General features: G+C 38.9%; 45 protein-coding genes and 1 pseudogene (1 of these 46 running past the window's edge). 16 read left to right on the top strand and 30 right to left on the bottom strand.

Going from position 1 to position 57,671, the window contains the following annotated elements; all coding sequences use genetic code 11:
- Nucleotides 1-563: 563 nt before the first annotated feature.
- The 8 genes and pseudogenes from GQR55_RS06955 to GQR55_RS06990 form a co-directional block, all read right to left on the bottom strand.
- Nucleotides 564-1,597 (bottom strand): annotated as a pseudogene (locus tag GQR55_RS06955) (IS110 family transposase).
- 627 nt (nt 1,598-2,224) lie between these two features.
- Nucleotides 2,225-2,518 carry a type II toxin-antitoxin system RelE/ParE family toxin gene (locus GQR55_RS06960; RefSeq protein WP_165724952.1) on the bottom strand — a complete coding sequence of 98 codons (294 nt, stop codon included), beginning with the start codon at nt 2,516-2,518 and terminating at the stop codon, nt 2,225-2,227.
- Nucleotides 2,518-2,757: a type II toxin-antitoxin system ParD family antitoxin gene (locus tag GQR55_RS06965; RefSeq protein WP_166420011.1), complete on the bottom strand. Its 240-nt coding sequence runs from the start codon at nt 2,755-2,757 to the stop codon at nt 2,518-2,520. Before GQR55_RS06965 ends, GQR55_RS06960 begins: the two co-directional genes overlap by 1 nt.
- 523 nt (nt 2,758-3,280) lie before the next feature.
- Nucleotides 3,281-3,940: a DsbA family oxidoreductase gene (locus GQR55_RS06970; RefSeq protein WP_008134379.1), complete on the bottom strand. Its 660-nt coding sequence runs from the start codon at nt 3,938-3,940 to the stop codon at nt 3,281-3,283.
- A 121-nt stretch (nt 3,941-4,061) separates the two neighbouring features.
- The gene (locus GQR55_RS06975; RefSeq protein ID WP_166420012.1) at nt 4,062-5,282 is read right to left on the bottom strand and encodes a Xaa-Pro peptidase family protein; all 1,221 of its coding nucleotides are present in this window, start codon (nt 5,280-5,282) and stop codon (nt 4,062-4,064) included.
- A 73-nt stretch (nt 5,283-5,355) separates the two neighbouring features.
- Nucleotides 5,356-5,967: a flavin reductase gene (locus GQR55_RS06980; RefSeq protein WP_166420013.1), complete on the bottom strand. Its 612-nt coding sequence runs from the start codon at nt 5,965-5,967 to the stop codon at nt 5,356-5,358.
- A gap of 9 nt (nt 5,968-5,976) precedes the next feature.
- On the bottom strand, nt 5,977-6,705 hold the full coding sequence (locus GQR55_RS06985) for an SDR family NAD(P)-dependent oxidoreductase (protein WP_166420014.1): 729 nt from the start codon (nt 6,703-6,705) through the stop codon (nt 5,977-5,979).
- Nucleotides 6,702-7,100 carry a DUF393 domain-containing protein gene (locus GQR55_RS06990; RefSeq protein ID WP_166420015.1) on the bottom strand — a complete coding sequence of 133 codons (399 nt, stop codon included), beginning with the start codon at nt 7,098-7,100 and terminating at the stop codon, nt 6,702-6,704. The genes GQR55_RS06985 and GQR55_RS06990 overlap by 4 nt, the downstream gene beginning before the upstream one ends.
- A 120-nt stretch (nt 7,101-7,220) precedes the next feature.
- Here GQR55_RS06990 and ppc point away from each other — a divergent pair, with 120 nt between their 5' ends.
- On the top strand, nt 7,221-9,866 hold the full coding sequence (gene ppc / locus GQR55_RS06995) for a phosphoenolpyruvate carboxylase (protein WP_166420016.1): 2,646 nt from the start codon (nt 7,221-7,223) through the stop codon (nt 9,864-9,866).
- Nucleotides 9,867-10,026: 160 nt separating this feature from the next.
- Complete coding sequence (gene cdd / locus GQR55_RS07000; RefSeq protein WP_166420017.1) at nt 10,027-10,953, top strand: cytidine deaminase; 927 nt, start codon at nt 10,027-10,029, stop codon at nt 10,951-10,953.
- A 185-nt stretch (nt 10,954-11,138) separates the two neighbouring features.
- On the opposite strand, the gene udp is transcribed toward cdd, so the two are convergent.
- Nucleotides 11,139-11,894, bottom strand: coding sequence for a uridine phosphorylase (udp, locus tag GQR55_RS07005; RefSeq protein WP_166420018.1), 756 nt, complete (start codon nt 11,892-11,894; stop codon nt 11,139-11,141).
- Between the two features lie 463 nt (nt 11,895-12,357).
- On the opposite strand from udp, the gene GQR55_RS07010 reads away from it, so the two are divergent.
- From GQR55_RS07010 to GQR55_RS07035, 6 genes are all read left to right on the top strand, one after another.
- A complete protein-coding gene (locus GQR55_RS07010; RefSeq protein ID WP_166420019.1) occupies nt 12,358-13,467 on the top strand; it encodes an arginase family protein in 1,110 nt (369 codons plus the stop codon).
- A gap of 278 nt (nt 13,468-13,745) precedes the next feature.
- Nucleotides 13,746-15,047, top strand: coding sequence for a hemolysin family protein (locus tag GQR55_RS07015; protein ID WP_166420020.1), 1,302 nt, complete (start codon nt 13,746-13,748; stop codon nt 15,045-15,047).
- Between the two features lie 291 nt (nt 15,048-15,338).
- The gene (locus GQR55_RS07020) at nt 15,339-16,508 is read left to right on the top strand and encodes an efflux RND transporter periplasmic adaptor subunit (protein WP_166420021.1); all 1,170 of its coding nucleotides are present in this window, start codon (nt 15,339-15,341) and stop codon (nt 16,506-16,508) included.
- A gap of 12 nt (nt 16,509-16,520) precedes the next feature.
- The gene (locus GQR55_RS07025) at nt 16,521-19,655 is read left to right on the top strand and encodes an efflux RND transporter permease subunit (RefSeq protein WP_166420022.1); all 3,135 of its coding nucleotides are present in this window, start codon (nt 16,521-16,523) and stop codon (nt 19,653-19,655) included.
- The gene (locus tag GQR55_RS07030; RefSeq protein WP_166420023.1) at nt 19,652-21,070 is read left to right on the top strand and encodes an efflux transporter outer membrane subunit; all 1,419 of its coding nucleotides are present in this window, start codon (nt 19,652-19,654) and stop codon (nt 21,068-21,070) included. The genes GQR55_RS07025 and GQR55_RS07030 overlap by 4 nt, the downstream gene beginning before the upstream one ends.
- Nucleotides 21,071-21,167: 97 nt before the next feature.
- The gene (locus tag GQR55_RS07035; RefSeq protein WP_166420024.1) at nt 21,168-21,794 is read left to right on the top strand and encodes a TetR/AcrR family transcriptional regulator; all 627 of its coding nucleotides are present in this window, start codon (nt 21,168-21,170) and stop codon (nt 21,792-21,794) included.
- Between the two features lie 59 nt (nt 21,795-21,853).
- Here the strand turns inward: GQR55_RS07035 and GQR55_RS07040 are convergent, their stop codons facing one another.
- The 6 genes from GQR55_RS07040 to GQR55_RS07065 all read right to left on the bottom strand — a co-directional run bounded on the left by GQR55_RS07040 (nt 21,854) and on the right by GQR55_RS07065 (nt 27,527).
- Nucleotides 21,854-22,966: a HupE/UreJ family protein gene (locus GQR55_RS07040; protein WP_166420025.1), complete on the bottom strand. Its 1,113-nt coding sequence runs from the start codon at nt 22,964-22,966 to the stop codon at nt 21,854-21,856.
- Nucleotides 22,963-23,988: a tetratricopeptide repeat protein gene (locus tag GQR55_RS07045; protein ID WP_166420026.1), complete on the bottom strand. Its 1,026-nt coding sequence runs from the start codon at nt 23,986-23,988 to the stop codon at nt 22,963-22,965. The genes GQR55_RS07040 and GQR55_RS07045 overlap by 4 nt, the downstream gene beginning before the upstream one ends.
- 65 nt (nt 23,989-24,053) lie before the next feature.
- Nucleotides 24,054-24,563 carry an Ig-like domain-containing protein gene (locus tag GQR55_RS07050; protein WP_166420027.1) on the bottom strand — a complete coding sequence of 170 codons (510 nt, stop codon included), beginning with the start codon at nt 24,561-24,563 and terminating at the stop codon, nt 24,054-24,056.
- Nucleotides 24,564-24,574: 11 nt separating this feature from the next.
- Nucleotides 24,575-26,167, bottom strand: a complete 1,593-nt coding sequence (locus GQR55_RS07055; RefSeq protein WP_166420028.1) for a DUF4331 domain-containing protein — start codon at nt 26,165-26,167, stop codon at nt 24,575-24,577.
- A gap of 158 nt (nt 26,168-26,325) precedes the next feature.
- Nucleotides 26,326-27,006, bottom strand: a complete 681-nt coding sequence (locus GQR55_RS07060; RefSeq protein WP_166420029.1) for an anti-sigma factor — start codon at nt 27,004-27,006, stop codon at nt 26,326-26,328.
- Nucleotides 27,003-27,527 (bottom strand): sigma-70 family RNA polymerase sigma factor, encoded by a 525-nt coding sequence (locus GQR55_RS07065; RefSeq protein WP_165728357.1) that lies wholly within the window; start codon nt 27,525-27,527, stop codon nt 27,003-27,005. The genes GQR55_RS07060 and GQR55_RS07065 overlap by 4 nt, the downstream gene beginning before the upstream one ends.
- A gap of 349 nt (nt 27,528-27,876) precedes the next feature.
- Here GQR55_RS07065 and GQR55_RS07070 point away from each other — a divergent pair, with 349 nt between their 5' ends.
- Entirely contained in the window at nt 27,877-29,496 is a 1,620-nt protein-coding gene (locus tag GQR55_RS07070; protein ID WP_166420030.1) for a diacylglycerol kinase family protein, read from the top strand.
- A gap of 51 nt (nt 29,497-29,547) precedes the next feature.
- Here GQR55_RS07070 and GQR55_RS07075 read toward each other — a convergent pair whose 3' ends face one another.
- Entirely contained in the window at nt 29,548-29,856 is a 309-nt protein-coding gene (locus GQR55_RS07075) for a VF530 family protein (RefSeq protein WP_010553962.1), read from the bottom strand.
- A 54-nt stretch (nt 29,857-29,910) separates the two neighbouring features.
- Nucleotides 29,911-30,213: a DUF1496 domain-containing protein gene (locus GQR55_RS07080; protein ID WP_166420031.1), complete on the bottom strand. Its 303-nt coding sequence runs from the start codon at nt 30,211-30,213 to the stop codon at nt 29,911-29,913.
- A gap of 138 nt (nt 30,214-30,351) precedes the next feature.
- On the opposite strand from GQR55_RS07080, the gene GQR55_RS07085 reads away from it, so the two are divergent.
- Entirely contained in the window at nt 30,352-30,585 is a 234-nt protein-coding gene (locus GQR55_RS07085; protein ID WP_007375551.1) for a TIGR02647 family protein, read from the top strand.
- A gap of 11 nt (nt 30,586-30,596) precedes the next feature.
- Here the strand turns inward: GQR55_RS07085 and maiA are convergent, their stop codons facing one another.
- On the bottom strand, nt 30,597-31,226 hold the full coding sequence (gene maiA, locus GQR55_RS07090) for a maleylacetoacetate isomerase (RefSeq protein WP_166420032.1): 630 nt from the start codon (nt 31,224-31,226) through the stop codon (nt 30,597-30,599).
- 2 nt (nt 31,227-31,228) lie between these two features.
- The gene (gene hmgA / locus GQR55_RS07095; protein ID WP_166420033.1) at nt 31,229-32,530 is read right to left on the bottom strand and encodes a homogentisate 1,2-dioxygenase; all 1,302 of its coding nucleotides are present in this window, start codon (nt 32,528-32,530) and stop codon (nt 31,229-31,231) included.
- A gap of 151 nt (nt 32,531-32,681) precedes the next feature.
- Between hmgA and GQR55_RS07100 the strand changes: the two genes are divergently transcribed.
- Nucleotides 32,682-33,113 (top strand): MarR family transcriptional regulator, encoded by a 432-nt coding sequence (locus GQR55_RS07100; RefSeq protein WP_166420034.1) that lies wholly within the window; start codon nt 32,682-32,684, stop codon nt 33,111-33,113.
- Between the two features lie 51 nt (nt 33,114-33,164).
- Here the strand turns inward: GQR55_RS07100 and GQR55_RS07105 are convergent, their stop codons facing one another.
- From GQR55_RS07105 to GQR55_RS07115, 3 genes are all read right to left on the bottom strand, one after another.
- Nucleotides 33,165-36,278, bottom strand: a complete 3,114-nt coding sequence (locus GQR55_RS07105; protein ID WP_165741878.1) for a TonB-dependent receptor — start codon at nt 36,276-36,278, stop codon at nt 33,165-33,167.
- Nucleotides 36,279-36,621: 343 nt separating this feature from the next.
- On the bottom strand, nt 36,622-39,795 hold the full coding sequence (locus GQR55_RS07110; RefSeq protein ID WP_166420035.1) for a TonB-dependent receptor: 3,174 nt from the start codon (nt 39,793-39,795) through the stop codon (nt 36,622-36,624).
- Nucleotides 39,796-39,838: 43 nt separating this feature from the next.
- A complete protein-coding gene (locus tag GQR55_RS07115) occupies nt 39,839-40,693 on the bottom strand; it encodes a S1/P1 nuclease (protein ID WP_166420036.1) in 855 nt (284 codons plus the stop codon).
- A gap of 251 nt (nt 40,694-40,944) precedes the next feature.
- Here GQR55_RS07115 and GQR55_RS07120 point away from each other — a divergent pair, with 251 nt between their 5' ends.
- Together GQR55_RS07120 and GQR55_RS07125 are read left to right on the top strand one after the other, a co-directional pair.
- Nucleotides 40,945-41,811: a hypothetical protein gene (locus tag GQR55_RS07120; protein ID WP_197180260.1), complete on the top strand. Its 867-nt coding sequence runs from the start codon at nt 40,945-40,947 to the stop codon at nt 41,809-41,811.
- On the top strand, nt 41,804-42,748 hold the full coding sequence (locus tag GQR55_RS07125) for a hypothetical protein (protein WP_166420037.1): 945 nt from the start codon (nt 41,804-41,806) through the stop codon (nt 42,746-42,748). Before GQR55_RS07120 ends, GQR55_RS07125 begins: the two co-directional genes overlap by 8 nt.
- Before the next feature lie 29 nt (nt 42,749-42,777).
- On the opposite strand, the gene ushA is transcribed toward GQR55_RS07125, so the two are convergent.
- Both ushA and GQR55_RS07135 read right to left on the bottom strand, forming a co-directional pair.
- On the bottom strand, nt 42,778-44,412 hold the full coding sequence (gene ushA / locus GQR55_RS07130; RefSeq protein WP_166420038.1) for a bifunctional UDP-sugar hydrolase/5'-nucleotidase UshA: 1,635 nt from the start codon (nt 44,410-44,412) through the stop codon (nt 42,778-42,780).
- Between the two features lie 92 nt (nt 44,413-44,504).
- On the bottom strand, nt 44,505-44,675 hold the full coding sequence (locus GQR55_RS07135) for a hypothetical protein (RefSeq protein WP_165741117.1): 171 nt from the start codon (nt 44,673-44,675) through the stop codon (nt 44,505-44,507).
- 240 nt (nt 44,676-44,915) lie between these two features.
- On the opposite strand from GQR55_RS07135, the gene GQR55_RS07140 reads away from it, so the two are divergent.
- Nucleotides 44,916-45,665 (top strand): peptidylprolyl isomerase, encoded by a 750-nt coding sequence (locus GQR55_RS07140; RefSeq protein ID WP_166420039.1) that lies wholly within the window; start codon nt 44,916-44,918, stop codon nt 45,663-45,665.
- Between the two features lie 69 nt (nt 45,666-45,734).
- Here the strand turns inward: GQR55_RS07140 and GQR55_RS07145 are convergent, their stop codons facing one another.
- A complete protein-coding gene (locus GQR55_RS07145; RefSeq protein ID WP_166420040.1) occupies nt 45,735-46,151 on the bottom strand; it encodes an MAPEG family protein in 417 nt (138 codons plus the stop codon).
- A 239-nt stretch (nt 46,152-46,390) separates the two neighbouring features.
- Between GQR55_RS07145 and GQR55_RS07150 the strand changes: the two genes are divergently transcribed.
- On the top strand, nt 46,391-49,273 hold the full coding sequence (locus tag GQR55_RS07150; protein ID WP_166420041.1) for an insulinase family protein: 2,883 nt from the start codon (nt 46,391-46,393) through the stop codon (nt 49,271-49,273).
- A gap of 61 nt (nt 49,274-49,334) precedes the next feature.
- On the opposite strand, the gene GQR55_RS07155 is transcribed toward GQR55_RS07150, so the two are convergent.
- From GQR55_RS07155 to GQR55_RS07175, 5 genes are all read right to left on the bottom strand, one after another.
- Complete coding sequence (locus GQR55_RS07155) at nt 49,335-50,717, bottom strand: Na+/H+ antiporter NhaC family protein (protein WP_166420042.1); 1,383 nt, start codon at nt 50,715-50,717, stop codon at nt 49,335-49,337.
- 455 nt (nt 50,718-51,172) lie between these two features.
- Complete coding sequence (locus GQR55_RS07160; protein WP_166420043.1) at nt 51,173-51,781, bottom strand: PqiC family protein; 609 nt, start codon at nt 51,779-51,781, stop codon at nt 51,173-51,175.
- Nucleotides 51,781-53,436, bottom strand: a complete 1,656-nt coding sequence (gene pqiB, locus GQR55_RS07165; protein ID WP_166420044.1) for an intermembrane transport protein PqiB — start codon at nt 53,434-53,436, stop codon at nt 51,781-51,783. The genes GQR55_RS07160 and pqiB overlap by 1 nt, the downstream gene beginning before the upstream one ends.
- Entirely contained in the window at nt 53,433-54,599 is a 1,167-nt protein-coding gene (locus tag GQR55_RS07170) for a paraquat-inducible protein A (RefSeq protein ID WP_240916832.1), read from the bottom strand. The genes pqiB and GQR55_RS07170 overlap by 4 nt, the downstream gene beginning before the upstream one ends.
- 181 nt (nt 54,600-54,780) lie before the next feature.
- On the bottom strand, nt 54,781-55,596 hold the full coding sequence (locus GQR55_RS07175) for a thioesterase family protein (RefSeq protein WP_166420045.1): 816 nt from the start codon (nt 55,594-55,596) through the stop codon (nt 54,781-54,783).
- 241 nt (nt 55,597-55,837) lie between these two features.
- Here GQR55_RS07175 and dnaK point away from each other — a divergent pair, with 241 nt between their 5' ends.
- Nucleotides 55,838-57,671, top strand: the 5' portion of a protein-coding gene (gene dnaK / locus GQR55_RS07180; RefSeq protein ID WP_166420046.1) for a molecular chaperone DnaK. Its footprint extends 83 nt past the window's final position; the window shows 1,834 of its 1,917 coding nt (coding positions 1-1,834); it begins with the start codon at nt 55,838-55,840; its stop codon lies beyond the right edge, outside the window.

Genomic DNA, 57,671 nt, shown 5'->3' on the forward strand with positions numbered 1-57,671 from the left:
AATAGGCGCTGTGGAGTTAAATCCAGAGCAACACAAAGAAGCTGCTTAACAATTTAGGCGACAACTGTCTTGAAAAACGCCGTAAATTCCAAATTCGAATAAGCATACTCAGAGAGCGCATCAACCAAAAAATTAACAAGACATATATGGACGCTCCCTTGAAGTCAAGACGAGCTAATGTATAAACATCAAAATTGATGCCTTTATTTTATTATCATGTATCCCATTTCACAGTCATGATGCGTCACAAGCTTGCTGAAAAGCAAAGGTACTGACATATATTCGAGCTATGGTGTCATGATTGTCATGCGCCATGCTCCTAATGAGCTTCGTACCAAGGGACCTAAAAAATATTCACCCAAACGAGATTTAATCTCGTGTCTTTATCTGGTTAACCTTGGTTAGCGTGCGCTTTTTGTTTCATTATAAGTGAAGTACATACAGGATAAGCGTATGTTACGACTTAAGTGCCCAAACACCCACTCAGGTTTTAAAACCTATGTCTTCGACGGGCTGTCTTAAGTCGTAAACTCGGGTGTGATTGGTGTGTAAAATACGCATAATTAAGCATCCTTTTGTGTATTCTGCACAAACTGAGGTGAGTAGAGAGTTTGCTTGGTCAGCAATATCCACATCAGTCGCGCCAATCTGTGTGCGGTGGCGACTACCACACAATTAAAGTGTTTTTTCTCGCGAACTGGTTTATCCACTGGCTTAGCGCATCTGTTTTATGGTGGCTTCTGGCGATAAGGGCGCGAGCACCGTGAATAAGTTGTTTTCGTAGGTAACTGTTGCCGCGTTTAGTAATACCAGACATTTTACTTTTATCGCCTGATGCGTATTGTTTAGGTGTTAATCCTAGCCACACACCGAGTTCTTTTGCGCTCTTAAATGCCTGACCGTTCCCGATTGATGCTGCATAGACTGAGGCATTGAGTACACCCACGCCAGGGATAGAGTGAAGTATTTTAGCGTTTGTATCCCGTTCAACGTGTGCAGTAAGCATCGCTTCAATAGCTTTAATGCGTTTAACAAGGGTTTTGTATTCGGTGTAAATATCACTCACCATTATGCGCAGCTGAGGGCGAAGCTCAGAATCACTTTCTAAGGCAATTATCCCTTGCTCAAACGCCTTAATACCGACAGGAAATACATACCCAAAATCGACCAATAAACCGCGTAACTGGTTGGTTGCAGCAATCCTGTTTTGCAGAAGTCGCTCACGTATCTTATGGAGCATGAGTATTTCTTGCTGAGCTTCGGTTTTAATAGGAACGAATTTAATATGAGGGCGTAAGCTTGCTTCATAGATAGCAAGTGCATCGTTACTGTCGTTTTTATTACCGCGAACAAAGGGGGTAACGTGTTGTGCAGGAATAAGGTCAACGGTATGACCGTAAGACGAAAATACTCTTCCCCAGTAGTGGGAAGAATAACAGGCTTCCATCACCACGCGGCACGGAGGGGTATTAGCTAAGAAGGCGTTGAGTTTAGCTCTGTTTAAGCGTTTATTGCATTCTCTTTTATGGTTAGAATTAAAGCCAGCGACTTGGAATACATTTTTTGCCAAATCAATTGATAATGTGCTAATTTTCATGAAGGACGTTCCCTTTTAACTGAGTGAGTTCAATTACCAGTTTGGCGCATTGACGCCGTTTTGGGGAGCGTCCATCTCATCACCCATCCTAAATTTTTGCGAAAAAGCCAACAAAAACATCATGAAGAGTACATTATTATAAATAATGAATCACGCAAAAAGCTGAGCTATGTAGACAAAATGAAAGTAAAAGTAGATAGCCCAATGGGGCGACGATAGCTGTTTATTAAAGAATGGCAAACGACTAGGCTGTATTGAACCGGCTTTCCTTCAAATAAAAAGCGGAACATTACAGTGAATAAAGGGATGAATAAATTGACCTTACGGGGTCAAACGAAAGTGAATGCCTTACTTCACGCTGCGGCAACTGTATTGTCTTGTTCATAATATAGAAAAACTGCAAAACACGATGCATTAAGAAGGGTAAGCCCTTTTAACCTAAATAAAAGCCACTCAACCACTCGTAACCACTTCCAAAACGCCAATTTAAACAACACCAAACACTTCTTTATATGCTGCGTAAAAATACAGTAATCGATTGAACCAAAATAGGAACTCAGCTATGGTTTGTTTATCAATAAAAACAAATTAAAAAACGAGTTAATCTACAGGCTCGTTATATTTTTCTTAGAGTGCGGAGTTAACATCCATGCTTTTATGCAATATCCGCACTATAAATATCTGGTTGTTCTTATATTCTTTGTAATAAATTACATGGCTAGCTTGCGGATATTTACTATAGCCTTCTCTAATGTAATCACAGTTAATGCCTAGCTCGGGATCAATCGATAATAAATGAAACGTATTATCTAATACTTTAAGGTAATCATTTCGCTGGGAAAGTCCCCACGTTATTTGAGTATATTTAGCTATTTTTATTAAGTCTGTTTTTGCTTTCGAAGATAATACAAACTTATCCATTAATGGTTATCTTTATCTAATTCAGTTAATAGGTTCTCATAGCTGTACTCGGCAACACCGCTTTGCTCACCTTGGATTAGCATATTACGTAAATTTAATAACTTAGCTTCTTGGTCTTCCAAAGCTCTTAATCCAGCTCTAATAATTTCACTTGCAGAGCCATAACGACCAGTGTTAAGTTGTTGGTTTATAAACTGATCGAAGTGATCGCCTAATGTTACGCTTGTATTTTTAGCCATAATATAAAACCTCATAAGTACCTAGATATAATATATTATGGTATAAAAAATATAACAAGTCACTTAAAAGGACAAATAACAATTGGTTTTGGTTTTTGCTCCTGCGTTGCTTATTTTAACCAACCACCTGTATCGAGAGTTGCGCCTTTGGCGGAGTGTGGGATTAGCAAATGCTTTTCAGCAGTGAGGACTGCATCACACGAACAATATTGATGAAGCGTACACAGAGAATTATGTAGGCCATAGGCGCTATCGTGGCCCTGAAGTGCTGGTATCGCTCCGATAAATATTAGATCTGACTGACGAGGTTAATAAATTAACGTGACACCCATCTTAATTGGGATAGCTTTGTTTGTTCAATTAAGGTGCCTGTCTTGCTTTTTCTTGTTATATAAATTAGCTGTTTATGTGCGTCGACACTCAAATAAGTTTATAGTAAGGTAATTATTGTTCGCTTGCCTATACGCAATAGAAAAGGCTGCAATGTGCAGCCTTTTGAAGTGTTAAACAACAATTTTACTCGCTAAGCGTCTTGCTTGGCTTCTTCTTCACTAATTTGTTTTAGTGCTTGAATGAATGAGTCGCTTGGTTGTCCGCCAGTAAGTGCATATTTATCGTTTATGATAAATGTAGGGACTGAAGTAATACCCATTTGTTTAAAGTTGTCTTGCTCTTGGCGTACGTCTTGTACGTATTTGTCTGAATGTAGAATACCGCGCGCAGTTTCTTTATCAAGACCTACTTTTTCAACAACGTCGAGCAGTGCTTCTTCTTGATTTAAGTATTTTAAATCTGTGAAATGCGCTTCAAAAAAGGCGAGTTTTAACTCGGTTTGCTTACCTTCTTCACGTGCCCACATTAATAAACGATGCAAATCAAAGCTGTTGATCATGATGCGTTTGCCATCAAAATTAAAGGTAAATCCAGCACGTTGACCTGCTTCGAACATGTTTTTACGATTTTCGTCGCCTTGCTCTTCACTTAAGTTGTACTTTTGCATTAAGTGTTCGTTTAAGTCTTGACCTTCAATTGGCATATCTGGATTTAGTTCAAAAGGATGCCATGTAATATCTGCGCTCATTTCGTCTTTAAGTTGCTCTAGTGCAGTTTCTAGGTTTTTATAACCCACTACACACCAAGGGCACATTACGTCTGAAACGATATCAATTTTAAAGTTTTTCATATTTATCCTTTTGAGGATTGCTTATAACTAAGTATAAAAAAGGATATTGGGACGAAGTATGCATTATCAATCCTCAAACTAAAAAGAGCAGCTAAACAGCTGCTCTTGAAGGTAATCAGTTTTAGGCGTTAAGCCCAAATGGGTCATCGATGCTGTGGCTAGGCTCTGTAAACCAATGAGGGCCGTTGTCGGTCATGTAAAAATGATCTTCTAAACGTACGCCAAATTCATCGGGTATAACTAACATTGGCTCGTTACTAAAGCACATGCCAGGGGCAAGTGGGGTTTTATCACCGCCAACTAAGTATGGCCATTCGTGAATATCTAGCCCAATACCGTGGCCCGTTCTATGTGGGCAACCCGGTGTTTGATACTGCGGCCCGAGCCCTTGCGCGGCTAAATAGTTACGTGCGCCAGCGTCTACGTCTTCGCAGGTAGCGCCAATTTTAGCTGCATTAAATGCCGCCATTTGCGCTGCTTTTTCGTGATCCCAAAACATGCGTTGGCGCATTGTTGGTTCGCCAAATACATAAGTACGGGTTATATCTGATAGGTAATCGTGTACTTTACAGCCGGTATCTATTAATACCATATCGCCTTTTTTAAGTACTTGAGCGTCTTTAACACCGTGCGGGAAAGACGTTGCAACACCAAATAAAACAATACAAAAATAGTTACCTGGCGCACCTACTTTTTGATGTGCTTGCTTAATAAAGGCTTCTACTTCGGTGGTGGTTATTCCCTCATAAAGCATGCTTGCTGTGGCTTGATGTACGGCTAAGGTCATGTCCATCGCGCGCTGCATTAAGCTAAGTTCATTAACTGATTTATGCATGCGGCAATGCGCCGTTACGGGTTGTGCATTTATGAGTGTTAAACCCGTTTGCGCTTTATTAATGCCGTCGAATATAAAAAATTGCGCGCTTTCATCAATGCCAATGGTTGCGTTTTCATTAATGTTTAGTTTTTTTAGCACTTCGACAAAGAGTGCATAAGGGTTTTCGTGCTCTTGCCATCCGTGAATAGGCCCATCTATTACTTTAAACCCGTTTAATGAGCCAATCTCAAAGTACGGTGCTATATATTGAACGTCACCAAGGGCGGGTAATATTGCGCCAACCATACGCTCGCTCGCGTACCATTTCATGCCTGTAAAGTAGGTTAGATTGGTGCCAGCGTTTAAATAAATTGCATCTATGTTGTTTGCTAGCATATACGCTTGCGCCTTGGCTATGCGCTCTAAATGTTCGTCAGCAGCAATAGGGGTTAGCGTTTGCGTCATATTACTTAAGCTTGCCAGCGCTTGCTCGCTTGATTGTGTACCTATACCTATGGTGGTCATGTTTTTCTCCTTGGTTTTTAGGCATTGTGCGCAATGTGAAAAGGGAATTCAATTTTATGAGATAACATGCGCGCTAAGGTTTTTTTGCATAAGGCAGGCGCATTAATTTATTACTTGTGTGGTAGCTATCAAGCCCGGTTACTGCAACTGTTTCTATTGCTTGTAAATCTAAAAAGCCATCACTTTGTAGTGCTGCTTTATCTACATATACATCCATAATTTCGCCAATAACAAGCTCGGTACCATTGATGGCTAAATGTTGGTTTTCTACAAATTTAACCGAGTACTTTAAACGGCTTTCTTGTACAAAAGGCGCTGCAAAGTCGTTTAAGTACTCAGGTGTTAAGCCTGTAGCGTCAAACTCAGACTCGTCTTTATCGTAACGGGCTGAAGTTTGATGAGCTTGCTTATAAATTGACTTATTCACTTGGTTTATGGTGTAAATGCCCGTTTGTAAAATATTTTCAAACGTATGACGCGGCACACTGTGAGGGCGTATTATCATTGCGACTAACGGTGGATTTGCACCTAAGTGAATAACGGAGCTGACAATAGATAGGTTGGTATTGCCAAGTAAGTCTTGCGTACCAATTAAATTAGCGCTTTTAAAACCCGAAAGAGAATTAATTAAATGAGTACGGGTATGTTTTTCAAGTGCGTCTATTTGCGCTTTAGTAAAATGCATTAAAAGTCCTTACCACGGTATTGTAGAGCCTTGCCAATCTAAATAAGCAGGTTCACCGTTTAGTTTTAAATCAGGGTTATTGTTTGTTAATTCAAAAAGTTGCTTAGCTACAAATTCAGGTGTAAATAATTTACCTGCAGGTACGTTTTTTTGAAAAGATTTTGAGAGTTCTGTATCGGTGGTGCCTGGATGAAACAAAATGAGTTTGGTATTTTTAGCACGACGAGCAAGCTCTATAGCAGCGGTTTTAAATAGCATATTAAGCGCGGCTTTAGACGCTCTGTAAGTATACCAACCACCTAATTTATTATCGTTTATGCTGCCTACGCGCGCACTTAGTGCTGTAATTGTGCACTGCGTTTTATGGGTTAACAGCGGCAATATACTTTGCAAGCACAGCAATGGGGTGAGGGTGTTTGCACTTATAATCTCATTAAAATAATCAGCATTTAAATCTTCTAATTTTTTCTCTGGCATGTGCTTAGCGTTATGAAGTTTACCATTGAATATAATAACTTGGTGTAAATCGGCTTGCGTGTCTTTTAAGTGCTGGGTAAAAATAGCCAAGCTTTTTGCGCTGTAGTCAGTGCTAAAGTGCTCAATATTTGTTGAGGCACTACTGCGGTATTCACTTGAGCTTACACACAGTACTTTAAATTGCGATGCATGGTTATTTAAGTGCTCAATATACGCTTTTGCAATTGCGCTGCTTGCGCCAAATAAAACAATGGTTTTCATTTATCACCTTTTGGTTTTATACCGCATTGGCCGTTACTGCACTGAGTATTTGGCATTAAAAAGCGACTGATGGGGTGCCGATACTTAGCAAATAACAGGTATCCGCAGTCAGCGAAAAAGCGAATTATTGGCAAGCGAAAAATTTTCAACCAGCCGTGTTTACCCACTATTTTCCATGCTTCGTACGTTACATCAAGCCCGTAAATCATTTCACCTGATTGCTTTTGAGCTTGCAGGTAGTTCATTGCTTTGTCTTTATCAATATACGAGTAGCGTTCACTAAAATCGGTGGCGTTAAGATCTTCAAACGCAATTTTATTGTCAGTATCAAACTGCTTTAGTTGTGTCATTTCGGTGCTGCAAAGAGGGCAGTTGCCATCGTAAAAAATGATCATAAAATAGGTTAGCGTTTATTTTTCATATACTTTTTTACGACATAGCATTGCAAATGGATCTATTAAATTTTGCTCCATGATGATATTAATAGCACTCCACGAAACAAAGGAGAATGAGAAATGAGTGAACAATATACCGCCTTGCGAGGTAATGTAAATTTACTAGGGCAACTACTAGGACAAACAATTAAGGATGCCCAAGGCCAAGCGATTTTAGATAAAGTTGAAGAAATTCGTGCTTTATCAAAGTCATCTCGCAGTGGTAATGAAGACGACAGACAAGCGCTAATAGATATACTCCACGCGCTTAGTGATGAAGAGCTTTTACCGGTTGCCCGTTCATTTAATCATTTTTTAAACCTTGCTAATGTAGCAGAGCAATTTCATACCGTTTCGCGTTTTAACGACGTTGGCCTTGGTCAACAAAACCCTCTCACTCAAACATTAAAAACGTTAGCTACAAAAGCAGAACAAGGCCAGTTAGACAGTAATCATTTGGCCGAAACACTCTCAAAACTCCACATAAACTTAGTACTGACCGCTCACCCAACCGAGGTTACGCGCCGTACTATTATTAACAAACACGTTGAACTAAGTGATTGCTTAGCGTCATTAGAGCGAAAAGATAACTTAGTGCAAGAGCGAGACAATATTTTAAATCGTATTGAACAGCTGATTAGCCAAGCTTGGCATACCGACGATATTCGTCGCTCTCGCCCAACGCCAGTTGATGAAGCCAAATGGGGCTATGCAGTAATAGAAAATAGCCTGTGGCATGCGGTTCCGCGCTTTTTACGTGAATTTTCAGCGAATGTTAAAGACCAGTTGAGCTTAGAGTTACCAATAGATTACAGCCCAATTGAGTTTACATCGTGGATGGGTGGAGACCGTGATGGTAATCCGTTTGTAACATCGCAGGTAACAAAAGAAGTGCTTGATCATGGTCGTTGGATGGCACTTAACTTATACATTCAAGACTTAAAAACGTTGTGCGCTGAACTCTCTATGTCAGATGCCAGTGATGAGCTTGTTGAGCTTGCAGGGCAGGAATTTGAACCATATAGAGCAGTAATCAAAAAGCTTAAAAATCAGGTTGCAGAAACAGTGGCGCACTTAGGTGCTAAAATTAAAAATAAGCGCAGCGATTCACAAGATTTAATTACTAATATTAATCAGCTTAAGCACCCAGTTGAAGTGTGCTATCGCTCGTTATTAAAGTGTAATATGAAAGTAGTTGCGGATGGCTTATTACTTGATTTACTGCACCGTATAAATAGCTTTGGTTTGCGTTTAGCCAAACTTGATGTGCGCCAAGATTCATCTCGCCACGGCGATGTGTTTTCAGAACTGACTCGTTATTTAGGTTTAGGCGACTACAACCAATGGCAAGAGCAAGACAAACAAGCATTTTTACTTGCAGAGCTTAACTCACGCAGACCGCTTATTCCAAAACATTGGCAACCAAGCCCAGATGTACAAGAAGTACTTGATACCTTTGATGTAATTGCCAAGCAAGACGAAGAAACATTTGGTTTGTATATTATTTCGATGGCACGAACAGCTTCTGATATTTTAGCAGTGCAATTGCTGCTAAAAGAAAGCGGCTGTAGCTTTGATTTACCAGTAGCGCCGTTGTTTGAAACACTCGACGATTTAAATGCAGGCAGTGATGTAATTACTACATTGCTTGATAATGTTTGGTATCGCGGGCACATTAAAAACACGCAAAATGTGATGATTGGTTACTCTGATTCTGCCAAAGATGCCGGCATGATGGCAGCAGGTTGGGCGCAGTACGAAGCAATGGATAAACTAGTACAGCTTGCTGATGCACGCGGTATTGAGCTTATTTTATTCCACGGACGTGGTGGTACAGTAGGGCGTGGTGGTGCACCTGCGGCGCAAGCGCTTCACTCACAACCGCCTGGTTCATTAAAAGGGGGTTTGCGTGTAACAGAGCAAGGCGAGATGATTCGCTTTAAATTTGGTTTACCGGATGTAGCACTGCAAAGCTTAAATATTTACGCAGGCGCAGTTCTGCAAAGTAACTTACTACCGCCGCCGGAGCCAAAGCCAGAATGGCGCGAGGTAATGAAGCTAATAAGTGAGGAGTCGTGTGAACACTACCGTAACGTAGTTCGCCACGATGAAAACTTTGTGCCTTACTTTAGAATGGCAACACCTGAACTTGAGCTATCTAAATTACCGCTAGGTTCACGCCCTGCAAAACGTAATCCTAATGGCGGCGTTGAAAGCCTGCGTGCTATTCCGTGGATTTTTGCGTGGAGTCAAAACCGTTTAATGCTTCCGGCATGGTTAGGTGCGTTAACTGGTTTAAAAGCAGCGCTTGATAAATACGGCGCGGAAACACTCAACGAAATGAGCTTACAGTGGCCGTTCTTCAGATCGCGCTTAGAAATGCTAGAAATGGTATTTAGTAAAGCCGATTGTTGGTTGAGTGAGCATTACGATAATGCGCTGGTGGAAGATATGTACAAACCATTGGGTGTAACGCTTCGTAAAGAGCTACAAGAAGCGATTAGCCTAGTACAGTCACTTAGCCCACAAAAAAGCTTACTGGCTGAACAGCCATGGATTAAGGAATCGATTAACTTACGTAACCCGTACACCGATCCACTTAATTTATTACAAGTTGAGCTACTTCGCCGAGCACGTTCAAGTGAAAAAGGCAGTGAAGGCGATATTGATAATGCATTAATGATCACGATGACAGGTATTGCGGCAGGTATGCGTAATACCGGTTAACATGTTATTTTGTTAGGTATACCAATTAATTATTTTGTTGGGTATATCAGTTAAAATTAAAGGGAGCACGCGATGTGCTCCCTTTTTTTACGTTAAATAGGCTGGTATTTAACGCCCTAACCTTTTAAACTACGTAGCCATTGAATAATTAAAAAATGTTATGGCTTCAGCAACTTTTACTGTACAGCAAGATACAGCACTTACAAATTCGCACATCACATTAAACGTAGCGCAAACTCAAGCATTACGTAGTCAATTAAAAAACCAACGTGGCATATTAAATTCCAATAATATTAAACAGCTATGCTCACAATTCAACGTATCTGATGATTCATTATTACAAGGTTTAGTGCCTTTAGCTTCTGAGTATGCCGTTGCACCGGTATCAGATTTTCATGTTGGTGCAATTGTTAAAGCACTTGATGAAAACGGTGAGATAAACTTTTACTTTGGTGCAAATGTAGAGTTTGATCATCAGGCTCTTAGCCTTGTGGTGCATGCAGAGCAGTCGGCAATTAATAATGCATGGCTAAACGGCGCTAAAAAAATAGTTAAAATAGCGATTAGCGATGCACCGTGTGGGTATTGTCGCCAGTTTATGAACGAACTCGCTGATGCTAAAGAGTTTGATATTTTATTGCCAGAGCAACACTTTAAATTAGCAGAGTTACTGCCTCATTCGTTCGGGCCGACTGATTTAGGCAACGCGTTTAGCTTGTTTAATCCAGAGCCTCACCAGCAAGTATTTGCAAATACTCAACTAGATGAAAAGCTAGCAAGTACAGCATTAAACGCATACGTACCCTATAGTAAAAACTTTAGTGCAGTAAAAATTAGTACATTTGAAAATGGTGATTTTTACGGAAGTTACGCAGAAAACGCAGCGTACAGCCCAAGCTTGTCGCCACTACAAAGCGCACTTAGCCAATTATTTATCGCAGGGCTTAGCTTTAACGAAAGTACAGTAAAATCAATTACACTTTTAGAAACCGCAGGCCATGAAAACCAAGCGGGTGTAGCACGTGCTGTACTTGCAAGTTTTAATAATCTACCGGCAATAGAAGTAATTAGTGCACAGCTAAAATAACCTTTCAAAAACAATAAAGCACAGCCAGAGCTGTGCTTTATTAAAATGTGCCATTCTATCGAATTAAATAACTCACTAACTGCGTTAAAAATTATTCATATAGGACAACTATACTTCATAATTTTTGCCTTGTTACTGAGCCATTTTCTTATCGTTATAATAGCCCATTAATAATAGGATCTGTATTAATCAAGCAATACTTTAGCCGCTTCTAATACTACCGCTACAGATTTACGCTCAATTTCACCATGGTCAACATTTGGTATTTCTTGGCGAGTACGATTAACAAGTACGCCGGCAACACATGCTGCTTGTAAACCAAGGGCTGCACACATAGTAAATAATGTTGCTGATTCCATTTCGTAATTCATCACGCCCAGTTTTTGCCACTCTTCACAGCTACCTTGTAGTGATTTAGGAACGTAACCAGAATGCGTATCGTAACGCTCTTGTCCCGGGTAGAATGTATCGCTTGATGCAGTAATACCAATATGGAAATCGATATTTAAGTTTTTACATGCTTGTACCATAGCTTGTGTTGCATAAAAGTCAGACACAGCAGGGTAGCTAAGAGGGGCAAAATGTTGGCTAGCACCGTCTAAACGTACAGACGCTTGGCTAATTAAAATTTCGCCTTCATTAATATGTGGTTGAATCGCACCGGTTGTACCAATACGTAAAAACTTACGCACGCCAAGTTGTGCTAATTCTTCTACTGCAATCGACGTAGATGGACCACCAATACCCGTAGAACAAATAACCACTGAGTGGCCGTTTAATTGACCTAAGTAAACATGAAATTCGCGAGTTTGAGCTAGGCAGGTTGGGTTGTCTAGGAATTGAGAAATACGTTTTGCACGATCAGGATCGCCCGGTACAATCGCAAGTTTTGCACCTTTAAGATCGTCAATACATAGTCCTAAGTGAAATACCTTTTCCATAACTAAGCCTTTTATAATAATTTGTTGTCAATCTAGCATCATTACTAGAAACGTATATTAAGTACAGGACGATTGTCCGATTTATCTTAACTCCTCCAATTAAACCTTAATAATTTTAAGTACTAATTTGATTTATTCACCAACTATGAATATTCAATCAAGCACTTATATTCGCAGCTCCGTTACAGTGTTGACTTGTTCAAGCAGACATAATAAGTATCACTCAAGCGCGTAACTACAATTTAAAAGTTGATTGCCGAATCATTAAAATATCATTTAAATTCATTTGCTTATGGCTTTTTGATTGCATGAAAGTAAACGTATTTATTTACATTAGGCACTCACTTATTTAGAAAAACGAAATTTATTTGAAGTTTAGGCATTTTTAGTAATTTTGCATAACTAATCAAAAGTAATCGAAACTAATTAGCTGCGTACAGAACAAAAACCGAAGGAGTTTACTATGAGCACACAATTTGAAGCATTTAAAAACAAAGTTGAACACTATTTATGTTCACCAGGCGATGGTGTATTTACAGTAAACACCGCTAAAGAGCGCAAAGCCGCACTACGTAATAAGCTTTATGGGCAAACCGAAAACGTAGATTCACTTTGGCGCGACTCTTTAAATGAGCTACCAAATTCTCCGCATAAAGCCGTTATGTTAGGTATTAGCTCAGACTGTGGCGGTGGTATTTTACGCGGCGCAAATTGGGGGCCGTTATTTGTGCGCTCAGCGTTAATTGATCAGCAGCCGCAGTGTCATTCGTTTGATTTAGGCGATGTACGTGTAATCCCACATTTACTTCACGATAAATACTTAAATGATGCAACTATTTCTAATTGCCAAAAAGCGTTATACGGTAATGAAGATAACGATTATTACGTAAGTCCGTTATCAATCACAGAAGATGTGTGCGACAGCTTTTACGCAACATTTAAAGATAAAGGCATATTTGGTATTGGTGGCGATCACTCAATTAGTTACCCACTTACTAAAGCGTACTTAAAAGCAAAGCGTGAGCAAGGTAAACGCACCGCTATTATTCACTTTGACGCGCATACCGACTTACTTGTTGAGCGCTTAGGCATAGATTTATGTTTTGGCTCGTGGTGTACACATATTTTAGAATTTTTACCGGCACCGCATCATTTAATTCAGTTTGGTATACGCTCAAGTGGTAAGCCAAAAGCGCATTGGGAAAGTACCTTTGGTGTTAAGCAGCACTGGGCACATGAAATTATTGAGCGCGGTGCAGCGGCCGTTGCTGCTGATGCAATTGCACAGCTAAAAGCCGATAACGTTGATGAGGTTTACGTAAGCTTTGATATTGATGCGCTTGATGCCGAGTTTGCATCTGCCACAGGTACGCCAGAGCATAATGGTTTAACACCTCAGCATGCGCTTGATATTTTATCAGCTATTGCGGATGAGTTCCCGATTACGGGTGCTGATATGATGGAAATAGCCCCCTTTACCGACAGCTCTTTAGTGGGTCAATCAAGCTCTGAAACAACACTTAGAGAAGGCGCTAAAATTTCAGCATTTTTAATTAGTGCGATGAACAAGTAATACGGCCTATTAGATAAACGTTGTAATAGCGCTTATAGCTAGCTTTGTATACTGACAGAGCTAGCTTTTATAGCTTTAGCCTTTATAAACACTTAACTTTCCTCCTGTTATTTATATTTTAGCGTAAATTACGCGTTTTCAATCCTCGATTAACTTTATAATATTATGAAATTTAAAGATTTATATGTATTTAATAAATATAAATTGCTGCGTTTAAAAAACCGATTATAATCCAGCTGCTTTTTGTTTAAAAAAGCGCTAACTTTTTGGAGCGTTAAATGGGTGATTTAATCGGGATTAGCTTATTGATCTTGATCAGTGCGTTGTTTGCTATGTCAGAAATAGCAATTGCAGCGTCGCGTAAAATAAAACTGCGTGTAATGGCAGATGAAGGAAATATAAAAGCAGCAGCGGTACTAAAGCTACAAGAAAATCCAGGGGCTTTTTTTGCCATGATCCAAATAGCACTTAATGCTATAGCAATACTCGGTGGTATTGTGGGCGAGCAGGCGCTATCTCCTTATGTTGAAAGTGTGTTGGTATTGTTTTACCAAGGTGCACATTTAGAAAAAATCAGCTTTTTGTTCTCGTTTTTTACTATTACATCCTTATTTATATTGTTCGCCGATTTAATGCCAAAGCGCTTAGCGATGATAATGCCTGAGGCCGTTGCAGTTCGTGTAGTAACCATTATGCGCTGGGTTACCTTTGCATTAACTCCGCTGGTAATGTTTTTTAATGGTGTAACTAACTTTGTACTGCGCTTATTTAAAGTGCCCGCTGAGCGAGAAGACAATGTAACAACAGAGGACATTGTTGCCATGATGGATGCAGGTGCTGCGTATGGTAGCTTGCAAAAGCAAGAGTATGAACTCATTGGCAATGTGTTTGACCTAGAAGCGCGTTTTTTATCAAGCGTAATGACGCCACGTGACCAAATTGTATATTTTGATTTAAACGAATCTAGCCATGATATTGCCACTAAAATTATAGATCATCCTCATAATCACTTTTTAGTGGTATCAGGAAATTTAGATAAGTTGCATGGCTCTGTTGAATCTAAAGATATTTTACGACAAGTCTTAAAAGGCGAAGCCGCCAATATAAACGACGACTTGATTGATAAAGATGTTTTTTACTTACCCGAAACATTAAGCCTATCAGAAGCTTTAAATGCGTTCAAAAGTGCAGCAAAACCATTTGCGGTAGTAGTAAACGAATATGCGCTTTCAGTGGGTATTGTTACGGTTAAAGATTTAATGAAAGGGTTTATGGGTGATTTAATCACTCACCAAGGCGACGAATTAATCATAGAACGCGATAAAAACTCATGGCTTGTAGATGGACTAACGCCAATTACAGATTTAGCAAAAGTACTTGATATAGAAGAGTTTCCTGCTCAGATGCACTATGAAACAGTTGCTGGATTTTTAATTTACAACATGAAGCGAATACCTAAACGCGCAGAGCATTTAACTTTTGCTGGCTTTAAGTTTGAAGTTGTTGATGTTGAAGGGATTAGGGTAGAGCAATTGTTAGTTTCAAGGGTTATCACCCCGCAGACTACTATTACCCCTTAAAAAACTAGGTATGACGCTAGTCGTTTATATAAATAGCCAAGCTATATTTGCTTGGCTTTTTTGTGTTTGTTAGAAGCTTTGTTCCTAAAATAAAAAATTATTTCAATATGTTAAGTCGTTTTATTTTCATACAAGTTTAATCCTGTTGTCATCTAATTAACATCAAATACGACCTAATACGTATATTGCACTGGGGAGTGTAAGTTTGTGTAAATTTCTTCTAATTAAGATTCATTTTCAGCGCGTTTTAATTTAGAATGATCGTTCACTCTAAACTAAAAGGTATTTAACATGCAGCGTTCCCGCATCGCTTTATTTGTATTATCAGCCCTCGTCGGTTCTGTTGCTTTAACTGGTTGTGACCAGGCAGCTGAGCAGTCACAAGCTTCAGCTCCTAAAGCTGTGCCAGTGGGTGTACTTACATTAAAAAGCCAAGCGCTTACTCTCAAAAAAGAACTTCCTGGTCGTATCAGTGCATTTCAAATTGCTGAAATACGCCCTCAAGTAAGTGGTATTGTGCAATCTCGTTTATTTGTAGAAGGTAAAGAGGTTAAACAAGGCCAGGCTCTGTATCAAATAGATCCTGCGACATTTGAAGCTGACTTAGCAGCAAGTGAAGCAAGCGTAGCGCGCGCACAAGCAAGCATTGCGAGTTCTAAATCAAAAGCATCGCGTTATAGTGAATTATTAAAAATTAAAGCCGTCAGTCAACAAGATTTTGACGAAGCAGACGCTGCTTACAAGCAAGTAAATGCTGAATTATTAACGGCTAAAGCGCAGTTAAAATCGGCGCAAATTAACCTTGATTACAGCCACGTGTCTTCACCAATTAGTGGTCAAATTAGTAAATCAAGCGTAACAGTGGGTGCACTAGTCAGTGCCAATCAAAGTACTGCACTTGCTACCGTAACTCAGCTAGATCCAATTTATATTGATTTAACACAATCAAGTAATGAGCTTACCCAACTTAAAAAAGCATTATCATCAGGTGCACTAAGCGTTGATTCTACTAGCCAAACTGACGTTGAACTTATTATGGAAGATGGCTCTATTTATCCTCATAAAGGTACATTGCAGTTCTCCGAGGTGACCGTTGATCCAAGTACTGGCTCAGTAACATTACGTGCTAAATTTTCAAATCCAGAAAAACTATTATTGCCAGGAATGTATGCACGCGCTTCTATTGTAGAAGGTGTTAAGGCGGATGCTATTTTAGCCCCGCAACGTGGTGTTAGCCGAAACTCAAAAGGTGAACCAACGGCAATGGTTGTGAGTAAAGAGAATACTGTTGAAAGTCGTGTTTTAAAAGTAGATAGAACGATTGGTTCTGATTGGCTTGTTACCGATGGCTTAATGGATGGCGATAAGTTAATAGTTGAAGGCTTACAAAAAATCCGTCCTGGTGCACCAGTGAATCCTTCTGAAATTCAATCGTCTGCTAAAGCCGATCAAGCGCAATAACGGAGAGTTTTAATGTCACGATTTTTTATCGATAGACCGATATTTGCTTGGGTACTCGCTATTGTAGTGATGCTTGCAGGTATTTTGGCGATTAGGAGTTTACCTATTTCGCAGTATCCTTCAATTGCACCACCTGCAGTGAGTATTACGGCAACGTACCCTGGTGCGTCTGCGCGTACACTTGAAGATACGGTAACGCAAGTTATTGAGCAAAAAATGAAAGGGCTTGATGGCTTACTTTATATGTCATCAACATCAGAATCTAGCGGTTCTGCTACGCTTACACTTTCGTTTAGCGCCGAAACAGACCCTGATATTGCACAAGTTCAAGTGCAAAATAAACTAGCAACAGCAACTCCACTCTTACCAGAAGCCGTACAAAGGCAAGGTGTTGTGGTTGCAAAGTCAGCGCGTAACTTTTTAATGGTTTATGCTTTTGTGTCTAAAGATGGCAGCATGACCAATATTGATATTGGCGATTATGTTTCATCAAACGTGCAAGATATTGTCTCGCGTGTTGAAGGCGTAGGTGAAGTACAGTTGTTTGGTTCTCAGTACGCAATGCGTATTTGGTTAGACCCTGCAAAGTTACAAAACTATAAGCTTACACCAGCTGATATTAGCGCTTCTATTTCTGCACAAAATGCACAAGTATCTGCCGGTCAACTAGGCGGTATGCCAGCGGTTGATGGTCAGCAACTTAATGCAACAGTAACGGCGCAAAGCCGATTACAAACGCCAGAGCAATTTGAACAAATTTTAGTTAAAACCAATCCAGATGGCTCTTTTGTTCGCCTTGAAGACGTTGCTAGAGTAGAGCTTGGCGGCGAAAGCTACCGCGTTGTTGCTCGTTACGATGGACAACCAGCATCAGGCTTAGGTATTAAACTAGCCAGTGGTGCTAACGCACTTGATACTGCCGCTGGAGTTAAAAAAGCAATTGAAGAGTTAAAGCCATTCTTTCCTGAAGGGTTAGATGCTGTTGTACCTTACGACACAACGCCGTTTGTATCGCTCTCTATCGAAAAAGTTATTCACACCTTAATTGAAGCCGTTGTACTTGTTTTTGTAGTTATGTATTTGTTCCTACAAAACTTTAGGGCAACACTTATTCCAACTATTGCAGTACCTGTGGTTTTACTAGGTACATTTGGTATTTTGTACACTTTTGGTTATTCAATAAATACGTTAACGATGTTTGCGATGGTACTTGCCATAGGCTTATTGGTAGATGACGCAATCGTTGTTGTAGAAAACGTAGAACGATTAATGACTGAAGAAAAGCTCTCAGCGCTCGAAGCTACGCGTAAATCAATGGACGAAATTAAAGGTGCGCTGGTAGGTATAGCGATGGTGCTTTCGGCTGTATTTATTCCAATGGCATTTTTTAGTGGCTCGACGGGTATTATTTATCGTCAGTTCTCTATTACATTGGTATCGGCAATGGGACTTTCGGTATTGGTTGCCCTTATTTTAACACCAGCACTGTGTGCTACGTTATTAAAACCAAGCCATGTTCATGACGATAGCTCGTTTATTGGTAAGTTTTTCTCTGGATTTAACCGTGGTTTTGATAAAACGAATCGCGGTGCACAAGGCTTTGTAAGCCGTATGATCAACCACTCTAAGCGTTACTTACTTATTTACGCTGTGATAGTGGGTGGCATGGTGTATGTATTTTCACATTTACCAACCGCATTTTTACCAGACGAAGACCAAGGTATTTTGTTTAACCAAGTTTCATTACCAGCAGGCTCTACAACACAGCAAACGCTTGAGGTTGTTAAAAAGGTAGAAAATCACTTTTTAAACGATCAATCTGAAGCAGTAAACGGTATTTTTACCGTGACTGGTTTTAGTTTTGCAGGCTCTGGTCAAAACTCAGCAATTGCCTTTGTTAACCTTAAACATTGGGATGAACGTCAACGTGACGAGTTATCTGTTCAAGGCGTTGCAGGTAAAGCGATGGGTTACTTTTCGACAATAAAAGAAGCGTTTGTGTTTGCATTCCCGCCACCTGCAATTGTTGAGCTGGGTACTGCTAATGGCTTTAATATTTTCTTACAAGACCGTGTAGGCCTAGGCCACGATGAGTTATTAGCTGCACGAAATCAATTATTAGGTTTAGCAAGTCAAAGTCCAATTTTAGCGGGTGTACGTCCAAACGGACAAGAAGATATGCCAGAGCTGCAACTTGATACAGACCTTGCAAAAGCCGAAGCGCTTGGCGTGTCGCAAAACGATATCAACAGTACACTTTCGACAGCATGGGGTAGTAGTTATGTAAATGACTTTATTGACCGTGGTCGAGTTAAAAAAGTGTATATGCAAGGTGACGCACAATCGCGCATGGTGCCTGAGGATCTAAATAAGTGGTATGTGCGCAATAATAATGGCGATATGGTGCCGTTTTCAGCCTTTGCTAGTGCTTACTGGACTTACGGATCACCTCGCTTAGAGCGTTACAATGGTTTTTCAGCAATGGAAATTCAAGGTAGTGCAGCGCCGGGTTACAGTACAGGCCAAGCAATGGATGAAATGGAACGTTTAGTTAAACAGCTACCAAATGGTATTTCGTCTGAATGGACCGGTATTTCATTCCAAGAGCGCTCTAGTAGTGGTCAAGCACCTTTACTATATGGCTTATCGCTGTTGTTTGTATTTTTATGTTTAGCTGCACTTTATGAAAGTTGGTCGGTACCATTTGCGGTAATGATGATTGTGCCACTGGGTATATTTGGTGCAATTATGGCGGCGCTTGGCGGTGGCTTATCTAACGATATTTACTTGCAGGTAGGCTTGTTGACTACCATTGGTTTAGCCTCTAAAAATGCGATATTAATTGTTGAATTTGCTATTCATAAAATGGATGAAGGACTAGGGCTAGTTGATGCTGCAGTTGCTGCAGTACGCCTTCGCTTACGTCCAATTTTAATGACTTCAATGGCATTTATTTGTGGTGTAATCCCACTAGCAATCGCCTCAAGTGCGGGCTCTGGCGCGCAAAATGCGCTAGGTATTTCAATTATTGGTGGCACACTTGCATCATCAATATTAGTTGTTGTTTTTGTACCGCTATTCTTTGTGTTAGTTCGCCGTGTATTCCCAGGTAAAGCTAAAGAGACAACGAAGGAGAGTGCAGAATGAGTATTAAAACATTCAGCCTAAGTGCCATTGCTTTATTAGTACTAAGCGGTTGCCAACTTGCACCAGAGCAAAAAGATCTTGCTCTACCAGTATCTGATGCTTATGCATCAGATACTGAGCAAAGCTCAGCTCAGCAATTAAATTGGCAGCAGTTTTTTAATGATGAAAAACTACAAACATTAATTACGCAAAGCCTTGAGCATAATAAAGACATGCAAATTGCAGTGCTTAACGTGCAGCGTGTTCGTGGTTTGTATCAAATTGAAGATTCTGCTTTGTATCCGTCGCTTGATTTAAATGCTTCTGGTACGCGCCAGCGTTTACCTGCTGATTTATCAAGTACTGGCGATGCAGCTATTAGCTCGCAATACAGTGCAACGGTGGGTATTACCTCTTACGAGTTAGATATTTGGGGCAAAGTGCGTAATCAATCGGCGCAAGCATTGCAAAATTTATACTCTACAGAGCTTAGCCAATACAGTACGCAAGTGTCTTTAATTTCAGAGCTTGCAAATGCATGGCTTAATTACGCAACAGACTTACAACTGCTTGAGCTTGCAAAAGAAACGTTAACCTCTCAGCAAGAGTCATTATCGCTTACGCAAAAAAGCTTTGATTTAGGCGCTACGTCTTCAATTACGCTTGAGCAGCTTAAAAGCACAGTTGCTACAGCAAAAGTAGACATAGCAACGTACAAACGTTTGTTAAAGCGTGATAAAAGCGCTCTAGATTTATTAGTGGGTAAATCTGTTTCGGCTGATTTACTGCCTAATAAAGACCTTACCAACTTGATCAGCATGCCAGAAGTACCGGTTGGCTTACCGTCTGATTTGCTATCGCAGCGCCCAGATATTAAAGCCGCTGAGCATTTACTGCTTGCTGCAAATGCCAATATTGGTATTGCACGTGCGGCGTTTTATCCAAGTATTAGCTTAACGGCCAATGCGGGGTCTGCTTCAAGTGATTTGAGTGGCTTGTTTGATTCGGGCTCAGGTACATGGAGTTTTGTACCGTCAATTAGCTTACCTATTTTTAATATGGGACGTAACCAAGCTAATCTTGATGTAGCAAAAGCAGATCAAGAAATTGCAGTGGCTACGTATCAACAAAAAATTCAAAATGCGTTTCGCGAAGTGGCCGATGCACTTGCCGACAGAGAAGGTTATCAAGAGCAATTAAGTGCGCTTGATATGCTTATAAGTAGCCGACAAATCACGTTTGATTTATCAAAAATGCGCTACGAAAAAGGCGCAGACAGCTACTTACAAGTACTTGATGCTCAGCGTACTTGGTATGGCGCGCAGCAACAGTTAATTAGCGGCCAGCAATCATATCTTGCTAGTCAAATTAACTTATACAAAGCACTTGGTGGCGGATGGAATACGAGCGACAAAACAACTCAGGAAGAGCAGTAATATTAGCAGCTCGCTTGCGAGCTGCATTTTAATGATACAGCGAGGCTATTTATAGTACTCGCTTTACTGAGTTTAAGACTTAGTAGTGGAGTTGAACATGAAGCCTAAAGCAAAAAGGCAAACAGATCCCGCGATAGCACTGGCTAGGCGTGAGCAAATATTAACAGCTGCTGCAGAGTGTTTTCGCCGAAAAGGTTACCACGGTGCAGGCATGGCTGAAATATCTAAAACAGCAGGGATGAGTGCAGGCCATATTTATAATTACTTTGAAAGTAAAGAAGCAATTATAGAAAGCATTATTGAAAAAGACATGGAAGAGATGTTTTCTATCTTCCAACAGTTTGAAGATCATCCTGGTGATGTACTTCAAGCGCTCATTGATGGCTTAAACATTGGTGTTCAAAGACATATGGACACGGGCTCGTGTGTTATTGATTTAGACATGATGGCTGAAGCAGGTCGAAATGTTAAAGTGGCAACACTTTTACGCGAAACTGATGTTCAGGCAAGAGATCGCATGAGGCAGCTTTTAACAAGTGAGCGAAGTGCGCTAAAAGATATTGATGAACTTGAACTTGAAAGCCGAATTAATGTTATTTTTTCGATGATGGCAGGGTTGTTACTTAGAAAGTTACTCTACCCTGAGCTAACCGAAGAAACAGTATTAATAGCGCTTCGCCCAGCGATGAAAACATTACTGATGCCATTTGATAAAGCACAGTAAAGCGCAAAATAGATAACTAAAAAGTAAGCTAGCCAACTATTGGCTAGCTTTTTTATACTTTAAAAACGCTCTATTGACCATTGCAGAGCAATTATTGCTATTGCTACAGAACCCATTGGCATTAACCACTTGCTATACCAGGTATAGTTTCGTACATAAATAAGTAATGGCAGCGCAACCAGTAATATACTGAGCTGACCTATTTCGACACCTAAATTAAATGCTAAAATGCTCAATAATTGATAGTCGCTCGACAAGCCAAGCTCGCCAAGTACGCTTGCAAATCCCATCCCATGTAGTAAACCAAAAGCAAAAGTAAGCCAACCTAAACGAAGTATCAGCGGCCAAACATTATTTAATGCTGCAAATAAAACAGAGATAGCAATTCCAAGCTCTACCCAACGACTATTTGGCGAGACTAAGTTCATAGCGGTGGCGGTAAGCGTAATAGAGTGCGCAAGTGTAAACGCGGTTACTATCCATGCTGTGTGTTTAATAATTTGTTTTTTAGAGCTAATACCTTGCCATGTTTTTTCACTACGCTTTAAAACACAGGTAAGTAATAGGGCGATTAAAAATAAAATATGATCAATACCTATCCAGATATGTAAAACACCTTGATATACGTATTGATTGAACGTGCTTAAATAACTAGATTTTTCAAAGCTAAATGTTTGCTGAGCCTCGTTGATATTAAATACACGAGATACACCATTTATATTTACGATGGATTTATGATTAGCATCGGTTTTAAAAAAAGCAGAATAAGAAAGAGAGATTGTTTCACTGTCATTGCAACTAAACATTATCGGAATAACCAAATAAGGCTGGTTAAAATGGTTATCTAACTGATAGATACCTTCACTTGTTAAAGGGCAAGCTTGCCCATTTTGCGTGATATTTAAATTTTCTGTAATGAAGTTATGAATTGAGCTGCGCTTTGCTTTTATTTCTGCCCATGAAATCTGCCCGTTTTTATCTAAATCCAAAGGCACTGCGTGCTCTAAGTCGGCTATATTAATTTGCCAGTTGCCCGTGTATTGGCTTTTATTGGTGCCGTTATCGTTCTTGCTATTTAGGGTTATATAACTTGTACTTAGTTGATGGGCAAAGCTGTAAGTTGAAAAAATACACAGCATTAAAGTGAGTATAAATAGATAAGGCGTTTTCATAGTGTATCTCGTTGCATCGCTTTTGCTTTAATAAGTAATTGCTCATCGGTACTCATTTTAGCTTGTTGCCAATTAATATGAGCCCAGTAAAGTGCTTTTTCGCGATTTGGTTGTACATCAAGGTAATATTTAGCTAAGTCACTTGCATGAAATGAATCTTTGCGAAGCTCTCTAAGTTTAACTCTTTTCGCCATTGTATTTTGCCATTTTTTATCGCGTTTACTTAGTCTTTTTTCTGCGATTGAAAGCCTTAGCAAAATAGCATCCTCTAAATTACTTTTATCAGGAAGCAGTACGCTTAATGTATTTAATACTTGTTGTGGTTGATTAAGAGCAAGTTGAATATCGGCCCATAAAACAATAAGGCTCACAGGGGCTTGAACTAAATCTACGCTTTGTAAGTGAGACAACGCTTGTTTGTAGTTATTTAAACGGTAGCTCATTTCACTTAAAACATGGTTTGTAGCTAGACTAGTTTGGTTATTGTTTATAATTTTAACTAATGCTTGGTAGCTGTCTAAAACGTTTTTATGCTGGCTTTGCACATCAAGTACGCAGGTGCTAGCTGTAATAGTACTTACTTGACCAATCAAGGCTACGCAGTGTTGTTTTGCTTGTGTAAATTTACCTTGGGTCATCAATATATTGGCCAGCAACAAATGGCTATTACTGTGCTTTGGCTCGGCAATCAAAACGTTGTTAGCGATGTTAATTGCTTCGTCAAAAAGGTGCTCTTTTTGTAAAACACGAGCATATAGGTAACCAATTTGAGATGTGGGTGTTTGTTTATATAGCTGGGCTAAACGGGTTTTAAGTAGCCCCTGTAAGCGCTCTGTTTGGCCTGCATATTGGCTATTAGTTACTAATGTATTTATTTCGTCAACAGAGAGAGAAGCACTAAGTGTTGAATTACTTGAGGCAATAATTGCGTCATCTTTTGGTGTAAAAGGAGCCGCACTCACCGCGAAAGAGGTTAAGCAAATAGCAATAATAGTGAGGGGTTTAAATACTGATAAATGCATTATAAATATCCTTTGAAAAAAGCCATCCATGGCCTGTCAGCTTAATTACTTGTTTAGTTGCTAATTTAGTTACCGTTTGTTGAAATTAATCCATCAACATCGGTATCGGAGTTTGTAAACACGCGACCATTGACTGATAGCGGCTCTGCATTTGGGCTTTGATTAAATGCATCGGTTGCAAATTGAGCAAAATCAACTTGCAGCGCCTCAATCGTAATACTTATTGTGGCAGTAACTTGCGAATTAACACCATCACTTACACCAAACATAAAGCTATCTGAACCTGTCGCTTCTTTATTTGGTGTATAGGTAAAATTACCGTCGCTATTAACGGTAACAGTACCGAGTGTTGGCTCACTTGTTAACGAGTAAGTAAGTGAATCGCCATCGTTATCGCTCGCGCTAAGCATATCGGTAATGCTTACTTCAGTTTGTGTTGTTAGCATTGCATCGATTGCTGTAGGTGCTGTATTTACAACTGGTGTAGGTTGTTTTTTATCGTCATCGCTACTACATGCACCCAATGTTAATGCACTGAGGAGAACACAAATATGGGTAGTTTTTAAATTACGCATTAGTTAACTCCTTATTTAGATCCTGCAATAGGTGTTGCAAGGTATGGGAATGTTGAGTCCATCATTGTTGCATCAACAGGTGCGCCATCAGTAAATGGAACTGTACCCGTATTAGCATCCTCTGGTGTACAAAGGCCTAAGTCAGTGTCTTCGCCATTTACAGGAATAGGATGACATAAACGACCCATCACAACGCGCAGTGCAATATCAACCACATCATCACCCGGGCGACGACCATTTGGGAAACCCGCTAAATCATTGCCAGCTACACCAAATGCAGATTGATCAGCTTGCGCTGTTGCAGCAATGGCTGTGTTTAAACGCAGCATTTCTGAAGGTGTTACCGTTGCTTGCTGATTAACGTCTGCAAAACCCGTTAAAAATGCAGTGATTAAATCAGTACGCGGGAAGTTAGTGGGTGCCAGAGTTTCAAAGTTGGTATCTAGTGTTGTATTAACAGCATCTTTAAATAAAATATTTAATAACTCTGGTAGTGCAGGGTGAGATACATAATCTAAAAATTGTGCATCATCTTTAGGGTGCGCTGTTGAGAATGTATCTTTGTCTTTAATACCAATTACAAGCTCATTTACAAGCGGGCTACCTAGGCGTGAAACCTGAGTTAATGCACCACCGTTTACCGCATTATTAGCAAATTTAGCATTTGGGTTTAATACACGTGCTTGAGGTAAGCTTGCCGTTGTCCACGAGCCAATTACACCGTTACCTTCACCAACAATACAACTCTTTGGTATTTCGATAGCGATTGATGTGACGTTTTTATCTGCAAGATCGTCGTTATCAGCAGATTGCGTTATACCACCTGGAAAACCACCGCCGTCACCAGCACCTGGGGCGCTGTCACCCTCTACAGGTACATAGTTAACTAAATCAAATGTTTTACCTAGGTTAACTACAAACGGGTCTTTACGCTGCCCTACAAAAACTTGTGCCATGCTTTCACAGTTAGGAATTGAAACCTGATAAACAAATTGATCCGCATAAGTTTGGTAATCACTCATCGATCCAAATGTTTTATTACCTACATAATCAAGTGGTTTAGAGAATGTACTTGAGTTTGATGCTGTATTATTTAACACAGTAGCTTCGCCAGTACGCTGTGCGCCGCTTATCATGCTCATTGTGTATGATTCGCTAAAGTTAGCTGCGCTGTCATCACCTGCAGCCACGCCGCCAACATTCTTAAGTGGTACCGAAACTGTACGTTGATTTCCTTCAGGTCCAACCGTTAATTGCACGCCTTGATTATCGTTAGGGAGCATGCTTTTAAAGTTAAACGCAAATGTAATATCTTCAACAGCATCGCCATCGTTATCGATATGAATGCTGTAAGTTGCATCTGGATCCATTGCAAAGTAATTAGGGCCGCCGTATGCGTCTTGTAGCGGGATGTAGTTAGCTATTAGTGTTACAAAATCGCCACGACCTTGCTCGTAACTATTAAATACATAAAAATCGGTTGAATCTAAAGTCGGGAAACGGCTTATATTTGGCGCTTCTCTGTGGCTAGATGCTTCACTTGGAGCACTTACAAACGTACTACATATTACTACTGCGAGTATTGATGGAGTTAAAGCTTTCATGACTTTGTCCTTTAGTTTTGATTGAAGTCATAGCTAATAACGGGGCAGGATTTAAATTGGATGCAAAAAAGTTAAATTAAATTTATATTTTGTTAAAAAATTTGAATTGAGGGTTGGCTACTTTATACAAGCAGCCAACATTGGTCATAATAGCAAGGTTATAAAAGTACCAGCTCTGTGGTGTATAACACCTCAGTCGGTAATCCATTTGGCGAGCCACCAATAGGCTCTAAGCTTACTGCAAGCAACGCTATGTCGGTTGCTTTAAAGCGGCTATCTTTGAAAAGTATTTTATTGCCTTGTTTAGGAAGTAAACCCAATGAAATAGGCGTATCTTGCCCCTTTAAAATCATCCACAGCTCGTAATCTTGATTTGATTGAGCAACCAATTTGCTACTGGCTTTAACTGAAAGCCCTTGCTCGTTAACATCAATAAACCACAATGATTGTTTGTCTTGGTTTTGAACCAAGGCAATTTGTTGCGTTTGAAGAACATTAGTAGAGGGTTGAATAACCAAAAAGGCTAAAACAATACATGCGGCAGTTGCCACAAAAGACCATGTACGCCAAATAGAGGGCTTAGTATGTATCACCGTTTTGGTGGGTTGCTGGTTTTCAATTCGCTGTAGTATATTTACCCATACATCGTCACGTGGCGTTTGCGGTGTAATAGCACTCGCTAAGTTATTTAGGTTTTGCTCCCATAGACTTGTTGCTTCACGTGCTTGATTTGAACTAAGCAACAGACGTTGAAAACGCTTACGGGCAAGCCCTCTAAGTGTGCCAAGCACATACTGCCCAGCAAGTGCGTCTAATAGTTCGGGTTTATTATAATTCATAATGTTAAACACCTTTGTAGCTGCATAAGCCCACGCCTGATCCAGCTTTTAACTGTGCCTAATGGCGTTTCTATATGATCCACTAATTCGCTATGACTCAGCCCTTTGTAATAAGCTAAGTGAATAGCCTGCTTTTGTTGCGGCTCAAGTTGTTCTATACAATTAACCAGTTTTGTTTCTTCATCGTAATTAATGTCAATGCTTTCATTCTCATATTCATCATCGCCTAGCGACTGCTCTTTTCGTACCTTGTGATAGCGCAGCGAATCAAGACTTCTATACCTAACTATACTTATCATCCAACTAATAACAGTGCCTTTAGAGGCGTTATATTCAGATGCGTTATGCCAAATTTTTATAAAAGCGTCTTGTAGTGCCTCTTCTGCATAAGCTCTGTTAGTGAGCATATTTAAACTAATAGCAAAAAGTTTGCCGCTAGTTTGTTGATATAAACTTGAGAAAGCATTTTTGTCTCCTTGTGCTGTTGCGCACAAAAGAGGGAGTAAATCATCGTTATCCATAGGGATCCTGTTTTTCTTATTATCATTGAGTAAACGGTTGAGGGCGTGATTTGGATGCAAAAAATTTAATTGATTTTTAGATTAGCTGCTTTATACGTTAGTACAAGCAATAACCGATCAGTGTTTGAAATATAAACGTATAGGTATAATTTATTCACATGTTTGTAAAAAATGCACAAAGAGCAGATTGCACTTAAATTTATTTTATTATTAACATTATATATCAATAGCTTATGATTTTAATTTGAATTTAAAATGCCATTTATATGGCGTGATATTTGCAAAAGAGTACATAAAGCCGTTTAAATTAAAATTAGAAAATCGGAATTATTTACACAAAGGAGAGACTATGTGGGCTGCAATTGGTTATTCACTTTTAGCATTACTACTTATTTTTATTGGTTGGGAAGTGAACTCAGTTTACTTTGCTATTGTTTTTTATTGGACAGCGTTGTCGCTTTTATTGGTTAGCACCGCCTATATTTTTAACGCTGCAAAAATATTCAGAAAGCGTGAAAATGGCGTGATCCCTTTTTATATACGCTGGGCATTTGTACCATTTTTATTTGGTGTGCAAATTTATAATGCCTGGTCGCGTAAGCACGACAAAGTACCGCCAATTCAACAAATAAATGATAACCTATTTTTAGCTTGCCGATTATTTCCCTCAGACATAGACACATTAAAAGATAACGGAATTACGGCAATTTTAGACGTAACGTGCGAGTTTGACGGCCTTGAGTGGAGTTCAACACAAGAGAATATTAATTACTTAAACATTCCGGTGCTCGATCATAGTATTCCTACCCATTCTCAGTTAAATCAGGCTATTAATTGGATACATCATCATATTAAAGAAAATCGCCGTGTGGTTGTTCATTGTGCTTTAGGGCGCGGACGCTCGGTATTTGTAATGGCAGCTTACTTATTGAGTCAAAATAAAGATGCTGATGTACATCAAATTCTTGCACAAATAAAAGAAACCCGCGAAACCGCCAACTTAAATAAGCATCAGCTTCGTCATTTAGCTAAGCGTCATAAAAAAGGCGAGCTGCTGATTAAAAACAAAGCAGTTTTAATTGCAAATCCAGTATCTGGTACACGATTATGGCAAGAAAAAGAGCACTTAATTGTTGCGAGGTTATCGGCCTATTACGATTTAAAAGTACTTACTACTTCACAAGACGTAAACGGTATTGAGCTTGCTAAACAAGCGATTACGCAAAAACCAGACATGATAATAGCGTGTGGGGGAGACGGTACCGTGGCCGAAGTTGCAAGCGTACTTGTAAATACACAATGTAAGCTAGGTATTATACCAATGGGGACTGCAAACGCACTTGCGCATGTATTGATGGGGATTAGCTCTAAATTTATTCCTGTTGAACAAGCTTGTGACTTAATTATAGATGGTCAAACAAGCACAATAGATACAGCTTACTGTAATAACGAATTAGTACTACTACTCGCGGGTATTGGTTTTGAGCAATCAATGATTGAAAAAGCAGATAGAGAGTCTAAAAATAAATCGGGGCAGCTTGCCTATTTAAACGGTTTTTTTGAAGCCTTTGGCGAGCAAAAATCACAGCTACTTAGTGTAAAACTCGATGATAATGAACCGAAAGAAATATGTACAAATAGCTTTATTGTGGCAAATGCCGCGCCTTTTACAACGCTATTGGCTCAAGGTGGTGGGCAGCCAGATCATAGTGACGGGCTTCTTGATGTAAATTGGCTAACACCAAACAGTGAAAATTCTACGACAATATTGAGTATCGCGGAGCTGATGTTTAGTAGCTTAACGCAAACACATTTAGCTATAAATTCGCATCATACAAATGCTAAAAGAGTTGAGGTTACAGGTGAAGGAGAGCTTAAGTACGTACTTGACGGGGAAGTTAAAACAGCTCACAAACTCGTTATTACTATTGAGCCGGCCTCATTACATGTGATTTGCAAAGAGCAATAACATCGCACTTGTTACAATTAAAAAGGAGCTGAAATAGCTCCTTTTTTCACATCATTTTTTAATTGATGGCCAAACAAACCCTGTTGTATCCGGCGCTTGAGAAGATGTTTCTCTCGGCGCACTTTTTGGTCTACGAATAGGTTTGTTATTTATAGTGTGAATGTAAAGTGCTTCCACTTTATCGCGAGCCCAAGGCGTTTTACGCAAAAACTTTAAACTCGATTTAATGCTCGGTTGATCAGTAAAACATTTAATTTTTACTTGCTCGCCAAGTGTTCTCCAGCCAAGTCGCTGTTCTAACTCAACAAGTATTTGTTCTAACGTTACCCCATGTAAAGGGTTTTTAGGTTGATTATCCATAGCCATACTACTTATTTAAACTGCGTGCATTGTAGCTCAAATCAGCTTTTAGCGCTAATTCACAGTGATTGTTTTAGGAGCTGTTGGGTAAATAGCATTACCTTGTTTATCTATTTTAAGCCAAATGAGTTGGCTGTTACTGTGCTGGGGTGTTTTAGCACCGCATAAAAGTGTAAAAGAGTGAATTTGTATTAATGCGCCTTCGCTATAGCGTTTGTTGTCGTACCAGCAACTAGACCCTTCGTTTACAAACTGGTTTGCATCAATAATTGAATGGGTTTTAAGCGTTGCTGCTTCACTAAGTACTGAATACGATAAGCTGCTAAAACAAAAGCATAGAATTAAAAAGTTACGCATTAGAGGCCTTTAAATAGGGAGGGTTAAAAATAATACATTAAGCTAAAAAACGTGCTAGTGTAAAGTACACAAAGTGATTTTAATTATAAACTTAGTTACTCACAGAACAACTTAGATTCAAATAAAAAGGTGCACACAATGCAATTTAATCAAACAATGATCGAAGAATTCACACTATTAGCAAAGTTTCCTCGCGACAGCAAAATGCAGGGTATTAAATTACACTCAGACGCAGAGCCAAGCTTACTTAGTGCAGCGCAACGTTTATTTGAAAAAGGGATTATAGATAGCCCAGATGGCGGGTATTTAACTGATCTGGGCTTAGATTTAATTGAGCACGTTACGGTTATTCATAGCGCGCTACAAAGTTAATCTAAATTAGCTTAATTTGCATCGGGTTGATTTTGCGGTGCAGCATCATTAAATGCAGCTAATTTATTACAATGCTCGTAAATAGCTGCAATTTTTGGGTAAGCGCTCATATCTACGTTAAAACGAATTGCATTAAATACTTGCGGCACTAAACAAATGTCAGCAAGTGTTGGTTGGTTACCAAAACAGTAGTCGTCATTTTCGTTTAGCATCAGTTCTATTTTTTCAAAACTCACTTCTATCCAATGTCGATACCATTTATTTTTAGCCTCGTCATCAATACCTAATTCGTTCGATAAATACTTCAGCACACGTAAATTATTAACAGGGTGAATATCGCAGGCAATGGCAAAGCTTAAGTTTCTTATTTGTGCTTTTTGCCACGCAGTTCCTGTAATTAATGGTGATTGCGGATAAGTTTCATCAAGCCATTCCAGTATTGCAAGCGATTGTGCTAATACACCATCATCGGTTTCAAGTGCAGGTAGTAAGCCTTGCGGATTAGTAGCTAAGTATTCCTCCCCAAGCTGCTCCGATTTTAAAAGGTTAACAATAGCAAGTTCATGATCGATTGCTTTTAAGTTAAGCGCTATACGCACTCTATAAGCCGCTGATGAGCGAAAGTAGCTGTATAATTTCATAATTAATCCTGTGAACCTGTAAATTGTTTTTTAATAGTACGCCAGCAATCGGTATAGTTTGGTTGGCGCTCTTTACCTTCTAATGCATATTTTGTCGGTGAAATTATATAGCGCGACTCAAACATAAAGGCCAAAGTGTTTTCGTATTTTTGTGGTGTAAGCTCTGCGTTTGAGGCTTTTTCAAATACGTCGGCTTCAGGTCCATGTGGCGACATACAATTGTGTAAACTTGCGCCACCAGGTACAAAGCCGTGCTCTTTTGCATCATACACACCTTCAATCAAGCCCATAAATTCACTCATAATATTGCGGTGATAATAAGGCGGACGGAATGTATTTTCGGCTACCATCCAACGCGGTGGAAATATCACAAAATCGACATTAGCCATACCCTCAGTAGCAGAAGGGGAGGTTAGCACAGTGAATATAGACGGGTCGGGGTGATCAAAACTCACTGTATTCATTACATTAAAACGCGATAAGTCGTATTTATAGGGCGCACTATTACCTGTCCATGCAACTACATCAAAAGGAGAGTGCTTAATTTCACAGCTAAATAAATTACCGTTGAATTTAGAGACAAGCTCAAAGTCACCCTCTTTATCTTCAAAGGCAGCTACAGGGTATTGAAAGTCTCTGTCGTTGGCATAACCGTTGGCACCAACAGGACCTCGCTCTGCAAGCTCTAACGCATGGCCATAATTTTCACAAATATAACCACGCGCGGTATCGTCAATTAAATCAACAGAGAACTTAATTCCTCTGGGAATTACAGCAATTTCACCTGGTTTAATGCTTAACTTACCGCACTCTGTGTGAATTAATAACTCACCTTGCTGAGGGACAAACAACATTTCGCCATCGGCATTGCAAAAGTAACGCCCTTGCATTGACTGATTAGCGACATATACATGAATGCCAATACCCGATTGCCCATTAGCACTGCCATTAGCTGCCATAGTTACTAACCCGTCAATAAAGTCAGTAGGTTGCGAAGGCATATCAATAGGGTTCCAACGTAGCATTGTTGGTGGTGTTACGGCCTCAGTAATTGGGGCTGTTCTTATTAAGCCGTTATCAATTGCTTGGTAATCACCTTGCACTACCGAAGGACGAAGGCGGTAAAACCAAGTGCGACGATTTGAAGCGCGAGGAGCCGTAAATGCAGTCGAACTAAATTGCTCAGTGTATAAATCGTATTTAACCTTTTGTGGGCTAAATTGTCCTATTGGCAATGCACCGGGTAGCGCTTGTGTTTCAAATTCATTACCAAAACCTGTCATATAACTTAATTGTGTCGTCATTACTGACTCCTGTGAGAGGGGGTTGGTTTAATATTATTTTTATTTCAGTTAAGATACTCTCAAGTGAGACTAATATCAAATGTGCAACTACGCACCTGTGTAAATATTAATGAACACCAAAGTAAGCCTTATAAAGCTGGGATAACCAAAAATGAAAATTGATTTAGCAACGTTCTTACCTTATCAATTAACGAATGTAGCAACACGTGTAAGTAACGACTTTGCCGAGGTTTATCAAACTAAATACGGTTTAAATATTCCTCAGTGGCGAATACTTGCTAATTTAGCGCAGTATGGCCAAAGCAACGCAAAGGATTTATGCACGCAAGCAAATATGGACAAGTCGACTGTTTCACGCGCGGTAAAAGTTTTAATAGATAAAGCTTTAGTGAGAAGTGAGTTAAATGAGCAAGACAAGCGCGCAGCATTACTTGTACTGAGCCAAGCAGGGCAAAGCTTATATGAGCAAATAGCACCCGATGCATTGAATTGGGAAAAACAATTACTGAGCACTTTGACTAACGAAGAACACGAAGTGTTAGTGAGTATTTTTGAAAAGTTAAATAACAAATTAAATGCATAAAAAAGCCCACAAAGTGGGCTTTTAAAATAATAGCTAATTTAATAAGCTAAATTAGAAAGTGTAACGAACACCTACACGCATTTCCCATAGAGATGCGTCACGTTGAGTTGTAGTGCTTGCGTTATTTGCGTTAAAGTTTGAATAAACATAACGACCCTGATCATCAATATCAGTTGAAATCATACGAGCGCCAACGAATGGACCTTTCTTAAGCACACCCCAGTCATCATTTAACATGTTAGTTAAGTTATCGATAACAAAGAATGCTTCACCTTTATGGCCATCCATAAAGCCAGGTACTTCTTGAGTTAGTTTAAAGTTAAACTTCACAAACCAATCAGAGTTTTGTGCGTTACGACCTGAAATTTCACCACGTTTTAAGCCTTCAGATGCAATGAAGTCATTAAATTCATTGATATCATCAGCACTCATGTCATAAACAACGTTAGGATCGTTTACTAACGGTACATAAAGAAGTTGACGAGAACGGTTTGAATTGGCATCACCGAAAGCTTCATCACTGCCGTTAAATGTAAAGCTGTAAGGTAAACCTTTGTATGCTTCACCAAATAAATTAAAGCGAGTGTTGTAGCCATCGAAAAACTCATGCGTGTAAGCAAGGTTTAATGTAAAACGATGTGGAATTTCATAATCAGATGATGCAATACCCGGATTAAGCGCATTAGACGTTGCTAAGTTACCGTAGTTAGAGCTAGATGTAGAACTAGTCATCGGATTAACATCATCAGCATCTGTATAAGCATAAGATAGCTGTACTTTAATACCATTATCAAAAGCTTTGCTTACAGCTGCAGAGATGATTGAAGTATCACCATTGTCGCCATTGACGTTAGTTAATAATAAATCACCATCACGACCTTCAATTGATTCTAAAAGAGGACGGCCATCAAATGATGTTTCGTCAGATGATTGCAGAGCAATATCTTTTAGAATTGCAGCATCACGTTTTTTAGAATAAAGGAAATCTAATGCAATTACATACTCGTCTTCAGTTGTATAAGTTGCACCAACTGAATATTTCCATTCTGATGGAATTTCAAAATCTGGGTCAACAGCATTTACAGATGAGTCACCAGAACCTGGAGTAACGGCTGCAATCTCATCAAACATAGATTGAGGTACATCAAAACCTGGACCACCACCATTTACATTTGGTGTATTGAATAGGTCAACATCACGAATTTGTAAACCTATGTTAGTAATACCATCATTTGAATATGAGTTAGATAACCATACATTTGGATTACCGCCTGAGAATAAGCCTAGACCAGCACGAATTTCAAGTGCATCAGTTGCATACCATTCAAAACCGATACGTGGTTGAAATAAATCAATACCGTCAAATGTACCTTGGTTGCTATAACCATATCTGTCAGTAAAGTTTTGGTTTAATGTTGGTTTGTCATCACTGCTATAGCTGTCATAGCGAAGGCCGAACGTTAAAGATGCATCAATGTCTGAGAAGCTATATTCATCTTGTACATAGAAAGTACTTTGTGAGTACGAAAAGCTTGCAGCAGCATCTGCTGGATTGTTTGTACCAGCTGCATTATTGTAATAAATACGAGCTGCTTGGCCTGATTCGAATTTTTCAATATCATCAAAACGCCATTCACCTTGTGTATGCTGTACGAATTGGTTAAATACTTCTAACTCTTCATATTCAAAACCTGCAGTAATTGTGTGTTGATCAAGGTAGTAAGTACCAGCAAGTTTAAAGGTAGTTGTATCGTAATCTAAATCGTTTGATTGACGAGAGTCATCTGGACCTAAATATACAGTGCCGCCATCGCTTGTTTCTATTTGGAATTCGCCAAAGCTACTTGCTGCATCTAAAGACTCAACGCGAGCATCAAGCTCTGATTTTCCTAGACGAATTTCAGTTGAGAAGTCGTCGCTCCAATCTGAATAAACTGAACCGATAATTGAAGTGAATTCTGCACCTTGCTCATAAAAATGGCTATCTAATGAAAGGCGAGTTGAACCCGTATCTGATTGAGATAATGTAAAGCCATCATTGTAGTTGTATATTAAATTAGCACGGTGAGAGTCGTTGATGTTCCAATCTAATTTAATTAAGATTTTTTCATCATCTACTGGTGAACTTGAAGGTGTAGTACCTGCATTATAGCCATACACATCTTGAGAAATCTGTTGGATACGTGCTAAATCACTTGCAGAAACGCTTGAACCTAAAGGGTCATAGTTAAATTGTGCTACGCCTTCTAATTTTTCATATGAAGTGTATAAAAATAATGAATCTTTAATTAGCGGAAGACCAACATTAAAACCGTAGCGTTTTTCGCTGTAACTACCGTTATCAACGTCTTCGCCTTCAATTTTATCACCTTTCATTGAATCATTAGTGTAATCGAAGAACACACCGCCATGTAATTCATTACCGCCAGATTTAGTTACTGCATTGATATTACACGATGTAAAACCACCGTATTGAACATCAAACGGTGCAAGCTCTACTGCTACTTGTTCAATTGAATCGAAAGAGAAAGGGGCACGAATAGTTGGGTAACCATTTGAGCTTAAACCGAAGTTATCGTTCATACGAACGCCATCTAGCGTTAAGCTATTAAAACGTGGATTACCACCACCACAGTTAATAGTGCCACGACTATCATCAATTGCTACACGCGGGTCAACACGAATGATATCTTTCAAATCACGGTTAATAGCAGGCTGGTTCTCTAGATCTGTAAGTGTGAAAGTAGAAGCTGGACCAGTACCGCCAGACATAGAGCTAATCGGCGCGCCAGTAACTACAATTTGTTCCATGCTTGATTGTGACTCAAGAGAAACGTTTACTGGGTAGTCGTTACCAATATTAAGAATAATGTTATTAAATTCTTGGTCTGCATATACATCTGAATCAACAACTACTTTATAAGGGCCGCCAACACGCAGGCCTTTAGCTGTAAAGTAACCAGCGTCATTTACTTCAGTTGTTTTTACTGAACCAGAAGGCACGTGTAAAATTGTTACTTTAGTGCCGGCTGCTGGGTTGCCATTAGGGCCCGTTATATGACCTTTAATTGCAGAGGTCGTTTCGTTAGCCATTGCAGCGCCACTTACACCAACACATGCTGCAATAGCAAGTGAAAGAGCTGTTTTGCGAAGTTGAGTTTTCATTTAATTTTCCCGTGTAGTTAGTAATTAAATTTTTATATTTTTATTTTAAAATTTTGTAAAATAAACAGTTGAAGTTCATTTATTCAAAATCCGTTACTAGTGTACCTTATTTATTCGTTACAAATAAAATACAACTGCAATATATTTTTAATAAATAGTACTATTTTTGTCTATTTTAATGTTTTTTTGAGCAATAACTCTATATCGGGGTATATATTACGTGGGGTTTATGACAAACATGTGAAATTGTAGGGGTGAAATAAAAAACCCATTACAAATTTGTAATGGGTTTATTGTAACTTACAAATAACTTAACAAGTTATTGATGTAGAGTTTTTAAGACTTAAAACTTGTAGCTTATACCAACTTTAGCCTGCCAAGCTGATGACGATGAACTGATTTGCGAGTAATTACGCACATCTGCACCGCCAAAACTGTTGTCTATTTTATATCTGCCTTGATCATCAAGACCACCAAAGTCATAAATCGTTTGGTTAGAGTAACCTAAGCGTTTTTCTACACCCCAATCGCTGTTTAGAAGGTTTGCGAAATTATCAATCATTAGATAAACCTCACCAGTGTGACCTTCAGCAAAGCCAGGTATTTCTTGTTTGATACTTACATCCATTGTAGTAACCCAAGGTTGCGTTGCTGTATTTTTACCTAAGATCCCACCACGTTGAGATATACCAGCACGCTCTAATAACGGTTCTAACTCAGCCCAAGTCATTTTAGAATCAGCCCAATTTACATTCGGATCATCAGCACCTGTTGGAATATAAGGTAAGTAAGCACCATTAGTGAATAAAGAGCTAGTATCACCTAAGTCTTCATCTTTATACATATTCATTGTGTAACTAAATGGGCGACCTGAACGACGTTCAAAATAAACATTGAACTTGGTTGCATATCCTTCAAAAAATTCAGTGTTATACGCTAAGTTAATTTTAAAGCTGTGCTCAACTTCGTAAAAGCCACGTGCTGCAATATCTTCATTACGATTTACAGTAATATTGTGCTTATAGTTACCTTCTGCCTGAGAAGCTGAACCTGCTGATGATTCTGTAACATCTTGGTGAGCATAGCTTGCCGATACAAACAGACCATTATCCCATTGTTTAGCAATACCCGTTGAAATAATAATTGAACGACCATCATCCGATGAATTCGTCATTTCTATATCAACATTATCGCCACTGTAAATACTTTGATTGATAACACGTTCGCCGTCAGCTGCTAAGCCCACTGGGTTAATAGACGAATTATGCCATACTGCTTCATTCTCTTTTTTATGATAAGCAATTTCTGCTTGCCATTTAAAGCCATCGCCTAATAATTCAGAGTCAAACTCATATTCAAAACCAATTTGAGTACGAATACTTGAAGGCAATTTAAAATCAGGGTCGATATACGCAACACTACCTGCGCCTTGCTCTAATGTATTTTTTATTTCATCAGGTACCTGAGTAATATCAGCTGTGTTATTTGCATAGTAATCATTAATTACATCGTTTTGTGCTGATACTAAGGTAATACCGTCACTTTGGAATGAGTTGTTATACCAAACGTTTGGTATACCACCTTGGAAACGACCAATCCCACCATTAATAGTAAGCGATTCCGTTGCGTAGTATTTAAAACCTACACGAGGAAGTATAATATCTAGACCATCAAGGTTTTCTTGGTTGGTAAAGCCATACGTATTAGCAAAATTCTCGTTTAAAGTTGGCTTATCATCTGATGATAAACGCTCGTAACGAAGACCGGCTGTGACTTCTAAATCATCACCTACATAAAAAGTATCTTCTATATAAAGTGCTAGCTGGTTACGTCTTACGTCGTAAGCTGTGTCAGCCGAATCATTAGTGTAAGCATTTTGATAAGAGAAATCATAAGAACCAATCTGACGATTTTCAAAATTTTCTAAGCTATCAAATTTCCATGAACCAAGCGAGTTTTGAGCAAATAGGTTATATAAACGAAGTGACTCGTACTGAGCTCCAAAGTTTATTTCATGCTCATCCATTAAATACGTAGCGTCTAATGTAAAAGTTAAATTTTGTGTTTCTGAACGGTTTGCATGGCGGTATTGATCGGTACCAAAGCTGTAAGAAGGACCATTTCGACCGTCTTCTTCAACAGTAACACTTCCTAAGTTAGAGCGAGTTGCACTATCAGAGGTAACATCTTTATACGACACACCAATTTCTGTTGAAAAGTTTTCAGTCCAATCAGAGTAAAGTTTAGATGAAAAGTTATTAAACTTAGTTACGTATGCATAAGTGCTTGAAACTAAGGCTATATTGTCACCGCCTGTACTAGAGTTACGCTCATCTTGGTCGTCTTGCCATTGATAAGTAAAATCTAAACGATGATCGTCGCTTGCGTTCCAGCTTAATTTAACAAGCAAGTTTTTATTTGTATCTTCAGGAGCACCGGCTAATGAATCGGTCAATCCGTATTCATTATTTAAGATAGAAATGAAACGATTATAGTTAGCTTCAGAAGTATTAAATTCATTTGAAGCACCAGAGCCATCAAAGCCATAGTCTAGATCTTGCTCGCTTGACCATTCTGCATAGTTAACAAAATAAAACAGTTCATCTTCAATAATCGCTCCGCCGACATTAAAACCAAATCTTTCTTCAGTTTTAATCGGCTCTACTTTATTTGTAGAGTAAGTTTTATGACCTAACTCATCAAGATCGTCTTCTTGTACAATACTATCAACATCGCCAGCTATCTCAGGGGTAGAGATTTCGTAAAAGCCAGAGAATTTGAACTCATTTGTACCAGATTTTGTTACTGCATTAATAGTACCGCCACCAAAGTTACCTTTAGAAGCTGAAAACGGAGATACATCAACAGAAACTTGTTCAATAGCATCAAGTGCTACAGGAGGCTGAGAAGTAGGGTAGCCACCAAAGTTTAAGCCAAAGTCATCATTTTGACCAATACCGTCAACAGTTAAACCGTTTGTACGAGGGTTACTACCTGCAAACGTTAGCTCGCCATTGCCATTAATGCTGGCAAGCGGGTTTAAGCGCGCAATATCTTTAATATCACGGTTAAAACTTGGCATGTTTTCAATTGTGTCAGAGCCAAATGTGCTGCTAGAACCACCTGATTGTTGAACAATTTTATAACCAGACACTTCAATCTTTTCGATGTTTAGCGGAGCAAGCTGCGAGCTTAAACGATAAGTTTCACCAAGATTTAAATAGATGTTTTCAACGGTAGTATCGTTAAACGTATCAGAATCGATGATAACCGTGTAAGGGCCACCTACACGTAAACCATTAGCGATAAACGTACCACTTTCGTTTGTAGTTAGTTCGCTAATAGTTCCCGTTGGTTGGTGAACTACTTTGATTTTAACGTTTGCAGCACTGCCACCTGAAGGCGTTGTAATTTTACCACGCATTGCAGATGAAGTATCAGCAGCCATTGCGCTTGTAGAAACACCTAGCGCTAAAATTACCGCTCCAGTTAATTTCGAAAGGCGAAGCTTAGTCATAATGTTGATTTCCCGTGTGTAGGTTATATAAATTTAATACAGTTTATTTGTCAGTCGTCATTTTTAGTGCTGTTTCTAACTCTTTTGCAGAAGGGTCAAATAAGGCATTTAATAATCCAGCTAATCGAATACCCGCCTGTTGTAAGCGCGTTTTTACGATAGGCGTATTGTTATAAATGTAGCTGTATCCAACTTCGTCGTTGGTGTACTTATAAATTTTTGTTGCTAAGTTGTGCGATTCTTCAACCCAAGTTTTAGGTGAGCTTTGTAAGTACTGTGCAATCAGTTCGCTGTTATTAGTATCGATAAATTGCGCGTATTCAGTGAACGACAAGTTTTCGTTTTCAACTAGCTTTGTATCCCAAAGGCTATGAAGATTTGTTTCTTCATTAAAAAATGAAACCTTTATACGATTACCACCTCTGTCTTCACCTCTGCCTGCATGAAATGGCTGATGGCTATCACCTACTAAATGCACTAAAAAACGTAAACTAAATTGCTTAGCGTCTAACGTGCTATTGGTATCTGTAAGTGTCTGCATTGAGTAGTGAATACCTTCAAGGATATTACTTACAGATTCTTTGTTTTTAGTATGTTCGTGGTTGAAGCTGAAAGACTTACCCGGTGCTGCATTTATATAATGCCAACGAGATGATTTCTTTTGCCAAAATTCACCAGGAGCAGATCGCATTTCATCAGGCCACGTTGATATTTGAGCTAGTGACTCGCCATCTAAATAAGGCTTAATTGCTGCTTTAGTTGTTTCGCTTATATGAGATTGTGCAATTTGCCCTACAATACGATGGCCATTTTGACCCCAAGCATGTGAGTCGGTGCTTGTGAATATCGCACTAACCAAAAGTGCAGAGGATATCGAGTACTTTATACTGTTATGCATTAGAACTTCCTAAATGAATATTTCATGGGGTTGCTATAAGCTAATGCGGTCAATTGTCCTCACTTTTCGTGTTGATAGGAAGGACTTATTAAAATTCATAGTTTCTTATTTAGATTTGATATAAATCAATGGCTTATGTTTAACAGGTAAAATTACTTGTTGTAATAAGTAAGCGAAATTGTTCAAATGCACTATATAATCTTTTTTTGAGTAGCATTGCTTTGAATTTTAAAAATATCGTGTTGCACAAAATGTTAATTGTTACATTTTTGTTTCTATTGTTGGTCGTTACGTGGATTTGCGGTCAAGTTAGTGTATACAACGATGATTTGCATTTTCCAGTTATGATTGAAACCTCAACAGAATGTCAAACAACTGCAACAAGTAATAAAGACCAGCTAATTATTTTCACGCAATCGAAAAAAATAGCCAAGTTATTAACACAGAATTTGTGTTCTGATAACGTAGTGGCTAAACAATATGGCTCTGTAAAAGGGTATTGGGGGTATAGAACCGCAGAAAGCTTTGAGTTTGTTGGTAAAGGAATTGCTGACTTAATTTTAGCTAAAAATAATATTATGGCCGCCTTCAAAGCTGAGTCGACTTATAACTACCAGCCCGTTGTTGGGTTTTCTGACTACACTGCCTTTTTTATATCGTCTAAAGAAAAACCTCGCATTACAAAACAGTACTTTTTAGATAAGCGTATAGGTTTGCTTGATTATCCAACTAGCCGCTCAGGGCACATATTACCAAAGAAGGTATTTAAAGAGCTGGATATTAATTTAGCTAATTTGAAAATTACCTATGCTAGTTCTCATAATGAATTACGTGATCTACTAGCCGACGGAAAAGTCGATATTATTGCTTCATTTTGGAAAGAGAGTGACGAAAAACGCTTTTCAAAAAATTATATTACGCCTTTGAGTAATAATATTTCTGGAACAAGATGGTATTTAAAAATGCGGCAAAACAATACTGATTTGTTGTGTGCAGTTCAGGAAAACTTACTTGCTATGTCTAAAGATCAAAGGTTGCACTACTATCAAAATGTGCAGCCGTTTTGGAGTTGCGGTACTAGCTCAGTAAACTTAAAAGAGGAAGTTAGTGATGAGTAAATATAAGCAATTACTTGTTTTTATATGTTTATTTTTAATTCTATCGTCTGTTTTTTATATTTCTGTAACCCAAAAAAGCCAGCAAGTAGTTAAACAAAAAATAATTCAGATAGAGAAGCAAATAGCACTAGATTTACCCTTACTTGATTTATCAAATGAGCTGCTTAAACACTCAGGCAATAAAGACGCGGTTAATAGCTACATTAAAACCTTAAATAGCTATATCGATTCGGATGATCTTAGGGTTGTTACTATTGTGCCCAAAAGCGAGATGGTAACACCTATAAAGCCCAACCAAATAATACGTAGTTTGAGTACAAACAGCGGGTTTGTATTAGTTGTATTTAGCGTTAAGCACACTCACTTTATGTTGAGTCAGATTATTTATTATTTAATATTTTTTGTTTTAAGTGTGTTGGTTAGCTTTTGGATAAAATTTGCGTTTATTAAGCAAAGTAATAAACAATTGATTAATACAGAGCATCAAACAATTACTGAGCCTGCGCCGCTTGTACTTATTGTTGATCTTAACGATAAAACACTATCGAGTAGCTGTAATCCAGAACAAAAAATGAGTTTAGCTAATAAGCCATTATGCTTTTATTTAGCACTTGTAGAGTATTGTACAAATAACGATGATGTAACGCTTAGTCATAATAAAGATGTACCAGAGGAGCTGCTAGAGCTTGCGAATAAGTATTTTTATAGGTTGATTGAGCTTGGTCACACGGTTAGAAAAAGGCCTAACTTTAATAATAGTCTTGAAAAAACCTTAAGTGAAATACGTGCGGCATTAGATGAAGTGCTTAACGAATGTCCTGAAGAGAAAGAATTATATTATCCCCCAAAAGCATATGGAGAAGGGTCGCGTTCTCGACTGCATAGTTATGGGCTGGCAAATATTAGAAAAGGCAATATTGAAATAATAGGAAAGTAACACAGTTACTTTCCTATTATTATCTTCATTTATTTAGGGGTAAATTCAGCCGCTTTAAGAGGGCTGTTTTTTGATATAAAGTCTTGTAGCGCTTGGGCATCTGTTTCGTCTGTACTAACAAAGCCTTCTTTATTTGTAAGCGTAGGATAACCATCACCGCCTGATGCGTTATAGCTATTTAAACTCATACGGTACGTTTTATTTTTATTCAAAGGTTGGCCATTAATAACCACATTAACTAGTTGGCCATTTTTACGTTCAAACGATAGCTTATGGTACTGTAAATAAGCACCTGCATCCGGTGGGAAGCTTGTTACTGTATTTAAGTAATCCCATAAATCACTGCCTTGCCAGTCCATATAAGTAATACGATTTTTAAAAGGGTGTACTTTTAAAACATCTTTATAACTTACTTCACCCGCTTCTATTGAACTGCGAATACCACCACCACTTATTAGTCCAAAGTCTGCATTTACTACATTCATTTGAGCTTGAATAATTACGCGCGCAAGATTAGTCTGTTGGTAGCGAACTTTGTTTCTGTCGCCTTCTAAGCGAGCATCAACTTCACCAATGGTACCTTCAATTTGTTTAGCGCCTTTTGCTTGGTATACCGCTAAATAAGATTCAAGTTTTGGGTCTGGTTTAATGTACTCGTTTGCTAATACTTCTTTAGTAGAACCATCAGCTTGTACTTGATCAACATACAAATTAACTGGCATAAGTTTGTAGTCAAGTAACGTTAATTTACCGTTTTCAAGTTTAAACTCAGCTTTACCAACATACTTACCCCATTCATGGGCTTGCATAATGTAAGTACCGTTTTGTTGGTCTGGTTTACAGGCAAGGCCTGGTTTAAAGTTGTCGTCATTTACATTTGTATCACTCATACATACAGGTTCTTGAGAGTGACCACCAATGATCATATCAAGCGTGTTTGCTGGCAATGAACGAGCAAGTGTTACATCACCCGGTGCATTAATACCAAAGTTAGCATCAACATAATGACCCATATGGGTTAGTGCGATTGTAATATCAGGGTTGTACTTAGCTTTTATTTTTTTAGCTAAGCTTGCTGTAACGTCAACAGGGTCTTTAAACTCTAAGTGCCCAATATATTGAGGATTACCAATTTTAGCTGTGTCGGTTGTTGTTAAACCAATAACAGCAATAGTTAATCCATTCTTTTTAAATATTTTATAGCTATCAAACGCGTGTTCGCCTGATTCTTTTTCAAATATATTGGCTGATAAAAAAGGAAAGTTTACCCATTTTTGTTGCTGCTTCAATACATCAATAGGGTTGTCGAATTCGTGATTCCCCAATGCCATTGCATCGTAACCAATCAAAGACATACCTTTAAAGTCAGGCTCTGCTTTTTGTAAATCTGACTCAGGAATACCCGTATTAATATCACCACCAGAAAGAAGTAATACCGCATGACCTTGTTTTTGAGCTTTACTGCGTAAAGAGTCTATCAGCGTTTTACGGGATGCCATACCATATTCGCCTTTTTCGTTGTGCCAAAAGCGTCCATGATTATCGTTAGTATGAAGTACAGTAAGATATTGAGTTGCAGGAGAGTTACTTACACTTGAGTCGGTTGTAGCCGATGTACACCCAAGTACGCTTAAAAAAACTGAAAATAAAATAATTATTCGCATAAAATACCTGTCTATTAAGGCCCACTTAATTTATTGAGCGGCTAGTTTAAACTAGTTTTATGCGAAAAAAACGTACTTATTTACATTTCATCTTAATTACGGCTTGTTGCAGCAGTTTCTCTGCGTTTTAATTCTTTACTCGCATATTCAGATTTTTCATGGTTTGCTGCAATCATCCACGTTAAAAAGCTGGCAGGTAGCTTTGTGTAAGCTTCGCCTCTGTGTAAACCAAAGTCGCAAATTGTGTGTCGTGTGTTTGACATTATTATTACCAGTGTTTTTTATTTTGGTTGATAGTAGCAAAAGTACACACAGGGGAAAGATGATTTAGCTTTAGCTGTTTTAATTTTTATAACTAAAAAGAATATATAAAATGTAATTTAAATGTTACCGAGGCGGTCTAATTTGTATCAATCACCTCTTTATCATCGATTTTTTAACTGAATAATATTAACTTACTTGTATTAACAATTATTTAAATAAATATAACAACAGGATATAACATGAAAAAACTCTTACTTGGCTCAGCACTCGCCGCAGCAAGCTTTACAAGTACTGCCACTATTATCGAAATGAACACGAGCCAAGGTGTCATAGAAATTAACTTATTTGATCAACAAACACCTAAAACAGTCGCAAATTTTTTAAGTTATGTTCAAGATGATTCATATAACGAAACAGTGATTCACCGTTCTGTGAGTAACTTTGTTATTCAAGGTGGTGGATTTACATACTCTGATTCATTAGATGCAATTACTACAAAGCCTGCCGTAGAAAATGAGCCTGTTTTTTCAAACGTTAAAGGCACCATTGCAATGGCTAAGTTATCAGGCAATGAAAATAGCGCTACAAGTCAGTGGTTTTTTAATATGGCTAATAACAGCGCAGGAAGTGCAGCGCTAGATACACAAAACGGCGGTTTTACTGTGTTTGGGCAAATAACAGCAGCGAGTCAGTCCACTTTAGATAAAATCGCCGCATTGGTGCATTGTGGTGATACACCGGTGGTTGGTATTACCACTGAGCAATGCTCAAGCAGTGATGTAGCCATTAGTAATGCTAATTTGGTAACTATTCAAAGTGTAACCGTGATGGATGATGATCCAAATTCTTCTGCTGGCCTTACTGTAACTGAAAACACGTTAATTGACTCAGGTGCACCAATAAACTCAGATAGTAGTTCTGGCGGTGGGCTAGCGTGGCTTTTAGGCGCTTTTTTACTTGTGCTTCCTCGCTTAAGACGTGCTAAATAATTAAATCTAACCGAGTAGTAATGTGGCAGGCGTAAATTGCCTGCCACATTACTACTTAGCATGAGCTGTTTAAAGCATTACTCGCCAAACCATTGCCAGCCAAATGGAAAATACACAAATACACCCTAGTAAAAACACTTTAAAACGTGCTCGTACGTTATTTTCACCTAAATGAATAACACTATGCACAATACGTGTTGCTACAAATAAACAGGCCAGTATAGCCACAAGTGTACTGGTGCTATTTAGTTGTAGTGCAAGTAAACATCCCGCGTAAAAAAGCACAGGTATTTCAAACTGATTCGAAAAGTTTCTATCTGCAACCCTAATAGTGTCGCCAGCCTTATCTAACTGCATTGTTTTAAAATCGCTTAAATCTAGCTGATTGTTTTTAGCTGCTGCAAAGCGCCTTTTACCCATAATGAGCATGACAACCAGTGAAAGCGTAACGTGTGCAAACATGGCAAGTATGATGATTTTTTCCATCGTTTTTCCTTATTATTATTTAGGGTTTGTGTATATTTTGATATTGAGTGAATTTTAATCACGGAAGGTTGGTAGACTCGCAACTAATATCCGATTATGAAGACATTTTTCACAATGTGTTACACAAAATAGCGTTATTTTGTAGAAAGTTATTAATCGAAAATGTTAGTTTAGATTAACTATATTGCTTTGAATTGGCGCATGCTATTTTGCGCAATACTTTTTAATGGAAAACAAAAATGAAAAAGATTATTGGTTTTAGTGCTATTGCACTTGCAGTTTTAAGTGGTTGTTCAAATACGGCTTCGGTTTCTGTGGCGCCTCAGGCCTCTTTATTGTCAGATACGTTGGTCGTAAGCCCTAACGATAACCGCGAATATAAAACACTTAAATTAGCAAACGACATTGAAGTTATTTTAGTGTCTGATCCGAGCGCTGAAAAATCAGCAGCGGCACTAAGCGTTGGTGTTGGTTTACTACACGACCCAATGTCGCAACAAGGTATGGCGCATTATTTAGAGCATATGTTGTTTTTAGGCACAGATCGTTACCCAGACACAAAAGGGTATTCTGATTTTATGACCAAAAATGGTGGTGCGCACAATGCGTATACTTGGCTCGATATTACTAATTACATGTTTAAAATTAATAACGACGCGTTTGATGAAGGACTAGATCGTTTTTCTGACTTTTTTAAAGCGCCTAAGTTATATCCTGAATACACAGACAAAGAAAAAAATGCAGTAAACGCTGAATGGTCAATGCGCCGCGAAATGGACTTTTTTGGACAATTTAAATTAGCACGTAAAATGATGGGCGATCACCCCGCTAATCGCTTTTTAATTGGTAACCTAGAAACACTGGGCGATAAAGAAAACAGTTCGCTTCATAAAGAAACGGTTGATTTTTATAATAAATATTACTCTTCAAATATTATGAAAGTAGCGCTTATTTCTAATTTATCGATTGCAGAAATGGAGCAAAAAGCGCAAAAATACTTTGCTGATATAAAAAATAAAAACATCGAAAAACCAACAGTAACTGCAAAACTTGATTTTGATAACGCTGGCGGAAAACGGGTGTTTTATGCACCTAATGAAGATGTAAAACAGCTACAACTTGATTTCACCATTGCTAATAATAATAGCGAATTTGCACTTAAACCAAACCGATTTGTAGCGTATTTACTAAGTAATGAAATGCCGGGCAGCCCAGCGCAACTTCTTCGTGATAAAGGGTGGGTATCTCAGCTTTCAGCTTCAGCTGCACCAAATCAATATGGCAACTACGGTTCGTTAAATGTAAATGTAGAGCTTACAGATGAAGGCATGAAAAATCGTGACGAAATAGTTGCGACTATTATGCAGTACATCGATTTAATTAAAAAAGAAGGCGTTGATAGCAAGTACTTCAACGAAATTCGCACATCACTAAATAACCAGTTTAAGTTTTTAGAAAAAGGTGATGAGTTTAATTATGTAAGCTCGCTTACACAAAGCATGCAAGACTATCCGTTAAATCACGCTATTAATGCGCCATATTATTATGCAAAATTTGATGCAGATGCTGTAAATAACGTACTTAAGCAGTTAAATGCCGATACTCTTCGTATTTGGTATGTGTCGCAGCAAGAAGAAACAGACTCGCAACTACACTTTTACGACGGCAAGTACCGCATCAGTGATATTAGCGATGATGAAATTGCCAGCTGGAAAAAACCAAGCGAGTTTAAGCTAGCACTGCCAACAGTAAACAATTTATTACCTGAAAACTTTGCAATAAAAACCCAAGCTTTTAAAGAGCAAAAACACCCTGAGCTTGCTTACGATAAAAATGGTGTAAAAGTATGGCGCCAAGCAAGTCAAAAGTTTGCAGAGCAACCAAAAGGGCTTGTTGAAGTATATATAAATACACAACCGGGTTTGAACGACATTAAAGCAGAAGTTTTATACTCTGTTTGGGCTGATTTATACAACATTCAACAAAGTCAGTTAAGTACCGAAGCTGCGATAGCAGGTATGAGCGTAAGCCTAGCACCGAGTAATGGTCTTGTTTTATCTATGAGTGGTTTTACAGATAAACAAGATGTATTACTTAAACAAGCTTTAACCGGATTAAAAGCCGATGAAACAGCACAAGCATTTAGCCAAGCAGTTGATCGCTTTAAACGTAATTTACTAAACCAACAAAAACAGTTTCCGTATGCACAAGCATTTGGTGAATATTCAAAACTAACGCGTACAGGTGGTTTTGATACAGACGCGCTTATTAAAGCCGCTGACTCACTGAGTGTTGCCGACTTAGCACAATTAAAAACAGCTACGTTTGCACAAAATGATTTACGCGTATTTAGTTACGGTAACTACAACCAACAAGATATTAACGCAATTGCAAAAGAGCTAAGCGCAACACTACCAAGTAATCATACCCGTACTGCATTTGCACGTAGTAAAGCATGGTTACCACAACCAGGTGAAACGCTGGTACTGCAAAAAGATATTGATGTAGCTGACGTAGCCGTAGTTGATATGACGGTTCACCCAATTGCTGGCTATAAACAAAAAGCACAGGCGGCAGTATTACAAAGCCACTTTAGAACTGTTGCGTTTGATAAAATGCGTACTGAGGAGCAGCTTGCTTATGCAGTAGGTGCATTGGCTCGCCCAATTGAAGATTACTCAGCTATTGGTTTGTTTATACAAACACCAGTTAAAGGCCCTAAAGAAATTCAAGCTCGTTTTGATAAGTTTAAAAAAGAATATGCTGTTGAGCTTGATAACATGAGTGAAGAGACGTTTGAGCAACTTAAAAATTCAACCCTTGTATCACTTAAAGAACAGCCTAAAAACTTAAGTGACGAAATGAGCCCACTTATAAGTGATTGGTACCGTGAAAACTTTACCTTTGATTCTAAGCAAAAGCTGATTGATGAAGTTGAAAAAGTAACGCTCGCTGATATAAAAGATTACTACAAGCAAACAATGCTTAACCCTAATGCAGCACGTTTAAATGTGCAGTTACGTGGTACTAAGTTTATTAAAAGTGACTTTGCTGATTTACCTAATCAAACAAAAATCACAACGCTTGATGCCTATTACAATGGTATTAAACTACAAAAGTAACCTTTACTTATACAGCTAAAAATAAACCCCAATGTATTACTACATTGGGGTTTATTATTTATTAAGCCATTATTAAAAAGCCTATAACCGCCAACGCAGCAGCAATCAGTGTATATGGCAATTGTGTAACGGCATGGCTCATTAAATTACAACCAGAACCTTGCGCTGCAAGTACGGTTGAATCTGAGTAAAAACACGCTTGGCTACCAAAAGAAGAAGCCGATAATAGTGCCCCAATTACCAAGGGGATGTTCGCATCAACCGCATTTGCCAGTGGCATAACAATCGGAATTGATACAGCAAAAATACCCCAACTCGAACCCGTTGCAAACGCTAAAATAGCCATTGAAATAAATACCACTGCCGGTAAATACCCTGCAGTCATGTAAGGGCTCAAGCTGCCAATAACAAACTGAGGCAAACCAATTAAGTCGCATACATCTTTAAATATAAACGCCGCTATAACAGTACCAATCGCGGGGATCATACTTTTAAAGCCATCAAGCATGCGCTCAATCATTTCACTTACGCTCATTAATTTTTGTAGCGCATAAAACGGGATAGTCACCGCCATTGTGGCTAGTAAGCCTTTGTATACGTCTATTTCAAAGTAAACAGTAAATGCGACGAGTAAAATAATAGGCACTAAAAAATTACGTAATTTACCTTTAGGATCGGCATCTTCAAAGTTTTCTTCAGCTGCTTTTACTGCGTATTCATCCGCTGTTTGAACATCATTGTATTGAGCTGGATCGACTTGAGCTTGCTCAATTTGCGCCATTTGTTCTGCTTTTTTCATTGGCCCAATCGCAGGAATAACACCCAACACAACAAGTAAAACAACAAGCACTGCAAACCACGCGTAAAACATGTACGGAATAGCTTGAATATAAACAGCAATACCTTTGCCTTCTTCAGCAATACCGTTATCCACCAGTAAGCCACCAAAAAATACCGCCCAGGTAGATAAAGGGACAAGTACACAAATAGGTGCAGCAGTTGAGTCAACAACATAGGCAAGCATTTCGCGGCTAACTTTAAATTTATCGGTAATGCGTTTCATGGTTTCACCCACGGTAAGCGCATTTAAGTAGTCATCAATAAAAATAACCACACCCAAGCAAAAGGTCATAAACAAAGATGAACGCTTACCTTTGGTGTATTTAAGGGCTAACTTACCAAAAGCCGACGCGCCACCTGTACGTACTAATAGCGCGATAAGAGCACCAAAACCACCACATACAAGTATTAGCCAGCCGATGGTTTCGTCTGTCATCACTTTTAGCGATGTACTCGCAAAGTTAGTAAGTACTTGTGCAGGGTCGGCTATAACTAAACCAACTAATGCACCGATAAGTAAAGATAAAATAGGGCGGCGTAATACAACAGCCAATACAACCACCACTAACGGTGGTAGTAAACTCAACGCAGAAGGTTCAAGCATTTAAGTATTCACAAAATTAAAAGCATGCATAAAAATTAAATTAATTTTCAAGCTGCTTATACAAAAACAAAGAAGATGATAAGTTTGTTGTTAAATCATCTTCCAAGTCACTGCTTTTGTACGCGAGGGAGGGACACATAAACAGTTATGTTAAATAGCAGCTTAAGTGAAACGCGTTGGCTTTGGCGCCAGACGGTGCAAGGAGTGCAAACCGCTATTGTTGTGCCTGTAAAAACATCGGCGCAAAAATAATCTGCTTTTGTATTTCAGTCAACAAAAAAACACATGATTGATAAAATTTATTAGAGGCGGCTTTAATAGTGTGATTCATATGGCTCACTTTTTTGTGGCGCGGAGTGTTGAGCAGGATGAAAATTATTAAAGAAGGAGTTTTAAGCGAAAGGTACGGCGGTAATTGATGATAAAACCGCCGTGCTTGCATTTTTACTCAATGATTAGAGTCTTGCTTGTTCTATTTGTTTTGCAACATTTAGGTTTATATTGAGCCATGTTGCTTCAAGCGTTGAAACTAAACCATCGTAGCCGTCATCATCAATAGCTACTACGTTTGAGAAGTTATGAATGCTGATCAAACGCCTGCCGGTCTCTGGGTGTGTGTAATATAATCGCCAAAGACCAGAAATATCAGCGTTACCTTGCATATCGCCATTAAAGTGGTGAATCTCGTACTCAAGTTCATAAAACGTTTGTTGATCGAGTTCAGTAATCACCGGTAAGCCCTTTATCACCATCCAGTTAGGCATAGCATTAAAAAGTGTTTGCTGGGCTGTTGCAGTAAGCATTACATCCGGCGATTCACCCCACAGGTTGTAATTAGCAGCATGTATTTGGTTGCTATCTATTTTCATAGCGATGCCCAAATTATTTAAAGCGCCTCTAAGTACAACAGTTTGTATTCTTAGTTGCGCATCTGTATCTGCAACGTTTCGAGACGATGCGCCTATAGGCTGCTCAAACTGATAATATTGTGTCGCAGTTTGTATTGATGAACTACAACCTGCCAATAGTAATAATAAGCTTGCAGTTAAAAATAACGATTTCATTATTGCTTCCTTGGTTTTGGATCTGCTGGTAATGATTTATCAAAAATTAGCATATTAGGTTGCTCGTTCAAACCGCGAGTAAGTGGCTGTAGGCCTTCACTTAAACGTTTAAATTCTTTTAACGTTTGCTGTATTTGATGATGAAGCTCAGAGCCTGCTTGGTAACTGGCCATGGTTTTATCAAATTGGCGCATGGTTACTTCAAACTGCTCCATACTTTTTGTCATTTTTTCAAAGTTACGGTTAAAGTCGCCTGGTAAGTTTTGTGTATCTTTTTGGCTTAGCAGCTCTCGCATTTCATTAGCAAGCGCTCGGTAATCGGTAAATGTGGCTTGCATTTGTTCTAAGCTATCTTCAACTTTTAAGTTATTTACTTTATTAAGTACGTCAGAGACTTGGTCTGCTAATACGGTTATGCCGCTAGAAATACTCGGAAAAACATCATACTGTACAAGTTTACCTAGTTGCGCTTGTGGTGCATCGGGGTATATATCAAAATCAACATACACAGCACCTGTTAATAAATTACCTGGCTTTAACGACGCACGCATACCACTTTCAATCCAGCCTTTTAAACTGCCTTGCCAATACTCTTTAGCCGAGGCGCTATCGTGATACAAGCGTCCGTATTCAACTTTTATTAATACTGGCACAGCGGTGCTGTTATTTCTAAAGTGTGCAGGTTTACCGTCAAGAATTACATTGGCTGGGGCTTCTACCACTGTACCTACGCGCATACCTCTATACTCTACTGGAGCACCTGTGCGTAACCCTCTAATTGATTGTTCAAACTCAATTAGGTAGTAATCAAAATCGTAAAAACGCTCCTCAAGTGCTTCTTTGTAACTTTGACTTAGTGAAAAGCTATACCCATCATCAGCTATATCGCCTGGGGCTTGTTGCTCAGGTAAGCCAACCGAAATACCGCCTTTTAAAAGCTTGCTTAAAGAACCTGTATTAATATTTATGCCATCGGCAGACAGGTCAATTTCTATTCCTGCGTTTACCCAAAAAATAGAGTTATTGGTGATGAGGTTTTGATATGGTTCTTTAATAAATACGCCGTACTTCATTGCTTGGTTTTCCCAATCAAAAGTGGCGGTTTCTATTTGACCTATTTTGTAGTTTTTGAAAAATATACCGGTACTTACATCAAGTACTTCAGCGCTGTAGCTCATTAATTTAAAACGGCCGCCTTTTACATCTTTACCAATAAGGGCGGGTTCATCTTGTAATTGAAAGCGCTCTTTTAATTCTTTACTTTCACCTGGCGAAAACTCTAAATATACACCAGACAATAGCGTGCTCATTCCGCTAATACCCGTTTCATCAATGCGTGGTTTTACGACCCAAATTTTCGCATCATCAGTTAACAAATTATTGTAGTTTTTGTCTATTTGCGCTCGGGCAATAACGCTGTCTTGGGTATCTGATAGTCGAACATGATCAATTTGGCCTATTTTTACGCTACGTACTTTTATTTCAGTTTTACCTGCAATAATGCCTTCGGCTTGTGGCATTTCGATAAAAATCGTAGGGCCTTTATTAGCTTGGTATTGGTATAACATCCACATGCCTACTAACAGCGCAATTGCCGGAATGATCCAGATAGCGGAAATTTTCGGTTCTTTTGTTATTTCGGCAGTTTCGGTCATGCTTTGTTCTCTGATTTTTTATTTTTGGGTGAATCCCACAATAAACGTGGGTCAAAGGCATGGGCAGCCATCATTTGGCATATTACCATAATTGTAAAAAATACAATGCCTAATCCTGGCGTTACTGACATTAAATTACCCAATTGAACTAAGGCAACTAAAATTGCCACCACAAATACATCTATCATTGACCATTTGCCAATAAACTCAGTCAGTTGATAAATTCGCGTGTAACTTTTTGTATGTCTGTTTGCAGGCCTTGTTACCATTATGCATAAAAAGCTCAATACAAAAGCTTTAGCAAGTGGCACCACAACGCTGGCTAAAAAGATAATAGCGGCAATAGGGTAGGAGCCACTTTTCCAAAGTGTAATTACGCCACCAATTAAAGTTGAAGGTGATTCATCCCCAAGGCTTGTAGTATGCATTATGGGTAAAATATTAGCAGGGATATAACAAACAACAGAGGTTATTAGCCATGCAGCAGCTTTTTGTACGCTGTAAGGGTTTCTGACGTGTGTTTTAGTATGACAACGCTGACAAATATTACCCGTACAAAGTTGATGGCACACATGGCAGGCTTTAATATTTTCATCTATTGCACGTTTAGCATGCTCTGCGCCTTCGAGTATTTTTACAGGCTTTATTTGAGCCCACAAGCGTGGGCGGTTTAAGTGAACAAGCGCCGCTATATATAAAATAACAAACCCCACATAAGCCCAAAAACTCGTACCAAAACTAATATCAGCCAGCGACATGATTTTAACCATACTAACCAGTACACCGATTAAAAATATTTCCGACATAATCCAGGGCTCTAACGCAAGGGTGAACTTTAGTAGTCGCCTTGCAATCCCCTCTGGTAATGTTTTTAAAAGGCCAAGATGCAAAGGAATTAAAATAAGAAGCAAACCCATAGGCAGAGCAATAATGCTCAAATCGATAAATAAGCCAAGCAGTTCACTATCATAATTAAATAAAATTCGGGCAGCATCGGGCAGAGTAATTGTTTGAGTAATACCACTACTGCTAAAAGAAATAAACGGGTAAAACATACTACTAAGTAGCATGAGTAGGGCACTAAAACTTAGTGCGACAATTCGGCTGTCGTGATTAACATCAGCTTCGCAAAGTTTGTGGTGGCAGTGCGGGCATATCGCCATTTGTTTTGCGATTATGCGAGGTATATCTATGATCAGATCGCAGCAGGGGCATACAGTTTGCAATTTAATACCAAGCATGAAGAATATTTCTCCAATTTTGCAATATTTAATGCATTAATACAACGCGAACAGCTAATAAGCATTTAATGGCCAAACAATTTAATATTGTTTGGCCGTGTTTTTAATCAAATAAAGCGACTGTTTGGCGTGTAAGGGCTATTAACTCACCCGACTGCGACCATATACAGCCATCTTCTAAACCGTAACCATCTTTTGAATGATGTGTAATTGCTTCAAAACCTAGCCACTCGCCGGGAGTTAAATTTGGCTCTTGTACAAACTCTAAATACCACGACATGCTACTTGCCGGCGCAGGTTGTTTGAACATTTGTAAGAGGGTTGGCGGCCATGCATCGGTAAGTGCAATAACATGGGCCTCTGTTATCTGCTCTGGCGTATGCTTAAAGCGCATCCAACCACCTAGGTGAGACGTTTCTGCACTACTAAATGGCATACCACCTTGTTGTGGGCATAAATCAACATGCTGAAAAAACTCAGGCATCTGACCTTTTATAAAAGGTAATTTATGACGCGCATCTACCGGCTTTAAGCCCAATGACTTTGAAACAGGCACATTAATGCCCGAGTCTCTGCTTTTTGCAAAACACGCTTGTACTATTACACATACTTGTTCATTTTGAATCGCTTTGGCTAATACCTGTGTACTACTTTTACCTTGGCGTAGTATTTCAACCGACAATGAAAAAGGAGTATCGGCCAGTAATGGCCCTACAAAATTAGTACTGAGAGAGAGTAAGCGACGATCATTCGTTACCTTACCTCTAATTGCTTGATAAAGTAATGCAGCAGAAAGGCCACCAAACGCGGTTCTGCCTTGGCACCAATTTTCTGGAAATTGCATGGTGCTAGTTGATTGTTCGATATTATCTGAATTTCCAAGATTTGCGGCTTGTTGAAGTAATTGCTCAAAATGCATGTGGATGTCCTTTTAAAGTGCGATTTAATAAATTTATAACACAACCCAACTAGTCAGACCAGTAATTAAAAACCTCTCTGGCGGTGTAAAAATCACCATTCCTTACAATTATCAGGGTTATTTTGTAAATAAATCACAAAAAATGAATTTTTTTTCATTTTTACAGTTGAATTAAGTTTGCAGCATCCCTATTAACTAAGTCATCGAACGTATTAACGAATATTGAAGTTGGAGAAGTTTCATGGGTAAAATTATCGGAATCGATTTAGGTACTACAAACTCTTGTGTTGCAGTACTTGATGGTGGCAAAGCACGTGTTATTGAAAACGCTGAAGGCGATCGCACAACCCCGTCTATTATTGCTTATACGCAAGACGGTGAAACATTAGTTGGTCAATCAGCTAAACGTCAAGCGGTTACTAACCCGACAAACACATTATTTGCAATCAAGCGTTTAATTGGTCGTCGTTTTGAAGACGAAGAAGTACAACGCGATATCGGCATCATGCCGTTTAAAATTGTTAAAGCTGACAACGGCGATGCATGGGTAGAAGCGGGCGGCGAAAAACGCGCTGCACCACAAATTTCTGCTGAAGTACTGAAAAAAATGAAGAAAACAGCTGAAGACTTCTTAGGTGAAGAAGTAACTGAAGCCGTAATCACAGTACCTGCATACTTTAACGATTCACAACGTCAAGCAACTAAAGATGCGGGTCGTATTGCGGGTCTTGAAGTTAAACGTATTATTAATGAGCCAACTGCTGCGGCACTTGCTTACGGTATGGATAAAAACCGTGGCGAAAACGTAGTTGCAGTATATGACTTAGGTGGCGGTACTTTCGATTTATCAATCATTGAGATTGATGAAGTTGAAGGCGAGCACACTTTTGAAGTACTTGCTACAAACGGCGACACTCACTTAGGTGGTGAAGATTTCGATAACCGCGTAATCAACTACTTAGTAGCTGAATTCAAGAAAGATCAAGGCTTAGACTTAAAAACTGATCCTCTTGCAATGCAACGTGTTAAAGAAGCTGCTGAAAAAGCTAAAATAGAACTTTCATCTGCACAGTCTACTGAAGTAAATCTTCCGTATGTAACTGCTGATGCATCTGGTCCTAAGCACATGAACGTGAAACTAACACGCGCTAAGCTTGAGTCACTAGTTGAAGATTTAGTAATGAAGTCTCTAGAGCCGCTTAAACGTGCACTTGCTGATGCTGATTTATCAGTAAGCGACATCAACGACATTATCCTTGTTGGTGGCCAAACACGTATGCCTTTAGTACAAAAAACGGTTGCTGATTTCTTCGGTAAAGAGCCACGTAAAGATGTTAACCCTGATGAAGCAGTTGCAGTAGGCGCAGCGATTCAAGGTGGTGTATTAGCGGGTGATGTTAAAGATGTACTTTTACTAGACGTTTCTCCATTATCTCTAGGTATCGAGACAATGGGTTCAGTAATGACTGCATTGATTGAGAAAAATACGACGATTCCTACTAAGAAATCGCAAACATTCTCAACAGCTGAAGACAACCAATCTGCTGTAACAATTCACGTGTTACAAGGTGAGCGTAAACGTTCAAGCGATAATAAATCTTTAGGTCAATTTAACCTAGAAGGTATTCGCCCAGCACAACGTGGTACACCGCAAATTGAAGTAACATTTGATGTTGATGCTGATGGTATCTTACATGTATCTGCTAAAGATAAAGATACAGGTAAAGAGCAAAAAATTACGATTCAAGCATCTTCTGGCTTAAGCGATGAAGAAGTTGAAAAAATGGTTCGTGATGCAGAAGCACATGCTGAGGACGATAAAAAGTTTGAAGAACTTGTAGCTGCTCGTAACCAAGCTGATGCTTTAGTTCACGGTACTCGTAAGCAAATTGAAGAAGCTGGCGATGCATTACCAAGCGAAGATAAAGAAGCGATTGAAGCTGCTGTTGTAGATTTAGAAGCTGCAATTAAGAGCGACAATAAAGAAGAGATTGAAGCTAAAACTCAAGCTCTTGCTGAAAAGTCTCAAAAACTGATGGAAATTGCCCAAGCGAAAGCACAGCAAGGTTCAGCAG

Source organism: Pseudoalteromonas sp. Z1A8 (genome assembly GCF_011378855.1).
In the GTDB taxonomy this organism is placed as follows: Bacteria; Pseudomonadota; Gammaproteobacteria; order Enterobacterales; family Alteromonadaceae; genus Pseudoalteromonas.

Coding starts and splice junctions, on each gene's coding strand:
- GQR55_RS06960 (WP_165724952.1), bottom strand. CDS start 2,518: ATGGATAAGTTTGTATTATCTTCGAAAGCAAAAACAGACTTAATAAAA.
- GQR55_RS06965 (WP_166420011.1), bottom strand. CDS start 2,757: ATGGCTAAAAATACAAGCGTAACATTAGGCGATCACTTCGATCAGTTT.
- GQR55_RS06970 (WP_008134379.1), bottom strand. CDS start 3,940: ATGAAAAACTTTAAAATTGATATCGTTTCAGACGTAATGTGCCCTTGG.
- GQR55_RS06975 (WP_166420012.1), bottom strand. CDS start 5,282: ATGACCACCATAGGTATAGGTACACAATCAAGCGAGCAAGCGCTGGCA.
- GQR55_RS06980 (WP_166420013.1), bottom strand. CDS start 5,967: ATGCATTTTACTAAAGCGCAAATAGACGCACTTGAAAAACATACCCGT.
- GQR55_RS06985 (WP_166420014.1), bottom strand. CDS start 6,705: ATGAAAACCATTGTTTTATTTGGCGCAAGCAGCGCAATTGCAAAAGCG.
- GQR55_RS06990 (WP_166420015.1), bottom strand. CDS start 7,100: ATGATCATTTTTTACGATGGCAACTGCCCTCTTTGCAGCACCGAAATG.
- ppc (WP_166420016.1), top strand. CDS start 7,221: ATGAGTGAACAATATACCGCCTTGCGAGGTAATGTAAATTTACTAGGG.
- cdd (WP_166420017.1), top strand. CDS start 10,027: ATGGCTTCAGCAACTTTTACTGTACAGCAAGATACAGCACTTACAAAT.
- udp (WP_166420018.1), bottom strand. CDS start 11,894: ATGGAAAAGGTATTTCACTTAGGACTATGTATTGACGATCTTAAAGGT.
- GQR55_RS07010 (WP_166420019.1), top strand. CDS start 12,358: ATGAGCACACAATTTGAAGCATTTAAAAACAAAGTTGAACACTATTTA.
- GQR55_RS07015 (WP_166420020.1), top strand. CDS start 13,746: ATGGGTGATTTAATCGGGATTAGCTTATTGATCTTGATCAGTGCGTTG.
- GQR55_RS07020 (WP_166420021.1), top strand. CDS start 15,339: ATGCAGCGTTCCCGCATCGCTTTATTTGTATTATCAGCCCTCGTCGGT.
- GQR55_RS07025 (WP_166420022.1), top strand. CDS start 16,521: ATGTCACGATTTTTTATCGATAGACCGATATTTGCTTGGGTACTCGCT.
- GQR55_RS07030 (WP_166420023.1), top strand. CDS start 19,652: ATGAGTATTAAAACATTCAGCCTAAGTGCCATTGCTTTATTAGTACTA.
- GQR55_RS07035 (WP_166420024.1), top strand. CDS start 21,168: ATGAAGCCTAAAGCAAAAAGGCAAACAGATCCCGCGATAGCACTGGCT.
- GQR55_RS07040 (WP_166420025.1), bottom strand. CDS start 22,966: ATGAAAACGCCTTATCTATTTATACTCACTTTAATGCTGTGTATTTTT.
- GQR55_RS07045 (WP_166420026.1), bottom strand. CDS start 23,988: ATGCATTTATCAGTATTTAAACCCCTCACTATTATTGCTATTTGCTTA.
- GQR55_RS07050 (WP_166420027.1), bottom strand. CDS start 24,563: ATGCGTAATTTAAAAACTACCCATATTTGTGTTCTCCTCAGTGCATTA.
- GQR55_RS07055 (WP_166420028.1), bottom strand. CDS start 26,167: ATGAAAGCTTTAACTCCATCAATACTCGCAGTAGTAATATGTAGTACG.
- GQR55_RS07060 (WP_166420029.1), bottom strand. CDS start 27,006: ATGAATTATAATAAACCCGAACTATTAGACGCACTTGCTGGGCAGTAT.
- GQR55_RS07065 (WP_165728357.1), bottom strand. CDS start 27,527: ATGGATAACGATGATTTACTCCCTCTTTTGTGCGCAACAGCACAAGGA.
- GQR55_RS07070 (WP_166420030.1), top strand. CDS start 27,877: ATGTGGGCTGCAATTGGTTATTCACTTTTAGCATTACTACTTATTTTT.
- GQR55_RS07075 (WP_010553962.1), bottom strand. CDS start 29,856: ATGGATAATCAACCTAAAAACCCTTTACATGGGGTAACGTTAGAACAA.
- GQR55_RS07080 (WP_166420031.1), bottom strand. CDS start 30,213: ATGCGTAACTTTTTAATTCTATGCTTTTGTTTTAGCAGCTTATCGTAT.
- GQR55_RS07085 (WP_007375551.1), top strand. CDS start 30,352: ATGCAATTTAATCAAACAATGATCGAAGAATTCACACTATTAGCAAAG.
- maiA (WP_166420032.1), bottom strand. CDS start 31,226: ATGAAATTATACAGCTACTTTCGCTCATCAGCGGCTTATAGAGTGCGT.
- hmgA (WP_166420033.1), bottom strand. CDS start 32,530: ATGACGACACAATTAAGTTATATGACAGGTTTTGGTAATGAATTTGAA.
- GQR55_RS07100 (WP_166420034.1), top strand. CDS start 32,682: ATGAAAATTGATTTAGCAACGTTCTTACCTTATCAATTAACGAATGTA.
- GQR55_RS07105 (WP_165741878.1), bottom strand. CDS start 36,278: ATGAAAACTCAACTTCGCAAAACAGCTCTTTCACTTGCTATTGCAGCA.
- GQR55_RS07110 (WP_166420035.1), bottom strand. CDS start 39,795: ATGACTAAGCTTCGCCTTTCGAAATTAACTGGAGCGGTAATTTTAGCG.
- GQR55_RS07115 (WP_166420036.1), bottom strand. CDS start 40,693: ATGCATAACAGTATAAAGTACTCGATATCCTCTGCACTTTTGGTTAGT.
- GQR55_RS07120 (WP_197180260.1), top strand. CDS start 40,945: ATGTTAATTGTTACATTTTTGTTTCTATTGTTGGTCGTTACGTGGATT.
- GQR55_RS07125 (WP_166420037.1), top strand. CDS start 41,804: ATGAGTAAATATAAGCAATTACTTGTTTTTATATGTTTATTTTTAATT.
- ushA (WP_166420038.1), bottom strand. CDS start 44,412: ATGCGAATAATTATTTTATTTTCAGTTTTTTTAAGCGTACTTGGGTGT.
- GQR55_RS07135 (WP_165741117.1), bottom strand. CDS start 44,675: ATGTCAAACACACGACACACAATTTGCGACTTTGGTTTACACAGAGGC.
- GQR55_RS07140 (WP_166420039.1), top strand. CDS start 44,916: ATGAAAAAACTCTTACTTGGCTCAGCACTCGCCGCAGCAAGCTTTACA.
- GQR55_RS07145 (WP_166420040.1), bottom strand. CDS start 46,151: ATGGAAAAAATCATCATACTTGCCATGTTTGCACACGTTACGCTTTCA.
- GQR55_RS07150 (WP_166420041.1), top strand. CDS start 46,391: ATGAAAAAGATTATTGGTTTTAGTGCTATTGCACTTGCAGTTTTAAGT.
- GQR55_RS07155 (WP_166420042.1), bottom strand. CDS start 50,717: ATGCTTGAACCTTCTGCGTTGAGTTTACTACCACCGTTAGTGGTGGTT.
- GQR55_RS07160 (WP_166420043.1), bottom strand. CDS start 51,781: ATGAAATCGTTATTTTTAACTGCAAGCTTATTATTACTATTGGCAGGT.
- pqiB (WP_166420044.1), bottom strand. CDS start 53,436: ATGACCGAAACTGCCGAAATAACAAAAGAACCGAAAATTTCCGCTATC.
- GQR55_RS07170 (WP_240916832.1), bottom strand. CDS start 54,599: ATGGCGATATGCCCGCACTGCCACCACAAACTTTGCGAAGCTGATGTT.
- GQR55_RS07175 (WP_166420045.1), bottom strand. CDS start 55,596: ATGCATTTTGAGCAATTACTTCAACAAGCCGCAAATCTTGGAAATTCA.